Genomic DNA, 51,195 nt, shown 5'->3' on the forward strand with positions numbered 1-51,195 from the left:
GAAACGTTCTGGAATTTGCTGGAGCAGGCGGCGACTCAACAGGCGGGTGAAACGGTTAGCTTTCGTTAAAGGTTAAACGAGCGCAGGCCGGATAAGGCGCAGCCGCCACCCGGAGAAATTACGCTGAAGCACCCGCTGTGATTCTGCCCGGTGGTGCTGCGCTTACCAGGCCTACAGGTTACGAGCAACTCGTTGATATAGCAGATTTTGTAGGCCAGGTAAGGCTAAGCCGCTATCTGGCAAAACAGCGCCATCAGGAGAAATACTGCTGCAACAACGGCGCGCCGTTATCCTGATTAGCTGGCGGAATAGTGAGAGGCTGGTTGCGGAACGGAATGACCTGCACGCGACCGTCAATCTTCACAATCTGATAGAACTGCGGCAGGTTGAAATTGATAAAGCTGGAGCCGTAGGTAAAGCGGTCGTGCGATGACGAGTAGAAGCGGCTGACGTCGCGCACCAGCTCTTCTTTGCTACCTTCGCAGTGATGATAGACCTCGGCGCGGTTGCTCTCGTCGAGGATATAAATGTTAAAACCGTTGTCGTCGCTGGTGCCTTCGAAGAAGAACTGAATAATCCCTTCGCTGGCAAAACCATCGACCACCGCCGGGAGTTCGACCTGATTGGTCTCCACCTGTACCGACAAACCATGTAACTTGTTATGGGAAATCGCGCCGTAGAACTCAATGGCGTTTTCCAGCTTCTGCACGGAAACGTTCAGGCGTTCGAAGAACAGTCCCCATGTCTGGCCTGCCACGCGCAGCGCCTTGAAGCGTCCGGTCTCCTGACGGGTACTGGAGAGGCGCAGTTCGATACATTCGGAGACCAGTTGCTGCACGCGGGTGCGGATCAAGCCGCGCAGGTGCTGGCTGTAGCAGAAGACGTCAACGCTATCCGGCGGCGCGGCATCCTGATGCATTTTGCCGAGGATGGTTTTCAACGCTTCGATCATCGCCTGCTCGCCGTTGAAGTGCAGAGTACGCACCTCATTCCACGAGTTGCGGTAGAGGAGATCGACGCTTCCGACCAGGCAATTTTGCTGTTCGCCAAAGCTAAAAACGTCCAGCTTGCGGAAGTCAAAGTGAACCACCTGATTGCGGAACGCCGCCGTCGGGTCATATTCAAGGTTGACGATAATCGCCAGATGGCGAATTTCACACGGGCTGTAGAGCGCTTTCGGCGTCGGAGCGGGCAGACGCAGCGGGAAGTGATGAGAAACCTCCGCCACCATCTCCTGTAGTTTCGCTAAATCGACAACCTCATTGCCTTTGACAAACAAGTGGGTACGTGAGGTCAAAAGACCATTAAACCACGCCCAGGCCACCAGTTTATTCAGGTATCGGTTATATTCCAGCGGCTGATGGCTGACGATAGATTCCATGTTTGGCGCACGGTTATACAGATACCAGCCGGTGCGGTTGGCCCGGCCCGGCGGCACATGGATAAAGGTCAGGTTCGGCTCGGAAAGATCCGGCGAGATTTGCGGGTTAACCAGCGTCACCTTACCCGGCAACGCTTCAAAAGCGGCGTACAGTTTACGCGTCAGCACGCCGATATCCTGCGGACTGGCGGAAACGCTGAGATTGTTACGGCGGGCAAAACGGATAAGGTTGCGGTAGCTCTGCATCATGGCATCGAGCAGTTCGTTATGCGCTTCGCGCACCTGATCGATTTTCCAGTTAGCCCGGTTATCCAGCATGGCGAGACGACTTTCGTCCCATCCCCACTCGTTGACTAAATGACTGATCACTTCACGACGCCAGCCGACGCAGGCGCGTTCCCGGCTAAGCTTCTCACAAACTTTTAAATAAAAACATCGACGCACAAGGTCGAGGCGCGTCGTGTCTTCAATGGCCGTAAGGTAAGTGGTCACCCGTTCGAGCATCATACAATAGGGGTCGAGACCAAAAGAGACGATCTCCCCGTCGTGCAAACGCTGTTTAATGTCTTTTGCCAGCAGGCGCGTGTCGGGATACTCCCACGAATACGCCTCCAGCAGCAGGGTTTTCAGCACCGCTTTATAGGGCGAATCGATGCTCTTATAAAGCTGCCACAGGCTGGCACCGAAGTACTCTTCGGCGGAAAGCGAGCTTAATCCGCCGAGATCCAGCCATTCGTTCGGGGTCAGCACGCCCTGCGCGTAGAGCGTCATCACATAATCATCGTAATGCTCTTCTTCATCGCCAGGCACCATATTCCACAGAATACGTTTACCCGCGAGGCGCACGGCGGTACGGTAAAATTCATCAAGCAGAAGGATGTGCTGGGTGGAACCGCAGTCTTCACCGCCCAGGCTGCCGCTTTCGTTATGGCGAAAACGGTTCTCATCAATCAGAAAGAAACTGACCTCGACGCCTAAAGAGGCAGCCCAGGACTCAAGCAGGCTGCATTTACGTTGCAGCAACTGGCGCTCGTCGTTGTCGAGCCAGGCCTGGTGGCATACCCAGATATCAAGATCGGAGGAACAGCTCTGCCCTACCGACGAGGTGCTGCCCATGGAGTAGATGCCGGTGATCGGCAGTTCGCCTTTCGGCGTTTCCTGCGGCGGCATGCCCCGGTACAGTTCGAGTTCATCAAGGTAGTGGCGTTGGGTTTCATCAGGCGTGTAAAAGCAGATGCCCTGGGGAACGTTACCGTCAAGGTAACCCGGCATCAGCGGATGGTGATAATGCAGCAATGTCGGCAGTAGACTGTAAACCTGCTGGAAAGCGGGCCCCATAGCAGCCAGCGCGCGATCGACACGCAGTTGGTTTATGGCATCCAGTCTCTGTTTTAACGTCTCAATATAGAGGTACAAGACATATCGCCTGATGTGTGAAACCTGAGTCCCTGAGCAGCGACAGCGGCTCAAAGCAGGAGGTTTCAGTAATTCAAATAAACGTCCCCGCTTGTCGTCCCTCTGATTTGGTGATGCAGACGAACAAATGGCTTAAAACGTGATCAATCTAACACCTTGCGCATTGACCGTAAAGAAAGAAGCACTACATACCAGTGTAGCATCGTTTGCCGGGTGTAAATCCTGGGCTACGCTTCCTCCCGTCCTTCCCGCGAAAACTGACATCCCGCTGGCAAGAGTGTTAGGATGGGATGTAGATGACAATGACGGTAACAAGCATGTTAGACAATGTTTTAAGAATTGCCACGCGCCAAAGCCCGCTTGCGCTATGGCAGGCACATTATGTCAAAGATCGCCTGATGGCCTGCCATCCAGGGCTGAGCGTCGAGCTGGTTCCGATGGTGACAAAAGGCGACGTGATCCTCGATACCCCGCTGGCAAAAGTGGGCGGCAAAGGGCTGTTCGTTAAAGAACTGGAACTGGCGCTGCTGGATAACCGCGCCGATATCGCCGTCCACTCTATGAAAGACGTTCCCGTTGAGTTTCCGCTGGGGCTGGGGCTGGTGACGATCTGCGAGCGCGACGATCCGCGCGACGCTTTTGTCTCAAATCACCACGCTTCCCTTGATGATCTGCCGGTTGGCAGCGTGGTCGGGACGTCAAGTTTACGCCGCCAGTGCCAGTTAGCCGCACTGCGCCCGGATCTCATCATCCGCTCTCTGCGCGGTAACGTGGGCACGCGCCTGAGCAAGCTGAATAACGGCGAGTATGACGCCATTATCCTCGCCGTCGCAGGGTTAAAACGACTTGGCCTGGAATCACGCGTACGCGTGGCGCTGCCGCCAGAACTCTCTCTGCCTGCGGTCGGCCAGGGTGCCGTCGGGATTGAATGCCGGATGGATGACGATCGCACCCGCGAACTGCTTGCGCCGTTAAATCACGTTGAAACCGCGATTCGGGTTAAGGCTGAGCGCGCGATGAATACCCGCCTCGAAGGAGGATGTCAGGTGCCAATTGGCAGCTATGCTGAAATAGTGGATGGCGAAATCTGGTTACGGGCGCTGGTCGGCGCGCCGGATGGTTCACAGGTCGTTCGCGGCGAACGTCGGGGCAAACCGGAAGAAGCAGAGCAGATGGGCGTTTCACTGGCGGATGAACTGCTGGCGAACGGCGCAAGGGAGATCCTTGACGAGGTCTATAAAGGAGAATCACCGGCATGAGCATTCTGGTCACCCGTCCCGCTCCGCAAGGAGAAGAATTAGTGAGCCGACTGTGCGCACTTGGGCAGGTGGCCTGGAGCTTTCCGCTGATTGAATTTATGCCGGGGCGCGAACTGCCGAAGCTCAGCCCCCTCCTTTCCAGCCTGACCGCCGACGATCTGATATTTGCCCTCTCCCGACACGCGGTGGAGTTTGCCCACGCGCAGCTTCAACGTCAGGGCGCGTCATGGCCCTCCGCGCCGCGTTATTTTTCTATTGGCCGCACCACCGCGCTGGCGCTGCATACCGTGAGCGGATACGACATTCGCTATCCACAAGATCGGGAAATTAGCGAAGTATTGCTACAATTACCTGAATTACAGAACGTTGCGGGCAGGCGTGCGCTGATCCTGCGTGGCAATGGTGGCCGTGAGTTATTGGGAGAAACCCTGACAGCACGCGGCGCTGAAGCTATATTTTGTGAATGTTATCAACGTAGTGCAAAACATTACGATGGGGCGGAAGAAGCGATGCGCTGGCAAACCCGCGGCGTCACCACTCTGGTGGTGACCAGCGGGGAGATGTTGCAACAGCTCTGGAGCCTGATCCCGCAATGGTATCGTGAGCACTGGTTACTCCGCTGTCGGCTACTGGTCGTCAGCGAGCGTCTGGCGCACCTCGCCCGGGAACTGGGCTGGCAAGATATTCAGGTCGCTGATAACGCTGACAACGATGCGCTGCTGCGCGCATTACAATAAATCTCATAATGGGAAGCCATAATGACGGAACAACAAACCTCCTCTGTCGTGGTTGAAGAGACCAGGGAGGCCGTGGACACCACGCCACAGCCACAAAAAGCTGAGAAGAAAGGCAGAACCAATACCGCGCTGGTGCTTAGCGTTGTCGCCATTGCCATTGCGCTGGCTTCCGGCGTCGGTCTGTATAGCTGGGGCAAACAGCAGGCTGCTAAGCAAACGGCGAACAATGATGCGCTGGTAAACCAGATCGCCGCGCTGCAAAAAGCGCAGGAGACGCAAAAAACCGAGCTGGAAGGCATCATTAAGAAACAGGCGACCCAGCTTGATGACGCGGGACGTCAGCAGACGGCAATGGCGAAAGAGCTTAATGAAGTTCAGCAAAAAGTAGCCACTATTTCCGGCAGTGACGCAAAAACCTGGCTCCTGGCGCAGTCCGACTTCCTGGTGAAACTGGCCGGACGTAAGCTGTGGAGCGATCAGGACGTCACCACGGCAGCCGCGCTGCTGAAAAGTGCCGATGCGAGTCTGGCAGATATGAACGATCCGAGTCTGATCACCGCTCGCCGGGCAATTACCGACGATATCGCCAGCCTTTCCGCCGTCTCACAGGTGGATTACGACGGCATTATCCTCAAGCTGAATCAGCTCTCCAACCAAATCGATAACTTACGTCTGGCAGACAACAACGATGACGACTCCCCGATGGACGCGGACAGCAATGAGCTTTCCAGTTCCCTTAGCGAGTGGCGCGTCAATCTGAAAAAAAGCTGGCAGAGCTTTATGGACAGCTTTATTACCGTGCGTCGCCGCGATGAGACCGCCGTACCGTTGCTGGCCCCGAATCAGGATGTCTATCTGCGGGAAAACATTCGCTCCCGTCTGCTGGTAGCGGCGCAGGCCGTACCGCGTCATCAGGATGAAGTGTACAAACAGGCGCTGGATAACGTCTCCACCTGGGTGCGTGCTTATTACGATACCGATGATGCGACCACCAAAGGATTCCTTGATGAACTGGATCAACTCAGCCAGCAAAGCATCACGATGGACGTGCCGGAAACGCTGCAAAGCCAGCCGATTCTGGAAAAACTGATGCAAACGCGGGTGCGTAACCTGCTGGCGCAGCCTGCGGCCGGTGAGTCTGCCCCTGCTGCCGAGTCAGCGCCAGCCGCTGCGCCACAAGGAGAGTAATGATGATAAAGGTCTTATTACTCTTTGCACTGTTGCTGGCGGGCATTGTGCTCGGTCCGATTGTTGCCGGGCACCAGGGCTACGTGCTGATCCAGACGGATAACTACAATATTGAAACCAGCGTCACGGGGCTGGTGATCATTCTTGTTCTCGCGATGGTCGTGCTGTTTGCCGTGGAGTGGCTGCTGCGCCGCATCATGCGTACCGGCGCACATACCCGCGGCTGGTTTACCGGCCGTAAACGCCGCCGCGCACGCAAACAAACCGAACAGGCGCTGCTGAAACTGGCGGAAGGCGATTATCAGCAGGTCGAAAAGCTGATGTCGAAAAATGCCGATCATGCCGAGCAGCCGGTGGTGAACTATCTGCTGGCAGCGGAAGCGGCGCAGCAACGTGGTGACGAAGCTCGAGCGAATCAACATCTTGAGCGCGCCGCCGAGCTGGCGGGTAATGATGTGATCCCGGTCGATATCACCCGCACGCGTCTCCATCTGGCGCGTAATGAAAATCATGCGGCACGCCGCGAAGTTGACCGCCTGCTGGAAGTTGCACCGCGCCACCCGGAAGTGCTGCGTCTGGCCGAACAGGCCTATATCCGTACCGGAGCATGGAGTTCGTTGCTGGAGATTATTCCTTCGATGGCGAAAGCCAACGTCGGCGATGAAGAACATCGTGCCGCGCTGGAGCAGCAGGCGTGGATTGGTCTGATGGATCAGGCGCGCGCCGATCAGGGCAGCGAAGGTCTGAAAGACTGGTGGAAAAATCAGAGCCGCAAGACGCGCCGCCAGATCCCGCTTCAGGTCGCTATGGCCGATCACTTAATCGAGTGCAACGATCATGACACCGCGCAGCAGATCATTATTGACGGCTTAAAACGTCAGTACGATGACCGTCTGACGTTGCTTATCCCGCGTCTGAAGACCAATAATCCTGAGCAGCTGGAGAAAATCCTCCGCCAGCAAATTAAAACGGCGGGCGACCGTCCTTTGCTGTGGAGCACGCTGGGCCAGTCGCTAATGAAACACGGCGAGTGGCAGGAAGCCAGCCTGGCCTTCCGCGCCGCGCTGAAACAGCGTCCTGACGCGTTTGACTATGCGTGGCTTGCCGATACGCTTGACCGTCAACACAAGCCGGAAGAGGCGGCGGCGATGCGCCGTGACGGTCTGCTACTGACGTTGCAAAACAATCCGCAGCCGTAAACCCTCCCCTGCCCGGCGGCGCACCGTTGCCGGGCACACTCCTGATGTACGCCATAAAAAAACGCCTGCTCTGAAACCAGAGCAGGCGTTAAAACAGGTCTGTTTGACAACATAAATGGGTGCTTCACTCAACGTTATGTCCATGATGTTTGATGAGGCCGAAGCGACATCTGGCAGGTGGACGATAAGCACCGTAAACGGCTCTGCATCATTCCTGGGTTTATGAGGCCGTAAGGCGAACATAAGAGATGGAATGAGCATCTACATACAGGATTATTACACACTGCTCATCCGCCTGTCATCCCGCTGCGTTAAATCCAGAGCATTCTGGATCGCCTGTTACAGCGAAACGCGTTGTATAAAAAGGAAACAGGAAAGATAGTCAATTAACGTCTAACGAAAGAAGAAAGTTGAAGGATATAAACGCGCGGAAAACAAAAAACCCCGCCGAAGCGGGGTTCAAAATTGGTCGGCGAGAGAGGATTCGAACCTCCGACCCACTGGTCCCAAACCAGTTGCGCTACCAAGCTGCGCTACTCGCCGATGTACTGCTTTTTGACTTTTTAGTTCAATTTAAGTAGTGGTGCGAGGGGGGGGACTTGAACCCCCACGTCCGTAAGGACACTAACACCTGAAGCTAGCGCGTCTACCAATTCCGCCACCTTCGCATTCCACAAAACGCTTAAATCTAATGGGGTGGCTGATGGGGCTCGAACCCACGACAACCGGAATCACAATCCGGGACTCTACCAACTGAGCTACAGCCACCACTGAAATCTTTTTACGCGGTATAAAACCACCGCAGCTCCAGCACCGGGTTAATGGTGCGCCCGACAGGATTCGAACCTGAGACCTCTGCCTCCGGAGGGCAGCGCTCTATCCAGCTGAGCTACGGGCGCTTAGCGCCGTTGCGGGGGTGGATAATACGGACTTCCCACCCCTCTGTCTAGTGCCTTTTTAAATAAAATGCGCGTTTGGTTATGCTTTGTGCACTTTGCCGCTTATTACTTCACTTTCTGCGCAGAACTGAAGCGATTGAGGCCAAATACCTTATAAATAAGCGTCACGGCGGCCATAAAAATAATCCCGACAAAAAGCGACAGTCGCGTATCGTCGTTAAAACCCATCCCGATTAACACGCAAATCAGGAACGCCATCGTCAGATAGTTGGCCCACGGAAACAGCACCGAGCGGAACGGGTGGCTGGCAATCGCCTCTTTATGCGCGCGGCGAAAACGCAGCTGGCTAATCAGGATCACAAACCACGGCACCATGCCGGGCAGCACGCTGGCGCTATAGACATAGACAAACACGCGCTGCGGATTCGGAATGATGTAATTCAGGCATGAGCCGATAAGCAGGATGACGATAGAGACCGTCACGCCCGCGACTGGCACGCCGTTACGCGACACTTTCGCCATCGCAGCAGGCAACTGACGGTTTTTTGCCAGCGCATAGAGCATACGCCCGCAGCTGTACATCCCGCTGTTACAGCCGGACAGCGCAGCGGTCAACACGACAAAGTTGATGATACCCGCCGCCGCGGTAATGCCAATCTTCGCGAAGGTGAGAACGAACGGGCTGCCGTTCGAACCAATCTCGTTCCACGGGAAGATGGTGACGATAACGAAGATCGCCCCGACGTAGAAGATCAGGATACGCCACAGCACCTTGCCGACCGCGCTGCGCAGCGTGACCTGCGGATTTTTCGCTTCGCCTGCGGTAATGCCGATCAGTTCAACGCCCTGGTAAGAGGCGACAACAATACACAGTGCCGTCAGGAAGCCTTTCCAGCCGCCGGCAAAGAAACCGCCGTGTTGGGTAAGATTGCCGAAGCCGATGCTATGACCGCCGTTACCGAAACCAAAAAAGATAACGCCAAGCCCAACCACAATCATCACAATAATGGTGGTGACTTTGATCATCGCAAACCAGAATTCAATCTCACCGTACAGACGCACGGCGGCGAGGTTTGCCATAGCCACCAGCGCGACGGCAATCAGCGCAGGTATCCACTGCGCCATCTCCGGGAACCAGAACTGGACATAAACCCCAATCGCGGTAATTTCCGAGATGCCTACCGCCATCCACATAAACCAGTACGACCAGGCAGTGAGGTAGCCAAAGAATGGGCTCATATAGCGATGCGCGTAGACCGCGAAGGAGCCGGTGACCGGCTCAAGGAAGAGCATTTCGCCCATCGACCGCATGATGAAGAAGACAAACAGGCCCGCAATGATATAGGCCAGCAAAACGGACGGCCCGGTCCATTTGAGGGTGCTCGCCGCGCCCATAAACAGTCCCACGCCGATGGTGCCCCCCAGGGCGATAAGTTCGATATGTCGGGCTTCCAGTCCTCGCTGGAGCTCCGGTTGTTTCTCAGCCATAAATCCTCTGTGCTTGCAAATTTCCGGGCGGTGCCGGTTCTTTTTATGAGTAAAAACGTTGCTTATGCGCATGAACGCGCACGAATGGTTTAACAATTTTCGTTAAATGGCAAACAAAGGATTAAAGAAGTGAACGTATTGTGCAATAAACAGGCGGGAGCCGGGTTGGGTAAGCGAAGCCGCTACCCGGCATTAACGTGACGTTAGCCGAGATGGGTTACATGCCCGGTGGCGCTGCGCTTACCGGGCCTACAGGGATACTGATAAGCCAATGAAGCGTAGGCCGGGTAAGCGAAGCGCCACCCGGCAAAGAGGGCCACCCGCGTTACATCTTGCCGGTATAGTGCCAGCCGAGATAACGCAGCAGGCGGATCTGGCGGCTAATACGGCTGGGTTGAGACAGCAGCCGATAGAGCCACTCCAGCCCGAGGTTCTGCCACACCTTCGGCGCACGTTTGACGTGCCCGGTAAAGACATCATACGTCCCGCCCACGCCCATATAGAGCGCGTCAGGATGGATCAGACGGCAATCGCGCATCAGGATCTCCTGCTTCGGCGAGCCCATGGCAACGGTCACAATTTTCGCCCCGCTGTCGCGGATACGTTCAAACAGCGCCGGCCGCTGCTCGGGCGTAAAATAGCCGTCCTGACTGCCGACAATATTCACGTTCCACTGTCCGCGCAGTTTCGCTTCCGTCTGCGCCAGCACTTCAGGTTTGCCGCCGAGTAAAAATACCGGCGTGCCTTCCGCACCAGCCCGCGCCATCAGCGCTTCCCACAAATCCGCACCGGCTACCCGCGATACCTGCGCATCAGGATATTTTTTACGCACCGACCGCACCACGCTGATGCCATCGGCATACTTGAACTCCGCGGCTTCAATCAGGCCGCGCACCTCGGCGTTGTCTTCCACCGCCAGCATTTTTTCTGCATTGATGGCGACCAGCGTTCCCTTGCGCAGCGCACCGTCAGCGTAGAGATAATCCAGCGCATGCTGCATATCGCGCCAGCCAATCAGCTTCAGGCCACGCAGAGTATAAGACGGAGCGGACGTTGTATTCGTCATGAGTATCCTTATCAGACTTGAGGTTGCGGCAGCGGCCGGAAACGTCTGCGGATCAGGCCCGCGCTTTCAAACAGCCAGTACAACAATTTGGCCGCCAGCAAACAGAGGCCGAAAATCGCCAGGAAAAAGACCACGCGCGAAACAAATGAGTCCAGCCCTTCACGCGCCAGTACGATCATGTTGAAGATCGCGCCAAAACAGAAACTGTGCAGGATCGCCGATTTATAGCGATTCGTCTCCCGGTTGCCCAGGGTATAAAGCCAGTCAAACCATTTGATAATCAGCCCCACGGTAACCGCGCCGAGCGGAATAAACCAGGCTCCGCCCATCACCACCAGCGAGCCAATCAGCGTCGGCGAGATCGCCAGTCCGGAATGGTTGTTAAGCACTTCCCAGGTAAAATAGTTGGCCGTATTCAGCACGATCCCCGGACGGTCCGGCCACAGCCAGGTGGGGATAAACACATAGAAGTCGCGCACGATGGGGGCCAGCCCCTGAAACTCGATCTTATCGTAGTTTTGCAGCAGCAACGCCAGGTTTTCCCACGGCGAGAAGGTATCGCGCGTCAGATACAGGAAGGTATAAAACGCCTCGTCTCCGCTGACGTTCAGCCCATAGCGCTTGAGCGCCAGCCAGAACATGCCGACAATGCCGAACGCGCCCGCCGCTGCCAGCATCCACAGCGAAATCCAGCCGCGAATAATCCCGATAAACAGGAAAATGGCAAACGCGATGATGATATTGGCACGCGTCCCGCCGACGATCATATAGGTCAGCATGCCGAAGGCAACGGTGCTGACGAGGAAAAACAGCCACGCCTGCGCATCCTGGCGCAGGAAATAGAGCACCAGCATCGCCGGAATAAAGAAGTAGAAGAAGCGCTTCAGGGCCACGCCGGACACTTCACTGGAGAAGATTTCGCTGTAGGAGTGCAGCCGGAACAGCAGGAAGCCGTTATGCATAAAGAAGATGCCGACGCTGAGCAGCGCAATGCCCATCAGCAGGATCCAGGTCAGGTGCGTCTCGACCCGGTTAATGGTGAACAGCGGTCGCCGTGGCGTAATGCGATCGGCGGAGCGCAGCCGCGTTTTATACGTCACATAGTAGACCGCATAGAAGCAGGCCGCAGCCAGCAGCGCCTGGAGCAGGATTTCCGGAGGAGCCACGCTAACGTCGAACCGAAACACCAGAATACAGGTCAGCGGAAAACCAAAGAAAAAGGTCAGCAAAAAAAGCAGCGAAAAGAAGACGTTAAAGTTAAAGCGCACCCGCCGAAACTCGAAGTATGTCAGCGTGGCGATAAACAGCGTAGAGAGCAGCCAGACCACCAGCAAGCCGCAGAACTGCATCTGACTCATGCTTCTTCTCCTGCCGCAATTCGCAGCGCCCGGTGCCACGGTTTCAGGTAGTTGGGCCGGAAGAATGTAATGCTGTTTTTATCGACTAAGGCCAACTGGCGCTGAGCTTCCCGTACTACGGCTTCATTCAGCGTGTCGGTGGTAAACAGCACCGGAATATGCTGCTCCGTCATATCCTGCCAGAACGGATTTTCCCGGTTCAGTACGCAGGGCACGCCCGCCTGGATCAGCAAACATAGCGTACCAATTCCCTGCTGGCGGGCAAAGATAAAGTAGCCGAGGTCGCAGCGCTTCAGCAATGCCAGATAGTCATCAAACTCCAGCTTCTCGCTGAGAATATGCAGATTCTCCTCGCTGAACAACGCCAGCCCGGCCTGACGGACTTCCGCAATATACGCCTCATTATTGGGCGGATAGCCCATAGGTACAATTGCATTCACCGTATCGCCAAATTGCTGATGCACGGCTTTTAACGCGGCAACGTGCTCGTTACTGCGATCGCCGGAATTGCCAATTAAGACCGTCAGCTTGCCGTCACGGTGAAGGGTGTCTGCCATAGTATTGAGTGAAGGCTCCATCCGGGTCGGAAAGTAAAGCAGCTCGCCGCGCACATCTGGATGACGTTCGGCAAAATAGCTCAGGTCGCCGCGCGTGGCAAACACGCAGCCTACCCGGCCCTGTGCCAGACGACGCAGCGGATAGAACAGGCGGAATTTTAGCCCGTGCGAGATCTCATACAGATCCGCTCCCCAGATATGCCAGCTCACCTGTTGCGGCTTGATGCCACCGCTCAGCAGCGCCAGCCACAGTCCGGTATTAAACTGGCCGTGGAAGAAAAAGCGCTGCGTCCGGTCGGCTTTCGCCCTGGCGATCACGGCCTGCGCCAGCGTTTTTTTATCCGGGTAAAAGGTCAATGACAGCGCCGGAAACACCGCACTGCTTCCCACGACCATAAACTCGCGCGCGTGCTCGCCCGTGACGGCAAGTTCATCATTGAAGAACCGCAGGATGGTCTGGTTGTGATGTGGGACGTCCGATCCCAGTACATGTATCAGTGCTGTCATGCCCGTCTACGCCAAAGTAAAAATACGCCGCTACAGAGCGTGAAATAAATAATATACGTCGCCATATACGCCTGGGCTGCCCCCAGCGCGCCATGCGCAGGGATCAACCAATGCGAAAAGGCCATCAGCAAAACAAACTGGCTGATTTCGGCCAGGATATAGAATCGCAGTGAGGCTTTGGCGATCACCAGATAGCCGTAGACGTAAGCACCCACTTTCAGTACGTCGCCGACCAGCTGCCAGGCAAAGAGATCGCGCATCGCCGCAAACTTTGTCGAAAACAGCAGCCAGATGGCGAAATCACGCAGCAGCCAGACGGTAAAACTGGCCGCCGCCACTGCGGGCAGCACGAACGTCAGCGATCGGACAATCTCCCGGCTAATCTCCTGCTTCGTCGTCAGCCTGGAGAGCGTCGGCAGCAGGTAAACGCTAAACGAGGCGGTGATGAATTGCAGGTAAGCATCAGAGATGCTGCTCACGCCCTGCCAGATCCCTACATCGTCCCAGCTATAATGCGCCGCCAGCAGGTTTCGCATCATCACATAGGCCACCGGCAGCGTCACCGAGGTGATCAGCGCCATCAGGGTAAACTTGCCTAACTGACCTGCCAGCCATTTGTCCCACTGCGGCTTGAGATAGCGCAACGGGATGGTACGGCGTTTTATCAGCACCAGCGCCGCCGGGATCGCTACCAGCGCAGGCACCAGCGCCAGCCCCAGCAGCGCGCCTTCGTAGCCGCCGAAACGATAACAGCCGTAATAGGCCACGACACCGATAATACTGCCCGCAATCAGCGCCAGCGCATTGCCCGCCGCATCGCGAAATCCTTTAATAAACGCCAGCAGCAGGTTGGCCCAGGCAATGCCCATCTGCACCAGCGCGACCAGGCGCACCAGCCCCTGATAATGGGTATGCCCGAACAGCCCCTGGCTGATGGGCGCGGCGGCCAGGACAAAGATCAGCGCCAGCAGTGTGGAGAAGCCCAGCATCATCGCCGACGAGGTGCCGACCACCGTGCGTAGCTGCGCCGGATCGTCATGCGCCTGGGCGACGAATTTGGTCACCCCGTTAAAAATGCCTGCCCCGGCGAGCACGCCGAGGACGGTCACTAACTGGCGGAAATTACCCGCCTGCCCGACGCCCGCCGGGCCGTATGAGACCGCCAGCAGTTTGACCACCAGCAGCCCCGCGCCGATTTTCACCAGCGTGGACGCGGCAGTCCACACTGAAGCCTTCGCCAGCGACATCTCAGGCGAAGTAACTTAATAACGAGTTGATCACCGTGCGCTGATTTACAGGAGCCAGGTTAAAGAACAGCGGCAGGCGAAGCAAACGCTCACTTTCACGCGTGGTATAACGATTTTCACCAAAAAATTCGCCGAATTTCTCGCCTGCCGGACAATCATGCAGCGGGATGTAGTGGAATACCGCGAGGATTTCCGCCTCTTTCAGCCACGCAATCAGACGGCTGCGATCTTCCATATCGCGCAGCTTGATATAGAACATATGCGCGTTATGAGCGCAGTCTGACGGGCAGGACGGCAGCTCAATACGCCCGGCTTTTGCCAGCGGCGACAGCGCGTCGTAATAGGTCTGCCACAGCGCCAGACGCTGCTGGTTGATGCGATCTGCCGCCTCAAGCTGCGCCCACAAGTAGGCCGCCTGCAAATCGGCCATCAGGTAGCTGGAACCGATATCGCGCCAGGTATATTTATCCACCTGACCACGGAAGAACTGGCTGCGGTTGGTGCCTTTCTCACGAATGATTTCCGCCCGCTCAATCAGCGTGCGGTCGTTGATCAGCGTCGCGCCGCCTTCGCCACCGGCGGTGTAGTTTTTCGTTTCATGGAAGCTGAAGCAACCGATATGACCGATAGTGCCCAGCGCGCGGCCTTTGTAGGTTGACATCACGCCCTGCGCGGCATCTTCAACGACAAACAGATCGTGCTTTTTGGCGATCGCCATGATGGTGTCCATCTCGCAGGCCACGCCCGCGTAATGCACCGGGACAATCGCACGGGTTTTGTCAGTGATCGCCGCTTCAATCAGCGTCTCGTCGATATTCATGGTATCCGGGCGGATATCGACGAAAATGATTTTCGCGCCGCGCAGCACGAAAGCGTTGGCGGTGGAGACGAAGGTGTAGCTCGGCATGATGACTTCATCACCCGGGCCGATATCCAGCAGCAGTGCCGCCATCTCCAGCGACGCGGTGCAGGACGGCGTCAGCAGTACCTTTGCGCTGCCAAAACGCTGCTCCATCCACTGCTGACAGCGACGGGTATAGCCGCCGTCGCCGCAGAGCTTGCCGCTCCCCATTGCCGATTGCATATAATCGATTTCGGTTCCCACCACGGGAGGCGCATTAAATGGGATCATCTTGTCACCTGTATAGCCAGAACGCGGTGCTTTCTACGTTCGCGCCGCTCTGAATGTAACGTTTAAGCGCGGCGGTGTTGCCCATCTGGGTCGCCACCCGCACTGTTTTTTTGCCGCGAGCCTGCGCCCAGTTGAGCGCCGCCTGCATCAGTTCTGCACCCGCACCGCGTCCGGCCAGCAGGCCGATACGCGCATCGGTTTCATTAAGTTCACGCAGCGAGACATAACCGCGAATATCGCCGCTTTCTGCCCGTAATAGCAGGCACTGGTGATCAAAGGTGCCGCGCACCGCGTTTTCTATCCAGCGGGCATAAAAGCGTCCGCTGTCGTGCGGCGGATACCATGGCGCGCGAAAACGGCTCAGCGCGAAGTCCTGCGCCGCCATATTACGCAGCGCCGGGATATCCGCCTCTGTCGCCACTTCAGCGGCAACAGAGGCTCCAGGTCTCACCGTGAGCGCCAGATCAACCTCGCCTTCCACCAGCCGAAAACCTAATTGTTGCAGCGTGTCCAGCCAGTCTGAACGGCCCGCCGGAATTTTTGCCTGCACCCGCGCCCAGCCGGAGAGTGCTCCGGTGGTTAATTCCGCCGCGCTGTCGTCAAGGCGCACAATGGCGCTTTGCAGACCAAAGAACTGGCTTTCCCAGTCGAGCGGCTCAACGCGGGCGCAAAGCATCAGTGCCAGACCCCTTTGGTATCGACCACATATTGCTGGGTCAGGCTGTCGCCGCTTATCGCCTTAAATTCATTGTGATCGACCAGCATCACCAGCACATCGGCGTCGTTCAGCGCCTGCTGCGTATCCACCAGCGTACAGTAACCGGCCAGTTTTTTCGGCAGCTCATGAATATTGGGCTCTACCACCAGCGTGTCACCGCTGTGCCAGTCGGCGATCAGTTTGGCGATTTCCATCGCCGGACTTTCACGCAGATCGTCAATGTTCGGCTTGAAAGCCAGGCCGAAGCAGGCAATTTTAATTTCACTGGCCCGCTTGCCGCTGGCGGTCAGGCAGTCGGCCACCGCCGCTTTCACCTGATTAATCACCCAGTGCGGCTTATGGTCGTTCACTTCACGCGCAGTGCGGATGAGGCGTGCCTGGTCGGGGTTTTGCGCCACGATAAACCACGGGTCAACCGCGATGCAGTGACCGCCCACGCCCGGACCGGGCTGGAGGATATTGACGCGCGGATGACGGTTCGCCAGACGGATCAGTTCCCAGACGTTAATCCCCTGATCGGCACAGATAAGGGAAAGTTCGTTAGCAAAGGCGATGTTGACGTCGCGGAAGCTGTTTTCCGTCAGCTTACACATCTCCGCGGTGCGCGAGTTAGTCACCACGCACTCGCCTTCAAGGAAGATCTTATACAGCTCACTGGCGCGCGCGGAGCACACCGGCGTCATGCCACCGATCACGCGGTCATTTTTAATCAGCTCAACCATCACCTGCCCCGGCAGCACGCGCTCCGGGCAGTAGGCGATGTTGACATCCGCCTGCTCGCCCGCCTGCTGCGGGAAGCTCAGGTCCGGGCGCATTTCCGCCAGCCACTGCGCCATTTGTTCGGTAGCCCCCACCGGCGAGGTGGATTCGAGGATCACCAGCGCGCCTTTTTTCAGCACCGGGGCGATGGATTTTGCCGCCGCCTCAACGTAGACCATGTCCGGCTCGTGATCGCCTTTAAACGGCGTTGGCACGGCAATCAGCCAGGCATCCGCTTCCACCGGCGTGGTGCTGGCACGCAGATAGCCGCCCTCAACCGCCGCTTTAACCACTTTATCCAGGTCTGGTTCAACAATGTGGATCTGGCCGCGATTAATGGTATCAACCGCATGCTGGTTAATATCCACACCGACAACCTGCTTCTGTCGGGAAGCAAAGGCGGCGGCAGTAGGGAGGCCGATGTAGCCGAGGCCAATAACGGAAATGGTATTAAAACTCATAGCGTTACCTGATTATTTTTCAGTGCATCCAGAATACGTTCACACGCTTTGCCGTCCCCGTAAGGGTTATGGGCGCGGCTCATCGCCAGATATTCATCGTCGTCATACAGCAGGCGCGTGACCTGCTTAACAATATCCTCGCGATCCGTGCCCACCAGGCGCACCGTACCCGCCTCAACGGCTTCGGGACGCTCGGTGGTATCGCGCATCACCAGCACCGGTTTACCCAGCGAAGGCGCTTCCTCCTGAATACCGCCGGAGTCGGTCAGGATCAGCCACGCGTGATTCATCAGCCAGACGAACGGCAGGTAGTCCTGCGGCTCAATCAGGATCACGTTGTCGACGTGTCCAAGGATGCGGTTTACCGGCTCGCTGACGTTAGGATTCAGGTGAACCGGATAGACAATCTGTACGTCGCGATTTTGCGCGGCGATGTCTGCCAGCGCGTGACAGATTTGTTCAAAGCCTTCGCCGAAGCTCTCGCGACGGTGGCCGGTGACCAGAATCATCTTCTTTCCATTGCTGAGAAACGGGTAACGCGCGGTCAGTTCAGTGCGCAGCGCTTCATCTGCCATCACCCGGTCACGCACCCAGAACAGCGCGTCAATCACGGTGTTGCCGGTCACGAAAATCTGTTCGTCGAGGGTATTTTCATCGCGCAGATTCTGGCGTGAATTTTCCGTCGGCGCAAAGTGCCATGTGGCCAGGCGGCCGGTTAACATCCGGTTGCCTTCTTCCGGCCACGGCGAATTGAGATCGCCGGTACGCAGGCCCGCCTCAACGTGCCCCACCGGAATACGCTGATAAAACGCGGCCAGGCTGGTGGCAATCGTCGTTGTAGTGTCGCCATGAACCAGCACCACGTCTGGTTTAAAAGACTCAAGAATAGGTTTCAGACCCTGCAAAATACGGCAGGTAATTTCGGTCAGTCCCTGGCCCGGACTCATGATGTTGAGATCGTAATCCGGGACAATAGAAAAAAGGTGCAGCACCTGATCGAGCATCTCCCGATGCTGCGCAGTGACGCATACTTTCGCCTCAAAATGAGGATCCTTTGCCAGCGCATGAACCAGAGGTGCCATCTTAATGGCTTCTGGTCGAGTGCCGAATACAGTCAGTACTTTCACATCGATTCTCTTCGATTGGATAATGAAGGCCAACGGCCTTCATTACAGATGCGGCGTTTAGCGAACACGACGGCGCACTAATGCAACCCCGGAGCCTATTAACGCACCCACAATGCCCCACATGATCATCAGGAAGGCGCGGCGAGGGCTGTCACGTTTTACAGGTTCTTCCGGCGTACGCAAATACCGATAGGTCTGAAAACGCGGGTCCAGTATGGGGCCAACATTCAGCGTCGTCAGCATTGCCCGGTTCTGATCGTAATCCAGATCAAATTCCGGTCCTACGGCCTGCAAATTTTCCAGCCTGGCCTGAAGCATTGGGCGGCCCAGCAAGAACAGTTCAGAATCGGGTAATTCATCTGCCGGCACATCGGTTTCACTGCGGGAAATATTGTGCTGCTGGGCGACGGTTAACGCCTGTTCGATGTTTTTTACCCGGCGGTCGTAAATCGCTTTTGCCACCGCTTCCTGGCGCTTCACCTGCGCTTTCATCTGGATAGTACGCGCGGACCACGCCCCTTTCAGCTCATCGTTCAAATGACCCGCCGCGCGCTGGCTGGCGAAGGCCACATACTGACGCAGCAAGTTATTGGCGTCCTGCGCGGTTTCCGCCGTCAGTTTAACGCTGTCGCTGATGCTTTTAAGCGCATCACCCGGTGTAAACTGAATATCGTTAATCAGATCGTCCAGCAGCGCGGCATCGGCTCTGGAGTTACCGACCATCCGCTGTTTGTAATAGTCGGTTTGTGACCAGAAATCCCGGCGGGTATCCCAGGAAGCCAGCTGCACAATGAACTCTTTATAGGAGTCGTCCATTACCGATGGCTGCTCGACCGGCACCTGATTTGCCCTGGCATCGAGATTGCGTAAAAACTGCTGCTGGGAATAGAAGCCACCCAGCATATTCACGGTAGGCCGGTCGGTAATTGCCGTCGCGCCCCATTCCTGGCGCGCAAAGAAAGTGTAAAGCAGAGCAACCAGAGCAAACAGCAGCGCCATTCCCACTATCCAAAGCTTTCCTGCCCACAACGTACGAAACAGACCGCGAATATCCAGTTCATTCTCAGCGCTCACTGCCTGTGCTCCTGATAATGGTTGAGTCATCACTTCCTCAGATTTATTTAGTTAATTTTGGATTACGACTACCAGGCCGACGCGCTCTACGCTTCATGCGTTTAATAAAACGCGCCACTTTCCAGGCCCGCTTGATGCAGTAGCCATACAGGAAGAAGGCTACCAAAAAGAGTATCAGCATGACCCATTCTGGAACAATATGCGTCGCTTCAGCAATCACCCCAATGGCGGCCAGCAGCGCAGCGGCAAGGGTAATAAGAACAAAAGCCTGACGAGAAGTAAAACCGGCACGCATAATAAGATGGTGGATGTGCTGACGATCGGGTGAGAAGGGACTCATGCCTTTGCGCAGGCGGCGGTACATAATCGCCACCATATCCATCAGAGGAATGGCGATAATCCACAGCGCGGTCACCGGGCTGATAGGATGCGTTTTACCCTGGGTGGTTTCCAGTAGTATCCAGATCACCGTAAAGCCAATCAGCGTACTTCCCGCATCGCCCATAAAGACTTTATAACGGCGGCCCAGCGCCCCCAGATTCAGCAGGATGTAGGGCAGAATGGCGGCGATCATGGCGAAACACCACATCGCCAGGCTGGTTTGTCCGTCAAATAGCAGGATCAGGCCAATCGCTCCAAACGAGACGCTGGATAGCCCGCCCAGCAGCCCGTCGATGCCATCAACCATATTGAAGGCATTAATTGCCGCCCAGACGGCAAACAGCGTAAGAAGAAAACCAAAGGGACCGAGAACCAGTTCCCACGGGCCGAAGATATAGCCCAGGCTACTGAGATGAAGATTAGCCACGCTTATCATTACGATGCCGACGATGGCCTGCACCGTGGCGCGAAATTTAACACTAATATCGAATCGGTCGTCCAGCGCACCGACAAAAACCAGTACGCCAGCACACATCAGGTAAAGCGAGGCATGCGGAATATAGTAGTTAATGATTTCGAAAGTGAAACAGATACCAGCAAAAACAGAGATGCCTCCCACTAATGGGATCAGTCCCTGATGCCGCTTGCGGAAGTTGGGTTTATCAACCAACCCGACTCTTATAGCTACCTTACGCGCAAAAAAAAGAAATAAGGTAGTGAACAGAAATATACTGATCAGATCAGCTGCCGCAGCCAGTAAATTCACAATTCACACTCTCAAATAATTGTTGTGTCAGAAGTATAACCACGAAGCAACCTATCCAGAAGGAAAACTCTGATCTGACTTCAGGAAAATCTGACAAATATCAGTCAGACAGCAACTTCTGTCGGCTCCTTGCCCTTTTAATATTGTTAACTAAAGCGTAGGCAACAGAAAACAAAAACGCCACGCAAAAGCGTGGCGTTTTTTTGACAAATCTTTACTTAAGAACGTTTCATCATATCGAAGAAATCATCGTTGGTTTTAGTCATTGCCAGTTTATTAATGAGGAATTCCATCGCGTCGATTTCGCCCATCGGGTGAATGATTTTGCGCAGGATCCACATTTTCTGCAACTCTTCCTGAGTGGTGAGCAGCTCTTCTTTACGGGTACCGGAACGGTTGTAGTCGATAGCCGGGAAGACGCGTTTTTCAGCAATCTTACGGGCCAGATGCAGTTCCATGTTACCGGTGCCTTTAAACTCTTCGTAGATAACTTCATCCATTTTAGAGCCGGTATCGACCAGCGCCGTTGCGATGATAGTCAGGCTGCCGCCCTCTTCCACGTTACGCGCCGCGCCGAAGAAGCGCTTCGGACGGTGCAGGGCGTTAGCGTCCACACCACCGGTCAGGACTTTACCTGATGCCGGTACCACGGTGTTATAGGCACGCGCCAGACGGGTGATGGAGTCGAGCAGAATGATCACGTCTTTCTTATGCTCAACCAGGCGCTTGGCCTTCTCAATCACCATTTCCGCAACCTGAACGTGGCGGGATGCCGGTTCGTCAAAGGTAGAAGCAACCACTTCACCTTTCACCAGACGCTGCATCTCGGTTACTTCTTCCGGACGTTCGTCAATCAGCAGCACCATCAGCACGCAGTCCGGATGGTTATACGCGATGCTCTGGGCGATATTTTGCAGCAGCATGGTTTTACCGGCTTTCGGCGGCGCAACAATCAGACCACGCTGACCGCGACCGATCGGCGAAGCCAGATCCAGTACACGAGCCGTTAAGTCTTCGGTAGAACCGTTACCACGCTCCATACGCAGGCGAGAGTTCGCGTGCAGCGGCGTTAAGTTCTCAAAGAGGATCTTATTACGCGCGTTTTCTGGTTTGTCGTAGTTAACTTCATTGACTTTCAACAGCGCAAAGTAACGTTCGCCTTCTTTCGGCGGGCGAATCTTACCAGAGATGGTATCACCAGTGCGGAGGTTGAAACGGCGGATTTGGCTAGGGGAAACGTAGATGTCATCAGGACCGGCGAGGTAGGAGCTGTCTGCGGAGCGGAGGAAACCAAATCCGTCCTGCAATATCTCCAGTACACCGTCACCGAAGATATCTTCGCCACTCTTAGCATGCTGCTTCAGGATGGCAAAAATGATGTCCTGCTTGCGCATGCGAGCCTGGTTTTCCAGTCCCATATTTTCGCCGAGAGTAATCAGCTCAGAAACCGGCGTATTCTTTAATTCGGTAAGATTCATAGTGGTGTGGGTTCTTAAACTCGGGGTAAATCTCGAACTTAATGTGTGAATGGTATGGCAGGGTCATCCATGCCTGTTAACGGCCATCGGCTCATGTCTGTTCGCTGTCTGGTCACAGGAGAGTACGCAGAACTGAAACGACAAGACGGATTGAGCGACAAGCCCGGAATCTTTCTGCTTCTTACGGGAAGCAGCGGGTAAAACAAGATATGTTTAAAACGAAGTCAAAACTAACTTAGCACGACTCAGGCCGGGCGTCCAGAGATCCTGTTAATTTAAGGATAACGGACGCCGCGAAAAGAAACGCCTTACGCTAAGTTAGCGTCAAGGAACTCTTTCAACTGGCCTTTAGACAGCGCGCCCACTTTGGTCGCCGCCACTTCGCCGTTTTTGAACAGCAGTAGCGTCGGGATACCGCGGATGCCATATTTCGGTGCAGTGCCCGGGTTCTGGTCGATGTTCAGCTTGGCAATCGTCAGTTTGCCCTGATATTCATCAGCGATTTCATCCAGAATCGGAGCAATCATTTTACACGGACCGCACCACTCTGCCCAGAAATCAACGAGAACCAATCCTTCTGCTTTGAGTACATCCGTGTCAAAACTGTCGTCAGTCAGGTGAATAATTTTATCGCTCATATTTAACTCCACAGGAATAAGCCTGGCATGTTGGTGTAGCATTAAACAACAACTGTTGATGTTGCATTAACCAACTAAAGGTTGACTTTATTTCACCGGATACGCTTTCGTAAAGCAATAGTAAGCTGATATTCTACCACACTATGAGCAAAACACATTTAACAGAACAGAAGTTTTCCGACTTCGCCCTGCACCCTCAGGTGATCGAAGCCCTTGAAAATAAAGGGTTTCATAACTGTACGCCCATTCAGGCACTCGCCCTCCCGCTTACGCTGGCAGGTCGTGATGTTGCAGGGCAGGCGCAAACCGGTACCGGGAAAACGATGGCGTTTCTGACGTCAACGTTTCATTATCTCCTTTCTCATCCGGCGATCGACGGTCGTCAGGTGAACCAACCGCGCGCATTAATTATGGCTCCGACCCGCGAACTGGCGGTGCAGATCCATGCTGATGCAGAGCCGCTGGCGCAAACAACCGGCCTGAAATTAGGGCTGGCTTACGGCGGCGACGGCTACGACAAACAGCTTAAAGTGCTGGAAAGCGGCGTTGATATTCTGATCGGCACCACCGGTCGCCTGATCGACTACGCCAAACAAAACCATATTAACCTGGGCGCGATTCAGGTCGTTGTGCTGGACGAAGCCGATCGTATGTACGATCTGGGCTTTATTAAAGATATCCGTTGGCTGTTCCGCCGTATGCCGGCCACCAACCAGCGCCTGAATATGCTGTTCTCCGCCACCCTGTCTTATCGCGTACGCGAACTGGCGTTTGAGCAGATGAACAACGCCGAATACGTTGAGGTCGAACCGGAACAAAAAACCGGCCACCGTATTAAAGAAGAGCTGTTCTATCCGTCCAACGACGAAAAAATGCGTCTGCTGCAAACGCTCATCGAAGAAGAGTGGCCGGATCGCGCGATCGTTTTTGCCAACACCAAACATCGCTGTGAAGATATCTGGGGCCATCTTGCGGCCGACGGACATCGCGTTGGCCTGCTGACCGGTGACGTGGCGCAGAAAAAACGCCTGCGTATTCTTGATGAGTTCACCCGTGGCGATCTCGATATTCTGGTGGCAACTGACGTTGCTGCGCGCGGCCTGCATATTCCCGCCGTCACGCACGTCTTCAACTATGACATGCCGGACGATTGTGAAGACTACGTACACCGCATTGGTCGTACCGGTCGCGCAGGGGCAAGCGGTCACTCTATCAGCCTGGCCTGTGAAGAGTACGCGCTAAACGTGCCGGCGATTGAGACCTATATCGGGCATTCCATTCCGGTGAGCAAATACAATCCGGATGCATTAATGACCGATCTGCCGAGACCGCTGCGCCTGACGCGCCCGCGTCCAGGCAACGGACCGCGTCGTACTGGCGCTCCGCGTAACCGTCGTCGTCCGGGTTAACGAAAATGCCGTCTGCCGCTTCGCTCTATGCCGCCATCGATCTGGGATCGAATAGCTTTCATATGCTGGTCGTGCGCGAGGTGGCGGGAAGTATCCAGACCGTCGCCCGTATCAAGCGCAAAGTCAGGCTGGCTGCGGGTCTGAGCAGTAATAACGTGCTCTCCCCCGACGCGATGGAGCGCGGATGGCAGTGTCTGCGCCTGTTTGCTGAGCGGCTACAGGATATTCCTCAGCCACAAATTCGCGTCGTCGCCACGGCTACGCTGCGTCTTGCGGTTAATGCGGGCGAGTTTATTGCCCGTGCGCAGGAGATCCTCGGATGTCCGGTGCAGGTGATTAAGGGCGAAGAAGAAGCGCGTCTGATTTATCAGGGCGTTGCCCATACTACCGGCGGTGCCGATCAGCGTCTGGTGGTCGATATCGGCGGTGCCAGTACCGAACTGGTCACCGGCACCGGGGCACAAACCACGTCGTTATTCAGTCTTTCCATGGGCTGCGTCACCTGGCTTGAACGCTACTTCTCCAGCCGTAATCTGGGTAAAAGCAACTTCGAGGAAGCGGAGAACGCCGCCCGCGAGGTGCTGCGTCCGATCGCCGATGAGCTAAGCTATCACGGCTGGAAAATCTGCGTGGGTGCCTCAGGTACGGTGCAGGCGTTGCAGGAAATCATGATGGCGCAGGGGATGGATGAACGCATCACCCTCGCTAAACTTGAGCAGCTTAAACAGCGGGCTATCCAGTGCGGTCGTCTCGAAGAGTTAGAGATTGAAGGTCTGACGCTGGAACGCGCGCTGGTTTTCCCCAGCGGCCTTGCCATTCTGATTGCCATCTTCACCGAACTGAATATTCAGTGTATGACCCTGGCTGGCGGCGCACTGCGCGAAGGACTGGTCTACGGGATGCTGCATCTCACCGTAGAGGAAGATATCCGCAGCCGCACGATGCGTAATATTCAGCGTCGTTTTATGGTCGATACCGACCAGGCACAGCGGGTAGCGAAACTGGCATCACGTTTTGCGAGTCAGCTGGAGAACACGTGGGATCTGGAGCTAATCAGCCGCGAACTGCTGGTAAATGCCTGCTTATTGCATGAAATCGGCCTGAGCGTGGATTTTAAATCTGCGCCGCAACATGCCGCTTACCTGGTTAAAAATCTCGATCTTCCCGGTTTCACGCCAGCACAGAAAAAGCTGTTGGCTACGCTGTTGCTGAATCAGACCAGTACCGTCGATCTTTCCTCGCTGCATCAGCAAAATGCGGTCCCGCCACGGGTCGCTGAGCATCTGTGCCGCTTATTGCGTCTGGCCATCCTGTTCGCCAGCCGCCGACGCGACGATTTAGTGCCGGATATTACCCTCGATGCCACAGGTGAAAAGCTGACGCTGATCCTTCCTGCGGGCTGGCTAAGCCATCACCCGCTTGGTACAGAATTGATCGAGCAGGAAAGCCAGTGGCAAAGTTATGTTCACTGGCCGCTGGAAGTCTTGTCTTCAGGGCAGTGATAGTCCTTCGGATGAGACCCATCCTTCGGTCACTTTCTGGCTTGTCGGATGGGTATATCGGATAAACCGATACCCGGCGAATGCGGGCTTATTCAGCATCTGGACGCGATCGCCATCCACAACAAAGGCTTTCTCTTCACGCAGGCACGCTTTATTGGGCGCATCGTAGAGATATAAACGCTGGCGGTTGTTGGCGACGGTGCGCGTCACCATTTCTCCTGCCGACAGATTTTCGGTACCTGCTTTATGCCTGGCCTCATCGCATATCTGTTGTCGTGTTATCAGTACTTCCTGTGGTAGCCAGCCTTCTGTTATTTTTCGGGTTGTCGGATTGATATAGCGACTCCAGACAAAACCATTATTTTGCCCCCACGACAGCGCCTGGATCTTATCGTTGTTAACGACGAATGCCCGCACTGCACAGTTTTTATTTGGTGCCCAGTAAAATGGCTGACGGCTTTCACTATTCTTTACGTAACGTTCACTGGCGTCGCCCGCTACGTCGAAGGCATTGGGATAAAACCCTACAGTAGGGTCGTCATTTATGTTGCGGACAGCCTGGAAACACTGCTCGTCTACGGCGCGACAGGAGCGATATTCTTGCGCTGCGCTGGCGTCCCTGGTAAGTTTAACTGGATGGTCGGGATCGGCGCTTTCATCCCAAAGCTCGCCAGTATCCGGGTGATAAACCACCCAGCCATAATGGCCTGCACCGGGCGATGAGTCGTTTTTTGCCTCACGTTTATTGACTATTTCAATAAACTCAACGCCTTTACGATCGTCATGTTCTTCAATGAGAAAATCGAGATCTTCCGGCCGGGGATGCATATGGGCAATCATGTATTGATTAGAGCTCGCCAGTAACTTGCGCAGAGAAATACCACAATCCCTGACCGGCTGAGCAGCCGGACTGTCGCTCACCACCACATTCGTTATTTCTTCACTCGCAGCAGAGAAAACGCAAAATGTGGTAAAGAATGCAAAACCCACAGTAATTCCCTTTCGCATATCATCCCCCCGGGCCGCTTATTGCCCTTTCGCTTTTGCCATCATCGCCCGAATATTAGCGATACTTGCCTGCCCTTTTTGCATCCGTTCTTCCGCCGTCACCACTTTGCGTTCCTGCTCCCAGACTAAATCGTCCTGCGGCAGTTCCAGCAGAAAGCGGCTCGGCTCCGGGCGTACCAGTTCGCCGTATTGACGACGCTCTTTGCACAGAGTGAATATCAGTTCTTTCTGCGCGCGGGTGATCCCCACATAGGCGAGGCGACGCTCTTCATCCACGTTGTCTTCATCAATGCTGCTCTGGTGCGGCAACAGCCCCTCTTCCATGCCAACCAGGAAGACATAAGGGAACTCCAGACCTTTTGAGGCGTGGAGCGTCATCAGCTGAACCTGATCCAGTTCTTCGTCCGATTCTCCCCGCTCCATCATATCGCGCAGGGTAAAACGCGTTACCACCTGGGTCAGGGTCATCGGCTCGTCGATCTCGCTGCCTTCCAGCATTTCGGTCATCCAGGTGAATAACTGGTTGACGTTTTTCATGCGCATTTCCGCCGCTTTCGGGCTGGGCGAGGTTTCAAACAGCCAGGACTCGTAATCAATCCCGTGGATCAAATCGCGCACGGCGGCAATCGGCTCGCGCTCGGCCAGGCGCTGAACGTCCCCCAGCCAGTGAGTAAAGCGGGTCAACGATTCATAGCCGCGTCCGCTGAGCGTCTGTGTCAGTCCCATATCAAAACTGGCGCTAAACAGGCTCTTGTTACGGCTATTCGCCCATTCACCCAGCTTTTGCAGCGTGGCCGGGCCAATCTCCCGTTTTGGCGTATTCACAATGCGCAAAAATGCACTGTCATCGTTGGCATTGGTCAACACCCGCAGATAAGCCAGCAGGTCTTTAATTTCCGGCCGCGAGAAAAACGAGGTGCCGCCGGAGATTTTGTACGGGATGCGGTTTTGCATCAGAAACTTTTCGAACACCCGCGACTGGTGGTTGCCGCGATACAAAATCGCATAGTCTTTATACTGCGTTTTGTTAATGAAGTGATGGGCAATCAGCTCACCGGTCACGCGCTCGGCTTCGTGCTCTTCATGGTTAGCGCTGAGCACTTTCAGCTCGGCACCGTAGCCCAGTTCGGAAAACAGACGCTTTTCAAAGACGTGCGGGTTGTTGGCGATCAGGATATTCGCCGCCTTCAGAATGCGCCCGGAGGAACGGTAGTTCTGCTCCAGTTTAACCACCTGCAATGCCGGAAAATCCTGACTGAGTAAGACCAGGTTTTGCGGTCGCGCACCGCGCCAGGAGTAGATCGACTGATCGTCATCGCCTACTACGGTAAAGCGTGCGCGGTTTCCTACCAGTAGCTTTACCAGCTCATACTGGCTGGTGTTGGTATCCTGGTACTCATCCACCAGCAGATAGCGGATTTTGTTCTGCCAGCGTTCACGCACCTCTTCGTTACGCTGAAGCAGCAAGGTCGGCAGCAGGATCAGATCGTCAAAGTCCAGCACATTGCAGGCTTTCATATGGGCGTCGTACAGGCCGTAGCAGTGGGCAAAGATCCGATCCCGTTCACCCTTCGCCTGCGCTGCCGCCTGCGCCGGGGTCAGCAGATCGTTTTTCCAGTTGGAGATCGTCGAGATCAGCTGTTGCAGCACCGCTTTGTCGTCTTCGATCAGCCCTTCACTCAATTCCTTAAGCAGCGCGACCTGGTCGGTATCGTCGAATAACGAAAAGTTAGATTTCATCCCCAGCGCGGCGTATTCACGCTTGATCACTTCCAGCCCTAACGTATGGAAGGTGGAGATCATCAGACCCCGCGCCTCTTTACGTCCCAGCGTCTGCGCCACGCGCTCTTTCATCTCGCGCGCCGCTTTATTGGTAAAGGTCACCGCCGCGATGTGCCGCGCCTGGTAGCCGCAGCCGCGGATCAGATGGGCGATTTTGTTGGTGATGACGCGGGTTTTACCGGAGCCAGCACCCGCCAGCACCAGGCAAGGTCCGGTGACAAATTCGACGGCTTGTTGTTGTCCGGGGTTTAAACGCATAGAGTCACTCAATGAAAGTCGGGAGGGAAGAAAAAGTGCGTGGTAGTATAGCGACTGAAATCTTTATGACTCAAGGTACAATCATGGCAAAAACAGCGGCAGCAATGCATATCCTTGTAAAGGAAGAAAAACTGGCTTTAGATCTGCTGGAGCAGATTAAAAACGGCGGCGATTTTGAAAAGCTGGCGAAAAAACACTCTACCTGCCCGTCAGGCAAAAAAGGCGGCCACTTAGGCGAGTTCCGCCAGGGTCAGATGGTGCCGGCTTTTGATAAAGTCGTGTTCTCCTGCCCGGTGCTGGAACCTACTGGCCCGCTGCATACCCAGTTTGGCTACCACATCATCAAGGTGCTGTACCGCAACTAATTTAGAAGGGCAGAGGCTATTCGCCCTGCCCTTTATCGTTGAAATAGTCGATAAACTCCCGCCCCACTTCCGCCAGCGTTAGGCGTTTAAAACGTTCCAGTATTAATGATTCAGCGTCGGCAAACGTCTCTGACATCACCCGGTTTACCCCTTTTTCCACCAGGCACTGCGGATTGTCGTTACGATTGCCCAGCGCAAACAGCGTCGGAGAGCCGAGCGCGATATAGATATCGTACAGCGTTACGTCGCCCGCCGGACGCGCCAGCGTCCAGCCACCATGATGGCCTTTAGTGGAGGTCACAATTTGCCGCTCACGTAGCCCCGCCAGCAGCTTGCGGATAAAGGCCGGATTGCCATCGATAAACGCGGCCATCTGCTCTGAGGTGAGCGGTCGGTCCATCTGCTCAAGATGCAGCAGAATATGCTGCGTTGCAGAGAAAGAATTATTTATTTTCATGTAACTTACAGTATTACATAGACTTAGCTGGCGCAAGCCAAATGCTGATTATAGCGCCTGTTGACGGTGAATAAACTTATGATACTTTGTTTATTACATGAGTTAGTCATACAGGAGAAAAGTATGTCTGAAACTGAAAAATCCCCCCTGATTTTCTGGGAAGATCACTACGCGGCAATGTCGCCGGTTTCCAGTGGCATTCCAGGTAAAATTCTGGTGCGCTTCGCCGATCCGCTTACGCCAGGTCATGCCCTTGAGCTGGGCTGCGGGCGCGGAGACGATGCCGTCTGGTTAGCCAAAAAAGGCTGGGAGGTGACGGCGGTCGATCTGTCATCTACGGCGCTGGAGTATGCGTCTGCCAATGCTGAGCGATCCGGCGTCCTGGAGCGTATAACGTTTGCGCGGCACGATCTGACCCAGCGTTTTCCACAGGGCCATTATGATCTGATCGTCGCCTCGTTTCTCGAGTCACCGCTTACCTTCGATCGCTTTACGATATTTCGCACCGCCCTCGATCATGTCTTACCTGGCGGCATGCTGCTGATCACCTCTCACGCCAAAGTACCCGAGTGGTCAAAACACGCCGATCGCCCCTTCCAGTCAGCGAAGGAGGCATTAGCACAGCTGGGTACCCTGCCTGAAGGATGGGAAGTCCTCTTTTGCGACGATGTGGAGCGGATAATGAAAGGGCCAGAAGGACAGGAAGGTCGGGTTTCGGATTCGGTCGTGGCATTACGCCGGAAAAAATAAACCTGGTGGGCCGGGTTTAAGATTGATGGCAAATCTGTTTACGCAGCGATGTTTGTTTTTTTGCCGGGTGGCGGCTCCGCCTTACCCGGCCTAAGAAATACATCAATATCAACGAGTTGATTGCCGCCCGTAGGCCTGTGCAAGCGCAGCACCGCCAGGCAGATTATCTGAAGCCCGGCATCGTATTCTACTCGCTAACAACCATCACGCCTCGCGCCTCGATACCGGCGCGATCTTCCTCACTGATATTGTCCGTGATCAGGATACTGATATCGCTAACCTCGGCAAATTTGGCGAAAGTGTCATGGCCGACTTTATGCGAGTCTATTAGCAGAATGACGTTTGACGCGCAGGCGATCATCTCTTTCTTCAGATTCGCCTGGCGAACGTCCGGCGTGGTCGCGCCATTTTTGAGCGTAAAACCATTTGCGCCCATAAAGGCCTTATCGATGATCAGATTCGACAGGCCGCTGTCACGGTTGAATGGGATAACGCAGTGCAATTTTTGCCGCACCGCGCCGCCAATAATAAAGAGATTCACCACCCCTGGGATCTCTTCCAGAATAATGGCAATCTGCAAATCGTTGGTAATAACCGACAGTCCTTTACGCTCACCCAGCAGCTTCGCCAGTTCGAGCGTGGTGGAGCCGGTATCCAGCAGCAGCGTATCGCCATCTTCAATCTGCTCCAGCGCCCGGCGGGCAACCACGACTTTGGCATCGTGGTTACGCACTTCCTTTTCGGTCGCCATCATTTCGAGACCGGTTTTGCTGCGGATGAGCACGCCGCCGTGGGTACGCGTGACCAGCTTCAGCTTTTCCATCTCGCGAAGATCGTTGCGAATCGTCCCGGTCGATACTTTAAATAGCTGGCACAGTTCGGCAACCGTCGCTTTTTTATGTGCTTCAACATAAGCCAGAATCGCCTGCTGCCGTTCCTGCGTAAAAAGTTTATCTTCCGAATGGTCGCTCATTATCTTTCCCGAAATGGATAGCCAGAGCAGGACTATAAAACAAAGCCTGCCTTCAGCGCATTACCCGATTTAGCACAGGTAAAGGCCTGCTGATATTGTTCAAGCGAGAAAGTATGCGTCAAGATCTTTTTCAGATTAATTTGCCCGTTGGCGACCATTTTCAGGCTGGCGCGATACTGCCGCAGGTTCTGCCCGCTCATGCCGGTGACGCTAATCTGACGGTAGTGAATGATGTTGGTATTCAGACTCACCATCTCTTTGCCCGCTGGCAGACCGCCGAAAAAGAGTACCCGACCGTTCAGCGCGGTCAGTTCAAATGACAATGTCTGGATTTCCGGCGTGGAGGCGGCGGTGATTACCACGTCACAGCCACGATCCTGAGTAATGCGCAGGACGTCAGCTTTGGTGTCGGTGCCGCTCACCGGGATAAACGCCGGGTCAAACTCGCACGCCAGCGCCAGACGCTCAGGGTTAATATCGCTGATCAGCACTTTCCCCGCACCCGCGGCTTTGTGTAGCAGCGCATGCATCAGCCCAATCGGCCCCGCGCCAATCACCAGTACGGTATCGCCCACCTGGGTATGACAGCGTTCAAAGGCGTTGTAAACGCAGGAGAACGGTTCGATCATCGCCCCCTCTTCAAACGACACGTGATCGGGAAGTTCGACGATATTCCCCTGACGCACTGCCCTGGCCGGGATCACCACATACTCGGCAAACGCGCCGTGTTTCTGGATGCCCAGTGCCTGAAAATCTTTACAACTCTGGGTGTTGCCGCTGATGCAGCTGTCGCATACGCCACAACCATAGTTTGGCGCGACGGCAACGCGCATCCCTTTAAAGTATGCGCCGCTAACTTCGCTGCCGATCTCTTCAATCACGCCGGAAAGCTCATGGCCCAGCGTCAGGGCATGGGGAGAGTTGCGATGGCCGTTGGCATACATTCGCAAATCCGTACCGCAGATGGCCCCGGCTTTACAGGCCAGCAGGATCTCATCAGGCTGAATCTCAGGCTTCGGCAACTCAACCAGTTTGAGTTCATTTTTACCAAATAACTGAATCGCTTTCATCGACCACCTCTTATCTTTCGTTCAGGGTAACAACGCGTTTTTCGGTAATAGAAAGATTGCCGGCGTTCACCACTTTGACGACTTCCAGGCCATCGTTGCCGGAGGCTTTGACGGGCGAGCCGCTGCGAATAGAGGCGATAAAGGCGGTATCTTCTTCTTCGTAAGCTTTAATAAAGAGCGTCTGCCAGCTATTGACCGTTTTGGTGATCAGCTGCTTTTGCTCCCGGTTGGCATAACGTGCCGAACTTTCCTGGAGATCCCCGACGAAGAGAATGCCGTCGGTGCCGAGGATTTCGACGCGGGAGTCATAGCCATAACCAACGGAAACCGCGCCTTCAACAATGCACTGCGTGCCGTTGGTCATGCGTCCGCTCAGGGTGACGGTATCGTAGTAATCCGGGAATTTATCCTTCGCATCCGGGCAGCGATAGTTACCGGCCAGCGCGTACACCTCAGCAAAATCCGCCCCGGAGAACCAGCGCACAGCGTCGATATCATGGCTGGACACTTCCGCCAGCGGACCGCCGCTGATGGAGATGTCGTACATCCACGCCTTCGGGATGCTGGGGCCGTGGGTTAGCGCCTTCACCAGCACCACATCACCAATCACGCCCGCGTCAATCGCCGCCTTTGCTTCCATAAAGTTGCGGTCGAACCGGCGCATAAATCCAAGCTGTAGCTGTACGCCGTGCTGTTGCGTCACCTCAATCATCTGCTGACACTCTTCCGGCGTCATCGCCATCGGCTTCTCGCAGAAAATGTGTTTCCCGGCACGGGCGGCGGCGCAGACGATCTCGCAGTGATATTTGGTCGGCGTGACGACCACGATGGCGTCGACCTCACTATCGGCAATGGCTTCGTGATAATCGGTGTAGAACTTATCAAGGTGTAATTCCCCGGCAGCGGCCTCGGCGACCGATCCAACCGGATCGACCACGGCAACCAGGCGCGCTCCGGCGATCCCTCTGGCATAGTTGCGCGCGTGGATCATCCCGGCCCTGCCCGCACCAATAACGGCAATCCCAATCTCCTGCTTGTCCATGCATCCTCCTGGCATTCGTTGATATGAATTTCGGCTTATTTCTGTTCTTGCGAGTGTAGTCATGAAAAAAACAGTGTCAATCGTTTATTGTCATTTGATATCGGTTAATAAATTTATTACGTGATATCGATAGCATAAGTCAAGAATCATCAATCAAGACGGTACTTTTAAACAGCGAGGTCAACCCATGTCGATTTTTTCTACCGAAACAATTGTTCTGCAACTGGCGGCAAAGGATAAGCAGGATGCGCTGACACAACTGGCGAAACGCATTGAAGCTGCGGGGAAGCTTCAGCCGGGAGGGTTTGATAACTACATGTTATCTTTACTAAAAAGAGAGGGAGAGTTTTCGACTGCCGTCGGCTACAACTATGCGATCCCGCATGGTAAAAGCCCAGCGGTCGTTATGCCAGCGGTGGCTTTTGCCCGTCTGACGCAGCCGATTTTATGGGATGAGGAGGAAGACGACTGGGCAGAAAATCTGTTTATGATCGCCGTTCCGGCAGCCAGCGCGGGTGATGAGCACATCAAAATTTTAACCAAACTCGCCGCTGCGATCATGGATGACGACTTCAGAGAGCATATCAATCAGGCAAAAGATGCTAATGAAGTGCTTGATATTATGCATAAATTCACCGCGTAAGCGCATTTCCTGTATGCGCCCCTTCGGGGGCGCTCTTTTTTGCCCGCCTCAATTACCTCCCGAAACCAGGATCGTTATCACAACAACAAACAAAACCAATTGACATAAAAACGCGCACAAAACAATCATAAACGAAAACAGAGACCAGCAAATCACAATGTTATATGGCAGGTGATGAGGCTGTTCACCATTAAATGTTGATCCAGGAGCGAAAAACATGCCGAACAAGGAAAAATTTTTTGTTGCTGTTACCGGTTGCCCAACCGGTATCGCCCATACCTTTATGGCCGAAGCCGCATTAAAAAAGGCAGCACAGCAGGCAGGAGTAGCTATCCGCGTCGAAACGAACGGCGCAGCGGGTATTGAAAATGCGTTAACGGATGAGGAAATCGCCCGCGCCGATGCGGTGATTATCGCCTCGGATAAAGCCATCGAGATGGCGCGTTTTCACGGCAAGCGGCTGGTTCGCGCCTCGGTAGGCCACGGCGTGAAAAAGGCCAATGAGCTGCTTGCTCGGGCGATGAGCGGTAACGAAGCGGTTTATCACCATGAGAGCAGCGCAGAGGTCGGAGAGCGTAAAACGGATACCAGCGATGGCGAAAGCCTGGGACGTCTGCTGTATAAGGCCCTGATGAACGGCGTCTCGAACATGCTGCCTTTCGTGGTGGCCGGCGGTGTGTTGATTGCCGTCTCATTCTTCTGGGGCATCTACTCTTTCGACCCGACCAATGCCCAGTATAACCCGTTCGCCGCCAGCATTTTTAACCTCGGTAAATTGTCCTTTTCAATGATGGTGCCGGTGTTTACCGCCTTTATCGCTTACTCCATTTCGAACAGGCCGGGCTTTGTTGCGGGTTTCGTCGGTGGCCTGATAGCCGCCAACGTTGGCGCAGGTTTCCTCGGCGGGATCATTGCTGGTTTCGCCGCCGGTTATTTTATGAAGTGGGTTCTGCACATTACCCGCTCCTTTCCCCGCTCGCTGGAAGGTTTCAAATCTATCTTCCTGCTGCCGCTGGTCGGTGTGCTGGTCATTGGTCTGGCAATGACGCATATGGGCGATTCCATTGCGGCGATTAACAAAGGCATGATGGCCTGGGTTGCCGGGCTGGAGCATGCTAACCCGCTGATTCTGGGTATCGTGGTCGGCTGTATGAGCGCCTTCGACCTCGGCGGTCCGGTCAATAAAGCCGCCTATGTTACCGGCACGATGCTGCTGGCCGAGCAGGGTAACGCGTTGTTTATGGCAGGCGTCATGACCGCAAGCATGGTGCCGCCGCTGGTGATTGCTTTCGCGACCGTCCTGTTTAAAAAGTATTTCGAGAAAGAGGAGCAGGCGGCCGGTCTGGTCAACTTTATTCTCAGCGCCACCTTTATTGCCGAAGGGGCAATTCCCTTTGCCGCGAAAGATCCGCTGCGTGTGATCCCGATTCTGATGCTCAGTTCTTCCATCGGTGCCACCCTGACCTACTGGTTTCACGTCGCGGTTCCTGCCCCGCATGGCGGCCTGATTATCCTGCCGTTAGTGACCCACGGCATGTTGTGGATCGCCTCTATTGTCTGCGGAGGGCTGGTCGGTGGCGTTATCTACGGTTTCTACCGCAAGCGCAAATATCTGGCGCAGGCCGCTTCCACCGCCGCACCGCTGAATAATTCCTTAGCGTAAGTCATTAGCAGGCCTGGGCGTTCGGGCCTGCTTTAGTCATGAATGAAAGGACATTCTCATGATCAATAAAGATATTTTAATTATTAATCCGATGGGGCTACACAGCCGCCCCTGCGCAGTGCTGGCAAAAATGGCGAAAAAATATGACTGCCAAATCCGCCTGTCTTATCAGGATAAAAGCGCTGACGGCAGAAGCATGCTCGGGCTGATGAAGCTGGGCGTGGTAAACGGCAGCATGATTACCCTGCACTGCGAAGGGACGCAGGAGCAAGAAGCCAGCGCCGCTCTGGGAGAGTTTTTGGCAACGCTGGTTGAAGCGGAATAACATCATCCCTAAATGGAAATGCACCAAAGGGGGAAGCCATCCCCCTCACACTGCTGACAAACGTTATACCGTGGAATGATGCCTGGCGGCGCTTCGCTTGCACAGACCTACGAATCATGAATAACGTTTTGATATTAATTCGTTTTTTAGGTTGGTTAAGGCAAAGCCGCCACCTGGCAAAACGGCGCATACAATAGCAAAACAGGTTTGTCACCAATCTCGGGGGAGACCACTCCCCCTTTAATAAACATTCACGATTACACGTCGCTTGATCTTTACGAATGACCTTTGGTTTAAGGCTTACCCGGCCAGTGCATCGACAATTTCTACGCCGCAGCTGGTGCCGATTCGCTCGACGCCAGCATCGATCAGTTCCTGAGCAAATTTTAAATCGCGAATGCCGCCGGACGCTTTCACTTTAATCTGATCTTTAACAATGCTTTTCATCAGCTTAACGTCTGCAAGCGTCGCGCCGCCGGTGCCAAAGCCGGTCGAGGTTTTGATAAAATCGGGACGCACTTCGAGCGCGATTTCACACAGCTTCACTTTCTCTTCATCGGTCAGATAGCAGTTTTCGAAGATGACTTTCGACGTCACCTGATGCTTCTTACAAATGCCGACGATCGTCTCCATCTCTTTTTTGATGTAGGCGTAATTTTTGTTTTTCAGCTCGCCGATGTTAATCACATAATCAATCTCGCCGGAACCGTTGGCGATGGCGTCTTCCGTTTCAAATGCTTTGGTTTCAATCGTGTTCTGGCCCAGCGGGAAGCCGATTGCCGCCCCGGCCAGAACTTCGCTTCCTTCGAGATATTTCAGGCAGGTTTTTACGACCGCCGGATTGATCGCCACCATTTTAAAGCCGTACTGTTTGCTCTTTTCGCACAGTTGCTTAAAGTCCTGCTCACAGGCAAAAGGCTTCAGCAGCGTCTGGTCGATCATTTTTGCCAGTGACTGTTTGGTTAATTTCATTTCTCTCTCCCGTTATGATGTTTAGCAGCCTTGCTGTCGGGCTGTCAGAGGATAAATCACAGCCACATATTATCGTTTTATGTTGATTAGTAAATATTGATAGCGATCTCATGTGATAAGGATCATAAAACAACAGCAAATAACAATTAAGGCATTCAGGCAATAAAAAACCTGAACTGCCGGATAAGCAGTTCAGGTTCGGGGAGAGAGAAGGGAAGCGTTAGCCAGCGACAGCGATACGTTTCATATCGGTCATATAGCCGCGCAGTTTTTTACCTACTTCTTCAATCGGATGGTTACGCACGGCTTCGTTAACGTCACGCAACTGGGCGTTATCGACCGCGGTGCCCTCAGTGGCTTTGCCCAGATCGCCCGGTTGCAGCGTGGTCATGAACTCTTTCAGCAGCGGTACGCAGGCATAAGAGAACAGGTAGTTGCCGTACTCAGCAGTATCGGAGATAACCACGTTCATTTCATACAGACGCTTACGGGCGATAGTGTTGGCGATCAGCGGCAGTTCGTGCAGTGATTCGTAGTAAGCAGACTCTTCGATAATGCCGGAATCGACCATGGTTTCGAACGCCAGCTCAACACCGGCTTTCACCATCGCGATCATCAGGACGCCTTTATCGAAGTACTCCTGCTCGCTGATTTTGCCTTCAAACTGTGGTGCGGTTTCGAAAGCGGTTTTGCCCGTCTCTTCACGCCAGGTCAGCAGTTTCTTATCATCGTTAGCCCAGTCGGCCATCATGCCGGAAGAGAATTCGCCGGAGATGATGTCGTCCATATGTTTCTGGAACAGCGGAGCCATGATCCCTTTAAGCTGCTCGGACAGTGCGTAAGCACGCACTTTTGCCGGGTTGGACAGGCGGTCCATCATCAGCGTGATACCACCCTGCTTCAGCGCTTCGGTGATGGTTTCCCAGCCGAACTGAATCAGTTTTTCGGCGTAGGCCGGGTCAGTACCTTCTTCCACCAGCTTGTCGAAGCACAGCAGCGAACCGGCCTGCAACATGCCGCACAGAATGGTCTGCTCGCCCATCAGGTCAGATTTCACTTCCGCGACGAAAGAAGACTCCAGCACGCCCGCACGGTGACCGCCGGTCGCGGCGGCCCAGGCTTTAGCAATCGCCATGCCTTCGCCTTTCGGATCGTTTTCCGGGTGAACGGCAATCAGCGTCGGCACGCCGAAACCGCGTTTGTACTCTTCACGCACTTCAGTACCCGGGCATTTCGGTGCCACCATCACCACGGTGATGTCTTTGCGGATCTGCTCGCCGACTTCAACAATGTTAAAACCGTGCGAATAGCCCAGCGCTGCGCCGTCTTTCATCATCGGCTGAACGGCACGCACTACGTCGGAGTGCTGCTTGTCCGGCGTCAGGTTTACCACCAGATCGGCCTGCGGGATCAGCTCTTCGTAAGTCCCCACTTTGAAGCCGTTTTCGGTCGCTTTACGCCAGGACGCGCGCTTCTCGGCAATAGCTTCTTTACGCAGGGCGTAGGAGATATCCAGGCCGGAGTCGCGCATATTCAGGCCCTGGTTCAGACCCTGCGCGCCGCAGCCGACGATGACCACTTTTTTACCCTGAAGGTAGCTCGCGCCATCGGCAAATTCGTCGCGGCCCATAAAGCGGCATTTGCCCAGCTGTGCCAGCTGCTGACGCAAGTTCAGTGTATTAAAGTAGTTAGCCATGGTGATACCTCGTGATGTTGTGTTGTCGTGCTTATTATTCAGTTCGCTTTTGCGATAATGAACTTACTATATGACAGGAAATTTATTGCGGAAATTGATATATTCACAACGTCACGTTGCAATTTCTGCAATGTAAAATCAGGGAGAGCGGCTGGTGGATTTACGCGATCTAAAAACCTTTTTGCATCTGGCGGATAGCCGTCATTTTGGCCGTAGCGCCCGGGCGATGCACGTCAGTCCTTCCACGCTCTCCCGACAGATTCAGCGTCTGGAAGAGGACCTCGGCCAGCCGCTGTTTATTCGTGATAACCGCACCGTTACCCTGACCGAAGCGGGCGAGGAGCTACGCGTTTTTGCCCAGCAGACGCTATTGCAGTATCAGCAGCTACGTCACACCATGGATCAGAAAGGGCCGTCGCTTTCCGGCGAACTGCATTTGTTTTGTTCCGTCACCGCTGCCTACAGCCATCTGCCGCCGATTCTGGATCGCTTTCGTGCCGAACATCCTTCCGTTGAGATCAAACTCACGACCGGCGATGCTGCCGACGCGATGGAGAAAGTGGTGACCGGCGAAGCCGATCTGGCGATTGCCGGGAAGCCCGAAACCTTACCCGGTGCGGTGGCCTTTACTATTCTGGAGAATCTGGCGGTGGTACTGATCGCCCCGGCTTTGCCCTGCCCTGTGCGCAATCAAATCTCTGTCGATGCGCCCGACTGGTCAACGGTGCCGTTTATCATGGCCGATCAGGGTCCGGTGCGTCGGCGCATTGAGCTGTGGTTCCGTCGTCATAAAATCAGTAATCCTTTAATTTATGCAACCGTCGGCGGGCATGAAGCGATGGTATCTATGGTCGCGCTTGGCTGCGGCGTGGCGTTACTACCAGAAGTGGTACTGGAAAACAGTCCGGAACCGGTGCGTAATCGGGTAATGATTTTAGAGCGCAACGACGAGGAGTCACCGTTTGAGCTGGGCGTCTGCGTGCAGAAAAAACGGCTGCATGAACCGTTAATTGATGCGTTCTGGAAAATTGTTCAGGGTTGATAAGGAAATAAAATGCGCACAAAAATAATGCTGTTATCCGTGCTGGTAGTGCTGTGCTTCAGCGTCCAGGCTAAACCGAAGGGCATTACCGTGCAGGATGTAAAGCATCTGGCGCTGAAGCAGTGCCTTGTTGATAACTATCGCGATCTTACCCCGGCCGACGCAAATTCTGCGCCGTCTCACGATGCCTCCTTTATGGTGGAGAGTTATGCGCTGGGCAATGCAGGCGTCTGGGACGCGTTTCTGAAATTTGTCGCCAAAGAGACAAAGGATTATGACAAGCTGACGATGTCCCTGCATCCCGACCATGCTCAAACCGCCAATAACGTGCTGGCGCAGTGCATGGCGTTTTATGAGTCGGATAAGCTGGATAAGTATGTGCAGGGACTATTCAAATAATATTCCAGAAGCAGCGTAAGCCCGGTTGCATTATAAATCCGCCGGGTCCACCTGCTTCATTGTCTCCACCGTCATCAACCACTGATATAGCGGCTCCAGCTGCTGAAAACCCTGCGCCAATGCATTAACCAAATCCACGCTGAATAATTTTCCCACCTCGTTATCCGTTACCATCACGGCAAAGGTTTTACGGTGATACCAGTCGGAAATAGTTGGGTCGAGATCTTTTATTTTTAGCCGCTTATAGCTTTCGCCCACCAGTTTAAATGGTGCCTGGCAGCATTCGGCTACTTGCAGAAACTGCGCCGGGCGCTGTTTTAAGGTATGGCGGAACAGGTCCATCGTCGCCTTGCTGGCACTGTAGTAGCCGAGGCCGTAACGCAGCGTGTCCGGGCTGATTTCAAAAAACCAGACCGGTGCGTCGGTCCAGTTTTTAGCTGAGCGTTTAAAGGTCAGCCACATCCGGCTACGGTAGCGCGATTTATCGTGCGAAAAGCGTGTATCGCGATAAATGCGCGACAGCGTTTTGCCAATGGCGGGACGGGTTTCTAATAGCGGGTCGATCTCCAGCATCACGGGCGCTAAATCCTCCACCAGCGCGCGGAATGGCGTGAGCAGACTGCGTTCGTAGATAAAACGGTGTTCATCGAACCATGCTTTATCGTTTTCAATACGGACCTGCTGGAGAAAATCGAGTCCTTCTTGTGCGAATCCCTGGAAGCGCCCGGCCATCTTTTTACCCTTGTCGCGAAGAAATCATAACCGCATTATCGCACCGGGTGATGCGCTGTCTACGCTATTGTGCCCGATGACCGGAAAGCCGTCTCCCGGTCATCATTGCAACTAGCCAGCCAGAAAGAAGCGAAACGCCGGATTATGGGTCTCATCATGACACTCATAGCCCAGCTCTTTCAGCCGCGTTTCGAAATCCGGCTCGTGCTCGCCCAGCTCAAACGCCGCCAGGACGCGGCCATAGTCGGTGCCGTGGCTGCGATAGTGAAACAGCGAGATGTTCCAGTGGGTGCCCAGCGTGTGCAGGAACTTCAGCAGTGCGCCGGGAGATTCCGGGAACTCAAAGCTGAACAGCCGCTCCTGAAGCGGTTTCGAAGGACGTCCGCCGACCATATAGCGCACGTGCAGTTTCGCCATCTCGTCATCGGAGAGATCGACCACGCCGTAGCCGCCTTCACTAAGCAATTGCAGGATTTCCTGACGTTCCTCCAGCCCGCGGCTTAACCGCACGCCGACGAAAATACAGGCGTCTCTGGCATCGGCAAAACGGTAGTTAAATTCAGTGACCGACCGACCGCCGAGTAGCTGGCAGAATTTCAGGAAGCTGCCCTTTTCTTCCGGAATAGTCACCGCCAGCAAAGCTTCACGCTGTTCGCCCAGCTCACAGCGCTCGGACACATAGCGCAGACCGTGGAAGTTTACGTTCGCGCCCGAAAGAATGTGCGCCAGTCGCTCGCCGTGGATGTTGTGCTGAGCGATGTACTTTTTCATGCCCGCCAGCGCCAGCGCACCGGAGGGTTCCGCCACCGCGCGCACGTCTTCGAACAGATCCTTCATCGCCGCGCAAATCGCATCGCTATCGACGGTGATGATGTCGTCAAGGTATTCCTGACACAAACGGAACGTCTCATCGCCGATGCGCTTCACCGCTACGCCCTCGGCAAACAGCCCGACGCGCGGCAGATCGACCGGATGACCTGCATCCAGCGCCGCTTTCAGACAGGCGGAGTCTTCGGCTTCAACGGCGATCACTTTGATCTGCGGCATCAGTTGTTTGATCAGCACCGCGACGCCCGCCGCCAGGCCACCGCCACCCACCGGGACAAATACCCTGTCGAGATGCGCATCCTGTTGGAGCAGCTCCAGCGCCAGCGTGCCCTGCCCGGCGATCACCATCGGATGATCGAACGGCGGTACCCAGGTGAAGCCCTGCTGCTGTGAGAGTTCAATCGCTTTGGCTTTGGCTTCATCGAAGTTCGCGCCGTGAAGCAGCACTTCGCCGCCAAAACTACGCACGGCGTCGACTTTGATATCCGCCGTTGCCACAGGCATGACGATCAGCGCTTTCAGTCCTAAACGTGCGGAGGAAAAAGCAACGCCCTGTGCATGGTTGCCCGCCGAAGCGGTGATCACGCCGTGCGACTTCTGCTCTTCCGTCAACCCGGACATCATGGCGTAAGCACCACGCAGCTTAAAGCTATGTACCGGTTGCCGATCCTCGCGTTTTACCAGAATGACGTTATTCAGCCGCGCGGAGATTTTTTCCATTTTTTGCAGCGGCGTGACCTGCACCGCTTCATAGACCGGCGCGCGGAGCACCGCTCTGAGATACTCCGCCCCTTCGGGGGCGGAAGAGAGAGGTTGTGCGTCGGCCATCATTAGCCTCCCAGTTTGGATTTATCGCGCACCGCGCCTTTATCCGCGCTGGTGGCGAGGCTGGCGTAAGCGCGCAGCGCGAAGGAGACCTGACGTTCACGCGCTTTCGGCGTCCACGCCTCTGCGCCACGCGCATCCTGCGCTTCACGACGCGCCGCAATTTCCTGATCGCTTAACTGCAACTGAATACCGCGATTCGGGATATCAATGGCGATCATGTCGCCATCTTCAATCAGCGCGATATTGCCGCCGCTGGCCGCTTCCGGCGAAACGTGACCGATAGAGAGACCAGAGGTGCCGCCGGAGAAACGTCCGTCAGTGATCAGCGCGCAAGCCTTGCCGAGGCCCATCGATTTCAGGAAGGTGGTCGGGTAGAGCATCTCCTGCATCCCCGGTCCGCCTTTTGGCCCTTCATAGCGGATCACGACCACATCGCCTGCGACGACTTTGCCGCCGAGGATCGCTTCCACCGCGTCATCCTGGCTTTCATACACTTTCGCCGGGCCGGTGAATTTCAGGATACTGTCATCCACGCCTGCGGTTTTCACGATGCAGCCGTTTTCGGCAAAGTTACCGTACAGCACGGCCAGACCACCGTCCTGACTGTAGGCGTGCTCCAGCGAACGGATGCAGCCTTCCGCGCGGTCATCATCCAGCGAATCCCAGCGGCAATCCTGCGAAAAGGCTTTGGTCGTGCGAATACCGGCAGGTCCGGCACGGTACATATTTTTTACCGCCTCGTCCTGGGTTATTACCACATCATATTGTTCGATGGTTTGCGGCAGCGTCAGGCCAAGAATATTTTTTACGTCGCGGTTCAGCAGTCCGGCACGATCCAGCTCGCCCAGAATGCCAATGACGCCGCCCGCGCGATGGACGTCTTCCATATGGTATTTCTGCGTGCTTGGCGCGACTTTGCACAACTGCGGCACCTTGCGGGAAAGCTTGTCGATATCGCTCATGGTGAAGTCGATTTCCGCTTCCTGTGCTGCCGCCAGCAGGTGCAGTACGGTGTTAGTCGAACCACCCATCGCGATATCCAGCGTCATGGCGTTCTCAAACGCTGCTTTACAGGCGATATTACGCGGCAGCGCGCTGGCGTCTTCCTGCTCGTAATAACGTTTGGTCAGTTCAACAATGCGTTTACCGGCGTTGAGGAACAGCTGTTTACGGTCGGCGTGCGTCGCCAGCAGCGAACCGTTACCCGGCTGCGACAGGCCCAGCGCTTCGGTCAGGCAGTTCATTGAGTTGGCAGTGAACATCCCAGAACACGACCCACAGGTCGGACAGGCGGAACGTTCGACCTGTTCGCTCTGATCGTCAGAGACTTTCGGGTCAGCGCCCTGGATCATCGCATCTACCAGATCGAGCTTGATGATCTGATCGGAGAGTTTGGTTTTACCGGCTTCCATCGGGCCGCCGGAAACGAAGATCACCGGAATGTTCAGGCGCAGCGAGGCCATTAGCATCCCGGGGGTGATTTTGTCGCAGTTGGAAATACAGACCATCGCGTCGGCGCAGTGGGCATTCACCATGTACTCAACGGAGTCAGCGATCAGCTCGCGCGACGGCAGTGAATAAAGCATGCCCCCGTGGCCCATCGCGATACCGTCATCCACCGCAATGGTATTGAACTCTTTCGCCACGCCGCCTGACGCTTCGATTTGTTCAGCCACCAGCTTGCCCAGATCGCGCAGGTGTACGTGCCCCGGCACAAACTGGGTGAAGGAGTTAACGACCGCAATAATCGGCTTGCCGAAATCGGAGTCGGTCATCCCGGTGGCGCGCCACAGCGCACGGGCTCCGGCCATGTTACGGCCGTGGGTGGTAGTGGCGGAACGATATTTAGGCATGCTTTAGTTACTCCCAGTGTCTGTCTGTTAAATGGGACGGTGCGTGCCGTCCCATTTTTTTAATTAGTTATTAACTTGATCCAACCAGCCCCATTTGTCTTCGGTTTCACCGGTGAAGAGGCCAAAGAATGCTTGCTGAATACGTTTGGTGACCGGGCCGCAGCGACCTTCGCCCACCTGAATACCATCAACGCTGCGCACCGGCGTGATTTCAGCGGCGGTGCCGGACATAAAGACTTCATCCGCCAGGTAGAGTGACTCGCGGGACAGTACCTGCTCACGCACTTCGATATCCAGATCTTTCGCCAGCTTGATGATGGCGTCGCGGGTGATGCCCGGCAGTGCGGAAGAGGTGAATGGCGGGGTAAACAGGATGCCGTCTTTTACTTCAAACAGGTTCTCGCCTGCGCCTTCCGAGATATAACCGTTAACGTCCAGCGCGATCCCTTCCTGATAACCGTGACGGCGCGCTTCGCTGCCTACCAGCAGAGAGGAAAGGTAGTTGCCGCCCGCTTTAGCCGCGGTTGGGATAGTATTCGGTGCTACGCGGTTCCAGGAGGAGACCATCGCGTCAATCCCCTGATCCAGCGCGTCTGCACCCAGGTAAGCGCCCCACGGGAACGCGGCGATGATCACGTCAGTGGTGTAACCTTCCGGCGGGTTCACCCCCATTCCGACATCGCCGACAAAGACCAGCGGACGAATGTAGGCGCTGGTCAGGTTGTTTTTACGGATCACCGCACGGCAGGCTTCCATCAGTTCGTCAACGCTCTGTGAAACCGGGAAACGATAGATTTTGGCTGAATCACGCAGACGCTGCATGTGTTCGCGATGGCGGAACACCACTGGCCCTTTGTGAGAATCGTAGCAACGGATCCCTTCAAAGACTGAAGTACCGTAATGAAGCGCGTGAGACATCACGTGAACTTTCGCGTCTTCCCAACGAATCATCTCGCCATTGGACCAAATGTAATCAGCTTTTTTCGTCGTCATTTTCTTTCCTATTGCGCTCAGGCGCGGATTTGTTGTGATGTAGTTGTTCGTTGCTGTATCTCGACACGAGCGACGTCGACCAGTTTATTCAACTGACTAAACAGTAATTCGACGGGCCGGGGGCTGGCAACGGTCAATTCAATATTTATGTTCTGTGCATCGGTAGCAGTTTCCATATTCATGGCGCAAATCTGAAAGCCACGATGGCGAACCACACGTAAAACACGTTCTAACGTTTCCGGATTGAAGCGAGCCTCTACGGCGACCTGATGTTGCATCATGATAATTTCTCCAGCATTTGTGCGTTACTGGCACCGGGTGGTACCAGCGGCCAGACGTTCTCAAGTTCGTCGATTGAGACATGAAGCAGGTATGGTCCTTCGCTGTTCAGCATGGCGTCGAGGGCCGCTTCAACCTGGTCTTTTCGGGTGATGTGCTGACCAGGGATGCCGAAGGCGCTGGCCAGCATGAGGAAATCGGGATTATCGGTAAGGGTGGTTTCGCTATAACGTTCCTGAAAAAACAGCTGCTGCCATTGTCGAACCATGCCTAAACGCTGATTGTCGAGTAAAACGATTTTCAACGGCAGCTGCTTGCGTTTTACGGTGCCCAGCTCCTGTACGTTCATCATAAAGGAGCCGTCACCGGAGATACAGATAACCGTATCATTCGGTCGCGCCACCTGCGCACCGACCGCCGCGGGCAAACCAAAACCCATCGTCCCCAGGCCGCTGGAGGTGATGAAGTTCTCCGGACGGGTGTAGGTCATATGCTGCGCCGACCACATCTGATGCTGGCCGACATCGGTCGTCACCACGCTGTCCGCCGGTTTACGATCGGAAAGCTGTTTCAGCAGGAGCGGCGCATAGATGGACTCACCAGGATGATCGTAACGCCACGCATGTTCACGGCGCAGGTCCGCGCTGTATTGACGCCAGGCGTCAATCGCTAACGGCTGTTGCAGAGCGGGCAGCAGCGCGTTCAGATCGCCCTGCAAACCAACGTGCACCTGACGCAGTTTATTCATTTCCGCCGGGTCGATATCCATATGGATGACTTTGGCGTGCGGGGCAAAGGTGTTCAGCTTACCGGTCACGCGGTCGTCAAAGCGCACGCCAACGGCAATCAACAGGTCGCATTCCTGTACCGCAAAGTTGGCCGCTTTGGTGCCGTGCATACCCAACATGCCGAGGTAATGCGGATCGTTAGCCTCGACCGCGCCCAGCCCTTTCAGCGTGCAGGTGGAGGGCATTTGCGTGATGGCAATAAACTCACGCAGCGCTGGCACCGCCTGCGCCATGCCTACTCCACCACCAATGTAGAGCATCGGTTTCTGCGCCTGCGCCAGCATCTGACGCGCCTGTTCCACTTCTGCCTGCGGGAACGTAACATCGTTTTCTACGGTGGAAAAATGCGGCTCCAGCTCGCCGACGGCTAACTGGATGTCTTTCGGGATATCAACCAGCACCGGGCCGGGACGGCCTGAGTTTGCCACCTGAAAGGCCTCAGCCATCACGCGCGGCAACTCTTCCAGCGACTGCACCAGAAAACTGTGTTTGGTGCAGGCCAGCGACAAACCGAGGACGTCCACCTCCTGAAACGCGTCCGTGCCAATGAACGGCGCAGCGACCTGGCCGGTGATAGCAACAACGGGTACGGAGTCTAACAGCGCATCGGCGAGACCGGTGATAAGATTGGTCGCCCCAGGGCCGGATGTGGCGATACATACGCCGGTTTTGCCGGTTGAACGAGCATAGCCGATAGCCGCCATGGCCGCGCCCTGCTCATGGCGACACAACAGGTGTTCCAGACCGCCGTCATACAGTGCATCGTAAACCGGCATAATTGCGCCGCCAGGATAACCGAACACGGTATTAACTCCCTGCGCCCGTAACGCATGTACCACCCATTGTGCTCCATTCATAGTGACTTCCCCGCCGTAGATCGTGTGGAACAGAATTTTATGCTGTTAGTCATTCTCTGTCCCTTGTTGCTATTTTTAAGGTCAAAAAAAAACCCCCGGACCTTTCGGTGCGGGGGTCTTAGTTCGTTAAGGCTTGATTTTTAAGCCTTTCCTCGTCCAAGTGCAGCCCCGCACGGTGGGATAATAATCACCACCACGCTAATCACGACCAGGCTAATCACTCGTAGAAGGGCTGTCATTTTCTGTACTTTCTGGCTTCTTGTTCGAAGGAATACCTAAAGAGTTATCACAGATTGCGGAACTAACACAATATTTTTTTATGACCTTTTTTCTGAGCACGCTAACGGTTTAGCAAAATATCTTTGTTTTTTATAAGAAAAAAATTAAATGAAAATATTTCACTTTTTTGGTGATGGCCCGTCGTTTTTACCGTTTATGTTCTTTTTGCAAACGCGATCCAGAAAAATTTGTAAGGTTGCAGGCAAGCCTAAAAAGCCGGGAAGCAGGCTCGCAAATGCATGATTTCGCCATTAACAGCGTATCACCGGGCGACTACTCTTCCGGAACAGGAGGAGCTATGTCGCTATCAATTGTCTTCACACGTGCAGCACTTGGGGTTTCGGCCCCGCTGATTACAGTAGAAGTGCATATCAGCAATGGTCTGCCGGGTCTGACGATGGTCGGTCTGCCGGAGACAACCGTCAAAGAGGCGAGAGATCGCGTTCGCAGCGCGATCATAAACAGCGGTTATACCTTCCCGGCAAAAAAGATCACCATTAACCTTGCCCCGGCCGATTTACCTAAAGAGGGCGGCCGGTATGACTTACCTATTGCCATTGCGCTTCTGGCTGCCTCTGAGCAGCTCAACGCCTCGCAACTAAGCCGATATGAGTTTGTGGGCGAACTGGCGCTTACAGGCGCGTTACGAGGGGTTCCAGGGGCGATATCCAGCGCCATGGAGGCATTAAAAACCGGGCGGCAAATTATCGTCTCGCATGAGAATGCGGCGGAAATCGCGTTAATCGGTGGAGAAGACTGTTTCATTGCCACACATCTTCAGGAAGTTTGTGCGTTTCTTGAAGGCAAGCAGGCTTTACCGTTCCCACCTTCTGAGGATGTCGCTGTGCCAGACGTTACGCAGGATATTGCGGATGTGATTGGTCAGGAGCAGGGAAAGCGAGCGTTAGAGATTACCGCTGCCGGAGGACATAATCTGCTGTTTATCGGACCGCCGGGTACCGGGAAAACCATGCTGGCCAGCCGCCTGAATGGGCTTTTACCGCCGCTCAGTAATCAGGAGGCGCTGGAGAGCGCCGCTATTGTCAGCCTGGTCAATGCCAGCAGCGTCCGCCAACAGTGGCGGTGTCGGCCCTTTCGCTCACCGCATCACAGCGCGTCGCTGACCGCGATGGTCGGCGGAGGGTCGATTCCTGCGCCGGGTGAGATCTCGCTGGCGCATAACGGTATTCTGTTTCTTGATGAGCTACCCGAATTTGAACGACGCGTGCTCGACGCCTTACGCGAGCCGATTGAATCCGGGAAAATTCATATTTCCCGCACCCGGGCAAAAATCACTTACCCGGCGCGCTTTCAACTGATTGCCGCCATGAATCCCAGCCCAACCGGACATTATCAGGGCAATCATAACCGCTGCTCGCCGGAGCAGACGCTGCGCTATCTCGGGCGGTTGTCCGGTCCTTTTCTCGATCGTTTTGATTTGTCGCTGGAGATCCCGCTCCCACCACCGGGTTTGCTTAGTCAGCCGGTAAAGCGCGGCGAGAGCAGTGAAACGGTCAGGCAGCGGGTTATTGAAGCACATGAGCGCCAGTACGCCCGGCAGAATACCCTGAATGCCCGCCTTGAAAGTAGCGCGCTGCGCGAGCACTGCCGATTAAGCGATGACGATGCGTTCTGGCTGGAGCAGACGTTAACCCAGCTCGGGCTGTCTATCCGCGCCTGGCAGCGTTTACTGAAGGTTGCACGGACGATCGCTGATATTGAACATTGCGATCGCCTGGAGCGCCAGCATTTGCAGGAAGCACTGGGTTATCGGGGGATCGACAGGCTGCTTATTCATCTGCAAAAGATGATGACGTAAAAAAGGGGCTTTCGCCCCTGAATACTTAATCTTCTGATTCGGTGTAGTCTTCCGTACCTTCCACCTGCGGCTTACCGCCGGACAGGGTATGGAAACGCTTCGGACGTTTGATACGCGTCATGTACTTAGACCATACACGTTCTGCTTCTGTGACCGGCTCACGCTGACCACGGCATACCGCGACAAATTGAATTTCTTCTTCGGTTGCAGGTTCACGTTTACCCAGATCCAGCTCGTTGAAGGCATAACCATGACGCTCAAGCAGTTGTGCCTCTTTGATGGTGAAATCACCATGACGAGAGAACCCACGTGGGTAGTATTTATTGTCGAAATATCGATTAGTCGTCGTAAAGCTTTCCGCCATCCTACACGCTCCTAATTCTTCTGGCCGAGCTATTTATGGCGCGGAGTATTAGTTACGCTTGACAGAGTGTAAAACAAAACATTTAAATCATAACGACAAAAATTTTTGCGGAGAAAGATGTGGATACGGAATTGCTAAAAACTTTCCTGGAAGTGAGCAGAACACGCCACTTTGGGCGTGCTGCTGAAGCGCTATACCTGACCCAGTCTGCGGTCAGTTTTCGTATTCGTCAGCTTGAGAACCAGCTTGGCGTAAATCTTTTTACCCGCCATCGCAATAACATCCGCTTAACGGCTGCGGGAGAAAAACTTTTGCCTTACGCAGAGACGCTGATGAACACCTGGCAGGCGGCGCGGAAGGAGGTGGCGAATACATCGCGCCACAATGAGTTTTCGATTGGTGCCAGCGCCTCGCTATGGGAGTGCCTGCTGACAGACTGGTTAAGCCAGCTGTATCAGGCGCAGGATGGTTTACAGTTTGAGGCGCGAATTGCCCAGCGACAGTCGCTGGTGAAACAACTCCATGAGCGGCAACTGGACTTGCTGATTACTACAGAAGCTCCAAAGATGGATGAGTTCAGCAGCCAACTGTTAGGGCATTTCACGCTGGCGTTGTTTTGTGCATCGGCGTCGCGTCTGAAGGCTGAACTTAATTATTTACGTCTGGAATGGGGCGCTGATTTTCAGCAACATGAGCAAGGGCTGATCGCCAGCGATGATATCCCCCTTCTGACAACCAGTTCCGCTGAGTTAGCCCGGCAGCAACTGGCTGCACTAAATGGCTGTACGTGGCTGCCTGTGAGCTGGGCCAGAGAAAAAGGGGGGCTGCATACGGTAACTGACAGTATGACGCTGACACGGCCTTTATATGCCATCTGGTTGCAGAACAGCGATAAGCAGTCACAAATCCGTGAGATCCTTAAAACAGGCGCTATTGACTGATGTTCCCGCCGGAAGGCGGGATCTCTGGAAAAGATCACGGAAGGATTTGCTGAATTTTAGGCAAAAAAAATCCTTTGCCGAAGCAAAGGATAATTTTCTGGCAGGGGCGGAGAGACTCGAACTCCCAACACCCGGTTTTGGAGACCGGTGCTCTACCAATTGAACTACGCCCCTAATTAGGGTGGCGGAATGGACGGGACTCGAACCCGCGACCCCCTGCGTGACAGGCAGGTATTCTAACCGACTGAACTACCACTCCACCGAATTTCTTTGTCACTGACCGGATGTCACTCCGGTTTACTGCTTATTTGATGCCTGGCAGTTCCCTACTCTCGCATGGGGAGACCCCACACTACCATCGGCGCTACGGCGTTTCACTTCTGAGTTCGGCATGGGGTCAGGTGGGACCACCGCGCTGTTGCCGCCAGGCAAATTCTGTTTA

General features: G+C 54.8%; 46 protein-coding genes, 6 tRNA genes, 1 rRNA gene and 1 pseudogene (1 of these 54 only partly in view). 16 read left to right on the forward strand and 38 right to left on the reverse strand.

Annotation, left to right across the window (positions count from 1 at the left end; all coding sequences use genetic code 11):
* Nucleotides 1–69: the end of an iron donor protein CyaY gene (gene cyaY, locus INT84_RS23150; RefSeq protein WP_194208652.1), read on the forward strand. It extends 252 nt beyond the left edge of the window; the window shows 69 of its 321 coding nt (coding positions 253–321); its start codon lies off the left edge, out of view; the stop codon is at nt 67–69.
* A gap of 184 nt (nt 70–253) precedes the next feature.
* Here the strand turns inward: cyaY and cyaA are convergent, their stop codons facing one another.
* Entirely contained in the window at nt 254–2,797 is a 2,544-nt protein-coding gene (gene cyaA, locus INT84_RS23155; RefSeq protein ID WP_194208653.1) for a class I adenylate cyclase, read from the reverse strand.
* A gap of 317 nt (nt 2,798–3,114) precedes the next feature.
* Between cyaA and hemC the strand changes: the two genes are divergently transcribed.
* From hemC to hemY, 4 genes are read left to right on the forward strand one after another with little or no spacing between them, the layout of a single operon-like run.
* Nucleotides 3,115–4,056, forward strand: a complete 942-nt coding sequence (gene hemC / locus INT84_RS23160; RefSeq protein WP_194208654.1) for a hydroxymethylbilane synthase — start codon at nt 3,115–3,117, stop codon at nt 4,054–4,056.
* Entirely contained in the window at nt 4,053–4,793 is a 741-nt protein-coding gene (hemD, locus tag INT84_RS23165; protein WP_194208655.1) for a uroporphyrinogen-III synthase, read from the forward strand. The genes hemC and hemD overlap by 4 nt, the downstream gene beginning before the upstream one ends.
* 21 nt (nt 4,794–4,814) lie before the next feature.
* Nucleotides 4,815–5,981 (forward strand): uroporphyrinogen-III C-methyltransferase, encoded by a 1,167-nt coding sequence (gene hemX, locus INT84_RS23170; RefSeq protein ID WP_194208656.1) that lies wholly within the window; start codon nt 4,815–4,817, stop codon nt 5,979–5,981.
* Between the two features lie 2 nt (nt 5,982–5,983).
* The gene (hemY, locus tag INT84_RS23175; RefSeq protein ID WP_194208685.1) at nt 5,984–7,180 is read left to right on the forward strand and encodes a protoheme IX biogenesis protein HemY; all 1,197 of its coding nucleotides are present in this window, start codon (nt 5,984–5,986) and stop codon (nt 7,178–7,180) included.
* Nucleotides 7,181–7,646: 466 nt separating this feature from the next.
* Here hemY and INT84_RS23180 read toward each other — a convergent pair.
* From INT84_RS23180 to trxA, 18 genes and pseudogenes are all read right to left on the reverse strand, one after another.
* Nucleotides 7,647–7,723, reverse strand: a tRNA-Pro gene (locus INT84_RS23180).
* Nucleotides 7,724–7,761: 38 nt separating this feature from the next.
* A tRNA-Leu gene (locus tag INT84_RS23185) sits at nt 7,762–7,848 on the reverse strand.
* Between the two features lie 24 nt (nt 7,849–7,872).
* Nucleotides 7,873–7,948, reverse strand: a tRNA-His gene (locus INT84_RS23190).
* A gap of 54 nt (nt 7,949–8,002) precedes the next feature.
* Nucleotides 8,003–8,079 (reverse strand) — tRNA-Arg (locus INT84_RS23195).
* A gap of 105 nt (nt 8,080–8,184) precedes the next feature.
* On the reverse strand, nt 8,185–9,567 hold the full coding sequence (locus INT84_RS23200; RefSeq protein ID WP_194208657.1) for an amino acid permease: 1,383 nt from the start codon (nt 9,565–9,567) through the stop codon (nt 8,185–8,187).
* Between the two features lie 325 nt (nt 9,568–9,892).
* The gene (gene wecG, locus INT84_RS23205) at nt 9,893–10,633 is read right to left on the reverse strand and encodes a lipopolysaccharide N-acetylmannosaminouronosyltransferase (RefSeq protein WP_194208658.1); all 741 of its coding nucleotides are present in this window, start codon (nt 10,631–10,633) and stop codon (nt 9,893–9,895) included.
* 11 nt (nt 10,634–10,644) lie between these two features.
* A complete protein-coding gene (gene wzyE / locus INT84_RS23210; RefSeq protein ID WP_194208659.1) occupies nt 10,645–11,991 on the reverse strand; it encodes an ECA oligosaccharide polymerase in 1,347 nt (448 codons plus the stop codon).
* Entirely contained in the window at nt 11,988–13,055 is a 1,068-nt protein-coding gene (locus INT84_RS23215) for a TDP-N-acetylfucosamine:lipid II N-acetylfucosaminyltransferase (protein ID WP_194208660.1), read from the reverse strand. Before INT84_RS23215 ends, wzyE begins: the two co-directional genes overlap by 4 nt.
* The gene (gene wzxE, locus INT84_RS23220) at nt 13,052–14,302 is read right to left on the reverse strand and encodes a lipid III flippase WzxE (RefSeq protein WP_194208661.1); all 1,251 of its coding nucleotides are present in this window, start codon (nt 14,300–14,302) and stop codon (nt 13,052–13,054) included. The genes INT84_RS23215 and wzxE overlap by 4 nt, the downstream gene beginning before the upstream one ends.
* Nucleotide 14,303: 1 nt before the next feature.
* Nucleotides 14,304–15,434 carry a dTDP-4-amino-4,6-dideoxygalactose transaminase gene (rffA, locus tag INT84_RS23225; protein WP_194208662.1) on the reverse strand — a complete coding sequence of 377 codons (1,131 nt, stop codon included), beginning with the start codon at nt 15,432–15,434 and terminating at the stop codon, nt 14,304–14,306.
* 4 nt (nt 15,435–15,438) lie between these two features.
* On the reverse strand, nt 15,439–16,110 hold the full coding sequence (gene rffC, locus INT84_RS23230) for a dTDP-4-amino-4,6-dideoxy-D-galactose acyltransferase (RefSeq protein WP_370529702.1): 672 nt from the start codon (nt 16,108–16,110) through the stop codon (nt 15,439–15,441).
* Nucleotides 16,110–17,372: a UDP-N-acetyl-D-mannosamine dehydrogenase gene (gene wecC / locus INT84_RS23235; protein WP_194208663.1), complete on the reverse strand. Its 1,263-nt coding sequence runs from the start codon at nt 17,370–17,372 to the stop codon at nt 16,110–16,112. Before wecC ends, rffC begins: the two co-directional genes overlap by 1 nt.
* Nucleotides 17,369–18,499 carry a non-hydrolyzing UDP-N-acetylglucosamine 2-epimerase gene (gene wecB / locus INT84_RS23240; RefSeq protein ID WP_194208664.1) on the reverse strand — a complete coding sequence of 377 codons (1,131 nt, stop codon included), beginning with the start codon at nt 18,497–18,499 and terminating at the stop codon, nt 17,369–17,371. The genes wecC and wecB overlap by 4 nt, the downstream gene beginning before the upstream one ends.
* A gap of 57 nt (nt 18,500–18,556) precedes the next feature.
* Nucleotides 18,557–19,603, reverse strand: a complete 1,047-nt coding sequence (wzzE, locus tag INT84_RS23245) for an ECA polysaccharide chain length modulation protein (protein ID WP_194208665.1) — start codon at nt 19,601–19,603, stop codon at nt 18,557–18,559.
* A gap of 13 nt (nt 19,604–19,616) precedes the next feature.
* Entirely contained in the window at nt 19,617–20,720 is a 1,104-nt protein-coding gene (gene wecA / locus INT84_RS23250; RefSeq protein WP_176917719.1) for a UDP-N-acetylglucosamine--undecaprenyl-phosphate N-acetylglucosaminephosphotransferase, read from the reverse strand.
* Nucleotides 20,721–20,938: 218 nt separating this feature from the next.
* Nucleotides 20,939–22,198 carry a transcription termination factor Rho gene (rho, locus tag INT84_RS23255; RefSeq protein WP_049839510.1) on the reverse strand — a complete coding sequence of 420 codons (1,260 nt, stop codon included), beginning with the start codon at nt 22,196–22,198 and terminating at the stop codon, nt 20,939–20,941.
* 86 nt (nt 22,199–22,284) lie between these two features.
* A pseudogene (locus tag INT84_RS24305) lies at nt 22,285–22,392 on the reverse strand (hypothetical protein); the annotation flags it as partial.
* Nucleotides 22,393–22,506: 114 nt separating this feature from the next.
* A complete protein-coding gene (gene trxA / locus INT84_RS23260; protein WP_049839509.1) occupies nt 22,507–22,836 on the reverse strand; it encodes a thioredoxin TrxA in 330 nt (109 codons plus the stop codon).
* 143 nt (nt 22,837–22,979) lie between these two features.
* Between trxA and rhlB the strand changes: the two genes are divergently transcribed.
* Together rhlB and gppA are read left to right on the forward strand one after the other, a co-directional pair.
* Nucleotides 22,980–24,245 carry an ATP-dependent RNA helicase RhlB gene (rhlB, locus tag INT84_RS23265; protein WP_194208666.1) on the forward strand — a complete coding sequence of 422 codons (1,266 nt, stop codon included), beginning with the start codon at nt 22,980–22,982 and terminating at the stop codon, nt 24,243–24,245.
* Nucleotides 24,246–24,250: 5 nt separating this feature from the next.
* Nucleotides 24,251–25,747, forward strand: coding sequence for a guanosine-5'-triphosphate,3'-diphosphate diphosphatase (gppA, locus tag INT84_RS23270; protein ID WP_194208667.1), 1,497 nt, complete (start codon nt 24,251–24,253; stop codon nt 25,745–25,747).
* Here gppA and INT84_RS23275 read toward each other — a convergent pair.
* The gene (locus INT84_RS23275) at nt 25,736–26,737 is read right to left on the reverse strand and encodes a hypothetical protein (RefSeq protein WP_194208668.1); all 1,002 of its coding nucleotides are present in this window, start codon (nt 26,735–26,737) and stop codon (nt 25,736–25,738) included. The genes gppA and INT84_RS23275 overlap by 12 nt on opposite strands.
* A 36-nt stretch (nt 26,738–26,773) precedes the next feature.
* Nucleotides 26,774–28,795, reverse strand: a complete 2,022-nt coding sequence (gene rep / locus INT84_RS23280; RefSeq protein ID WP_194208669.1) for a DNA helicase Rep — start codon at nt 28,793–28,795, stop codon at nt 26,774–26,776.
* 83 nt (nt 28,796–28,878) lie between these two features.
* Between rep and ppiC the strand changes: the two genes are divergently transcribed.
* Nucleotides 28,879–29,160 (forward strand): peptidylprolyl isomerase PpiC, encoded by a 282-nt coding sequence (gene ppiC, locus INT84_RS23285; protein WP_024555327.1) that lies wholly within the window; start codon nt 28,879–28,881, stop codon nt 29,158–29,160.
* Between the two features lie 16 nt (nt 29,161–29,176).
* Here ppiC and INT84_RS23290 read toward each other — a convergent pair whose 3' ends face one another.
* The gene (locus tag INT84_RS23290; protein WP_194208670.1) at nt 29,177–29,617 is read right to left on the reverse strand and encodes an Rrf2 family transcriptional regulator; all 441 of its coding nucleotides are present in this window, start codon (nt 29,615–29,617) and stop codon (nt 29,177–29,179) included.
* Nucleotides 29,618–29,740: 123 nt separating this feature from the next.
* Between INT84_RS23290 and INT84_RS23295 the strand changes: the two genes are divergently transcribed.
* Entirely contained in the window at nt 29,741–30,367 is a 627-nt protein-coding gene (locus tag INT84_RS23295; protein ID WP_228066427.1) for a bifunctional 2-polyprenyl-6-hydroxyphenol methylase/3-demethylubiquinol 3-O-methyltransferase UbiG, read from the forward strand.
* Between the two features lie 187 nt (nt 30,368–30,554).
* On the opposite strand, the gene INT84_RS23300 is transcribed toward INT84_RS23295, so the two are convergent.
* The 3 genes from INT84_RS23300 to INT84_RS23310 are packed head-to-tail and all read right to left on the reverse strand — an operon-like array spanning nt 30,555 to nt 33,452.
* A complete protein-coding gene (locus INT84_RS23300) occupies nt 30,555–31,340 on the reverse strand; it encodes a DeoR/GlpR family DNA-binding transcription regulator (RefSeq protein ID WP_176920230.1) in 786 nt (261 codons plus the stop codon).
* Between the two features lie 32 nt (nt 31,341–31,372).
* Nucleotides 31,373–32,410 carry an alcohol dehydrogenase catalytic domain-containing protein gene (locus INT84_RS23305; protein WP_194208671.1) on the reverse strand — a complete coding sequence of 346 codons (1,038 nt, stop codon included), beginning with the start codon at nt 32,408–32,410 and terminating at the stop codon, nt 31,373–31,375.
* Between the two features lie 10 nt (nt 32,411–32,420).
* Nucleotides 32,421–33,452, reverse strand: coding sequence for a Gfo/Idh/MocA family oxidoreductase (locus INT84_RS23310; RefSeq protein ID WP_194208672.1), 1,032 nt, complete (start codon nt 33,450–33,452; stop codon nt 32,421–32,423).
* 187 nt (nt 33,453–33,639) lie between these two features.
* Here INT84_RS23310 and INT84_RS23315 point away from each other — a divergent pair, with 187 nt between their 5' ends.
* The 3 genes from INT84_RS23315 to INT84_RS23325 all read left to right on the forward strand — a co-directional run bounded on the left by INT84_RS23315 (nt 33,640) and on the right by INT84_RS23325 (nt 36,083).
* Nucleotides 33,640–34,095: a PTS sugar transporter subunit IIA gene (locus INT84_RS23315; protein WP_194208673.1), complete on the forward strand. Its 456-nt coding sequence runs from the start codon at nt 33,640–33,642 to the stop codon at nt 34,093–34,095.
* A 217-nt stretch (nt 34,096–34,312) separates the two neighbouring features.
* A complete protein-coding gene (locus INT84_RS23320; protein WP_194208674.1) occupies nt 34,313–35,758 on the forward strand; it encodes a PTS fructose transporter subunit IIC in 1,446 nt (481 codons plus the stop codon).
* A gap of 58 nt (nt 35,759–35,816) precedes the next feature.
* A complete protein-coding gene (locus tag INT84_RS23325; protein ID WP_194208675.1) occupies nt 35,817–36,083 on the forward strand; it encodes an HPr family phosphocarrier protein in 267 nt (88 codons plus the stop codon).
* 300 nt (nt 36,084–36,383) lie between these two features.
* On the opposite strand, the gene deoC is transcribed toward INT84_RS23325, so the two are convergent.
* Together deoC and ilvC are read right to left on the reverse strand one after the other, a co-directional pair.
* Nucleotides 36,384–37,055 (reverse strand): deoxyribose-phosphate aldolase, encoded by a 672-nt coding sequence (deoC, locus tag INT84_RS23330; protein WP_176920236.1) that lies wholly within the window; start codon nt 37,053–37,055, stop codon nt 36,384–36,386.
* A gap of 220 nt (nt 37,056–37,275) precedes the next feature.
* Nucleotides 37,276–38,751: a ketol-acid reductoisomerase gene (ilvC, locus tag INT84_RS23335; protein WP_194208676.1), complete on the reverse strand. Its 1,476-nt coding sequence runs from the start codon at nt 38,749–38,751 to the stop codon at nt 37,276–37,278.
* Between the two features lie 154 nt (nt 38,752–38,905).
* Between ilvC and ilvY the strand changes: the two genes are divergently transcribed.
* Nucleotides 38,906–39,793: an HTH-type transcriptional activator IlvY gene (gene ilvY, locus INT84_RS23340; protein WP_176920238.1), complete on the forward strand. Its 888-nt coding sequence runs from the start codon at nt 38,906–38,908 to the stop codon at nt 39,791–39,793.
* 12 nt (nt 39,794–39,805) lie between these two features.
* On the forward strand, nt 39,806–40,192 hold the full coding sequence (locus INT84_RS23345; RefSeq protein WP_194208677.1) for a hypothetical protein: 387 nt from the start codon (nt 39,806–39,808) through the stop codon (nt 40,190–40,192).
* Nucleotides 40,193–40,222: 30 nt separating this feature from the next.
* Here the strand turns inward: INT84_RS23345 and INT84_RS23350 are convergent, their stop codons facing one another.
* From INT84_RS23350 to ilvL, 7 genes are all read right to left on the reverse strand, one after another.
* Nucleotides 40,223–40,924, reverse strand: a complete 702-nt coding sequence (locus INT84_RS23350) for a DUF2461 domain-containing protein (RefSeq protein ID WP_194208678.1) — start codon at nt 40,922–40,924, stop codon at nt 40,223–40,225.
* A gap of 111 nt (nt 40,925–41,035) precedes the next feature.
* Entirely contained in the window at nt 41,036–42,580 is a 1,545-nt protein-coding gene (gene ilvA, locus INT84_RS23355) for a threonine ammonia-lyase, biosynthetic (protein WP_194208688.1), read from the reverse strand.
* Between the two features lie 2 nt (nt 42,581–42,582).
* Nucleotides 42,583–44,433, reverse strand: a complete 1,851-nt coding sequence (gene ilvD / locus INT84_RS23360) for a dihydroxy-acid dehydratase (RefSeq protein ID WP_194208679.1) — start codon at nt 44,431–44,433, stop codon at nt 42,583–42,585.
* Between the two features lie 63 nt (nt 44,434–44,496).
* A complete protein-coding gene (locus INT84_RS23365) occupies nt 44,497–45,426 on the reverse strand; it encodes a branched-chain amino acid transaminase (protein ID WP_194208680.1) in 930 nt (309 codons plus the stop codon).
* 17 nt (nt 45,427–45,443) lie between these two features.
* Complete coding sequence (ilvM, locus tag INT84_RS23370) at nt 45,444–45,707, reverse strand: acetolactate synthase 2 small subunit (protein ID WP_176920245.1); 264 nt, start codon at nt 45,705–45,707, stop codon at nt 45,444–45,446.
* Nucleotides 45,704–47,350, reverse strand: a complete 1,647-nt coding sequence (ilvG, locus tag INT84_RS23375) for an acetolactate synthase 2 catalytic subunit (protein ID WP_194208681.1) — start codon at nt 47,348–47,350, stop codon at nt 45,704–45,706. The genes ilvM and ilvG overlap by 4 nt, the downstream gene beginning before the upstream one ends.
* A 140-nt stretch (nt 47,351–47,490) precedes the next feature.
* Nucleotides 47,491–47,589, reverse strand: a complete 99-nt coding sequence (ilvL, locus tag INT84_RS23380; RefSeq protein ID WP_001311244.1) for an ilv operon leader peptide — start codon at nt 47,587–47,589, stop codon at nt 47,491–47,493.
* A 338-nt stretch (nt 47,590–47,927) separates the two neighbouring features.
* Between ilvL and INT84_RS23385 the strand changes: the two genes are divergently transcribed.
* Nucleotides 47,928–49,448, forward strand: coding sequence for a YifB family Mg chelatase-like AAA ATPase (locus INT84_RS23385; RefSeq protein ID WP_194208682.1), 1,521 nt, complete (start codon nt 47,928–47,930; stop codon nt 49,446–49,448).
* A 25-nt stretch (nt 49,449–49,473) separates the two neighbouring features.
* Here INT84_RS23385 and INT84_RS23390 read toward each other — a convergent pair whose 3' ends face one another.
* Nucleotides 49,474–49,812, reverse strand: coding sequence for a DUF413 domain-containing protein (locus tag INT84_RS23390; protein ID WP_194208683.1), 339 nt, complete (start codon nt 49,810–49,812; stop codon nt 49,474–49,476).
* A gap of 101 nt (nt 49,813–49,913) precedes the next feature.
* Between INT84_RS23390 and hdfR the strand changes: the two genes are divergently transcribed.
* A complete protein-coding gene (gene hdfR / locus INT84_RS23395; RefSeq protein WP_370529703.1) occupies nt 49,914–50,753 on the forward strand; it encodes an HTH-type transcriptional regulator HdfR in 840 nt (279 codons plus the stop codon).
* Nucleotides 50,754–50,851: 98 nt separating this feature from the next.
* On the opposite strand, the gene INT84_RS23400 is transcribed toward hdfR, so the two are convergent.
* The 3 genes from INT84_RS23400 to rrf form a co-directional block, all read right to left on the reverse strand.
* Nucleotides 50,852–50,927, reverse strand: a tRNA-Trp gene (locus INT84_RS23400).
* Nucleotides 50,928–50,935: 8 nt separating this feature from the next.
* Nucleotides 50,936–51,012: transfer RNA gene (locus INT84_RS23405), tRNA-Asp, on the reverse strand.
* A gap of 54 nt (nt 51,013–51,066) precedes the next feature.
* Nucleotides 51,067–51,182 (reverse strand): 5S ribosomal RNA (rrf, locus tag INT84_RS23410).
* Nucleotides 51,183–51,195 lie beyond the last annotated feature (13 nt).

This window comes from Superficieibacter sp. 1612_C1 (assembly GCF_015234305.1).
GTDB lineage: Bacteria > Pseudomonadota > Gammaproteobacteria > Enterobacterales > Enterobacteriaceae > Superficieibacter.

Excerpts from the sequence above, each read along its gene's own strand:
- ilvD (WP_194208679.1), bottom strand. The coding sequence starts at position 44,433 with ATGCCTAAATATCGTTCCGCCACTACCACCCACGGCCGTAACATGGCC.
- rffA (WP_194208662.1), bottom strand. The coding sequence starts at position 15,434 with ATGATCCCATTTAATGCGCCTCCCGTGGTGGGAACCGAAATCGATTAT.
- INT84_RS23300 (WP_176920230.1), bottom strand. The coding sequence starts at position 31,340 with ATGAGCGACCATTCGGAAGATAAACTTTTTACGCAGGAACGGCAGCAG.
- INT84_RS23315 (WP_194208673.1), top strand. The coding sequence starts at position 33,640 with ATGTCGATTTTTTCTACCGAAACAATTGTTCTGCAACTGGCGGCAAAG.
- wzzE (WP_194208665.1), bottom strand. The coding sequence starts at position 19,603 with ATGACTCAACCATTATCAGGAGCACAGGCAGTGAGCGCTGAGAATGAA.
- wzxE (WP_194208661.1), bottom strand. The coding sequence starts at position 14,302 with ATGTCGCTGGCGAAGGCTTCAGTGTGGACTGCCGCGTCCACGCTGGTG.
- ilvC (WP_194208676.1), bottom strand. The coding sequence starts at position 38,751 with ATGGCTAACTACTTTAATACACTGAACTTGCGTCAGCAGCTGGCACAG.
- INT84_RS23390 (WP_194208683.1), bottom strand. The coding sequence starts at position 49,812 with ATGGCGGAAAGCTTTACGACGACTAATCGATATTTCGACAATAAATAC.
- INT84_RS23215 (WP_194208660.1), bottom strand. The coding sequence starts at position 13,055 with ATGACAGCACTGATACATGTACTGGGATCGGACGTCCCACATCACAAC.
- gppA (WP_194208667.1), top strand. The coding sequence starts at position 24,251 with ATGCCGTCTGCCGCTTCGCTCTATGCCGCCATCGATCTGGGATCGAAT.
- wecG (WP_194208658.1), bottom strand. The coding sequence starts at position 10,633 with ATGACGAATACAACGTCCGCTCCGTCTTATACTCTGCGTGGCCTGAAG.
- INT84_RS23200 (WP_194208657.1), bottom strand. The coding sequence starts at position 9,567 with ATGGCTGAGAAACAACCGGAGCTCCAGCGAGGACTGGAAGCCCGACAT.
- ilvA (WP_194208688.1), bottom strand. The coding sequence starts at position 42,580 with ATGGCCGACGCACAACCTCTCTCTTCCGCCCCCGAAGGGGCGGAGTAT.
- ilvM (WP_176920245.1), bottom strand. The coding sequence starts at position 45,707 with ATGATGCAACATCAGGTCGCCGTAGAGGCTCGCTTCAATCCGGAAACG.
- hemX (WP_194208656.1), top strand. The coding sequence starts at position 4,815 with ATGACGGAACAACAAACCTCCTCTGTCGTGGTTGAAGAGACCAGGGAG.
- INT84_RS23290 (WP_194208670.1), bottom strand. The coding sequence starts at position 29,617 with ATGAAAATAAATAATTCTTTCTCTGCAACGCAGCATATTCTGCTGCAT.
- INT84_RS23320 (WP_194208674.1), top strand. The coding sequence starts at position 34,313 with ATGCCGAACAAGGAAAAATTTTTTGTTGCTGTTACCGGTTGCCCAACC.
- rffC (WP_370529702.1), bottom strand. The coding sequence starts at position 16,110 with ATGCTTTGCGCCCGCGTTGAGCCGCTCGACTGGGAAAGCCAGTTCTTT.
- trxA (WP_049839509.1), bottom strand. The coding sequence starts at position 22,836 with ATGAGCGATAAAATTATTCACCTGACTGACGACAGTTTTGACACGGAT.
- INT84_RS23345 (WP_194208677.1), top strand. The coding sequence starts at position 39,806 with ATGCGCACAAAAATAATGCTGTTATCCGTGCTGGTAGTGCTGTGCTTC.
- wzyE (WP_194208659.1), bottom strand. The coding sequence starts at position 11,991 with ATGAGTCAGATGCAGTTCTGCGGCTTGCTGGTGGTCTGGCTGCTCTCT.
- INT84_RS23385 (WP_194208682.1), top strand. The coding sequence starts at position 47,928 with ATGTCGCTATCAATTGTCTTCACACGTGCAGCACTTGGGGTTTCGGCC.
- deoC (WP_176920236.1), bottom strand. The coding sequence starts at position 37,055 with ATGAAATTAACCAAACAGTCACTGGCAAAAATGATCGACCAGACGCTG.
- INT84_RS23295 (WP_228066427.1), top strand. The coding sequence starts at position 29,741 with ATGTCTGAAACTGAAAAATCCCCCCTGATTTTCTGGGAAGATCACTAC.
- hemY (WP_194208685.1), top strand. The coding sequence starts at position 5,984 with ATGATAAAGGTCTTATTACTCTTTGCACTGTTGCTGGCGGGCATTGTG.
- INT84_RS23350 (WP_194208678.1), bottom strand. The coding sequence starts at position 40,924 with ATGGCCGGGCGCTTCCAGGGATTCGCACAAGAAGGACTCGATTTTCTC.
- INT84_RS23310 (WP_194208672.1), bottom strand. The coding sequence starts at position 33,452 with ATGGACAAGCAGGAGATTGGGATTGCCGTTATTGGTGCGGGCAGGGCC.
- ilvG (WP_194208681.1), bottom strand. The coding sequence starts at position 47,350 with ATGAATGGAGCACAATGGGTGGTACATGCGTTACGGGCGCAGGGAGTT.
- INT84_RS23365 (WP_194208680.1), bottom strand. The coding sequence starts at position 45,426 with ATGACGACGAAAAAAGCTGATTACATTTGGTCCAATGGCGAGATGATT.
- ppiC (WP_024555327.1), top strand. The coding sequence starts at position 28,879 with ATGGCAAAAACAGCGGCAGCAATGCATATCCTTGTAAAGGAAGAAAAA.
- rho (WP_049839510.1), bottom strand. The coding sequence starts at position 22,198 with ATGAATCTTACCGAATTAAAGAATACGCCGGTTTCTGAGCTGATTACT.
- hemC (WP_194208654.1), top strand. The coding sequence starts at position 3,115 with ATGTTAGACAATGTTTTAAGAATTGCCACGCGCCAAAGCCCGCTTGCG.
- INT84_RS23305 (WP_194208671.1), bottom strand. The coding sequence starts at position 32,410 with ATGAAAGCGATTCAGTTATTTGGTAAAAATGAACTCAAACTGGTTGAG.
- ilvL (WP_001311244.1), bottom strand. The coding sequence starts at position 47,589 with ATGACAGCCCTTCTACGAGTGATTAGCCTGGTCGTGATTAGCGTGGTG.
- rep (WP_194208669.1), bottom strand. The coding sequence starts at position 28,795 with ATGCGTTTAAACCCCGGACAACAACAAGCCGTCGAATTTGTCACCGGA.
- hemD (WP_194208655.1), top strand. The coding sequence starts at position 4,053 with ATGAGCATTCTGGTCACCCGTCCCGCTCCGCAAGGAGAAGAATTAGTG.
- INT84_RS23325 (WP_194208675.1), top strand. The coding sequence starts at position 35,817 with ATGATCAATAAAGATATTTTAATTATTAATCCGATGGGGCTACACAGC.
- rhlB (WP_194208666.1), top strand. The coding sequence starts at position 22,980 with ATGAGCAAAACACATTTAACAGAACAGAAGTTTTCCGACTTCGCCCTG.
- wecC (WP_194208663.1), bottom strand. The coding sequence starts at position 17,372 with ATGAGTTTTAATACCATTTCCGTTATTGGCCTCGGCTACATCGGCCTC.